Raw genomic sequence first — 41,228 nt, 5'->3', positions numbered from 1 at the left:
AGGTACGCCGGAGTAGGCCTGCCAGGTGTGGATTTGGTAACCCACTTCTGCGCAGACCGCATTATTCGCTACTGTCATTGTGTTCCGTTGTTTCTTGGAGGAGATATCGGACTTCGCTGCCCCGGCCTGCCGGAACAGGTTCGGGGCAGCATCTTTTCTTGCTCTATATCAATCGAACCACGCACCCCACCCCCCCGGTGGATGTAAATAGAATCGGACTATGCCAAGGGGTCTCGGAACGATCCAAGTTGCCCTTTTGGCCTATCTCTACCTCGACCTATCCAGGGATCGCTTGGAACTGTCTGACGACGTCCTTGGGGGCGGGTCCCCATTGGTGGCCGCTCTCCGATATAACTGAGAAGGAGCGGGGGCCTGGCACCGCGGCGACTGCCAAGCACAGGTCGGATCGGTCTATCTCCCGCCGTGCGGCTTACGCGCTGGATCGGCGTGGGCTCATCGCCACTTGGTTCACCAATAAGAGGATGTCGCATGTGGACGGAAATAGTTGCACCGTATCGCCTGCTCGGTGATGGATGCTCCGGCTCGACGTCTGGTTCCGGATACCTTGTGGGACATCGCCGAACCACTGATACCGAAGTTCGCTGCGCGTAGGCAGGGCGGTGGGACCGCGCCGGTTGATGACCGTGCGGTGTTCACCGCGATCGTGTTCGTGTTGACCAGCGGGTGCGCGTGGCGGCAGTTGCCGCCGGCGTTCGGGGTGAGCGTGCCGACGGCGCACCGTTGGTGGCGGGTACGGCGTGCGGTGCGCTACGAGCCCTACGGGCCCCCGATCGCCGAGGGCGCCGCGACCGACATCCGCTCGATCACCCTCTGGCACCGCGATCAGCAGGGATGGCCGATCGGGAAGGTCAGCTACCTGATCTGCCATCAGTGCCGCATCGGCTACATCGGCAACCTCGATGTGCAGAAAAATCTGTGGGGCAACGGCATCGCCACCGAAGTCCTGGCCCACCTCCGCCGCCGGCTACCCGGCTACACATGGCAGACCAGCCGCCGCTACCTCACCGCGAAATCGTTCTGGCTGCTGATCACCGAACGCATCGGCGAGGGCTACACCGACACCGACGCCGGATACGTGTGCAGCCACATGGCCCGCTTCTGGTCTAGCGGACCGACCTGGGCCACCAAAATCACGAGGCAGTGAAGCCGCCCAGGAGTCTCGAATCCTTCGTAATGAGAGACGAGCCGAGAAGCCTGACTGCCGGTATTCACTGGTAGACGGGGGTCGGGGAACATCGGTGAGAAATCCGGCGCTTAGCAGTTACCGCAGATAGCAGCTCACTATGTGCGGTAACTCGAATGGCGACCAGGCATTTGTCCGAGTCAGCAGAGGGTCGGCTCGGGAAACTATGCGCGGTAGCGGTCCGGGCCGAGGGCTGCGCGACAGGGAAAGCCAAGTCAATTCGCGCTAGCGCCGGATTCCACGCCGATGCTCCTCGACCCCCGACAAGTCCCCACCGCTTGGATGACGGGCTATCGCCTTATCGATTCCCACGCCATCCCTTGCCCACATCAGCACGCCTGCATCCGCTGCCCGATGCTCCACATCGACCCGCAGATCGGGTCCCGGCTCGAGGAGATCGAAACCGATCTCCTCGCTCGGCAATCCAGAGCCCAGGCCGAAGGATGGCTGGGCGAAATCGAAGGCATCGAACCCACCCTTACCTTCTTGCGCGACAAACGCGAGCAGGCCCACAAACTCGGCCTCGGCATGCCCGGCACCGGAAGACAGTGCTCATGAATCGCTCAGTCGGCTGCCCGCCACATCTCGGTGACACAGCCCTCCTCGTAATGCCAGCGCCCGTCCTCCGCCCCCTGGATCATCAACTGTTTCACCGCCCGCATATCCGCGCTGGCCGGCACATGCAGAGCGACCAAGTTGAACCGGGCGAGGCCTTCCCCTTCGACACCCAGCGGGGAAAACGCATCCAACACTGCCTGCCTCGCCTCGACTTCGCCGCCACCCCCAACCGGGATGATGCGGATCGTGCAGTTGTCCGAACACTCCGACGCCTCCTTGACCCACAGCACACCCTCGTCGTCGGCGACGACCCGAACAACATCCCCGGAAGCGAACCCGCGAACGAAGAACGGGATGTTGTTCAACTCAACGTGGTCACCATCGCGCCGGATCGCCCACATGCGCTCGGTCCCCACAGGAGGCCACCCGTCCACGTCTCGAGGCAACTCGAAAACTACCTTCACCCGATCAACGTCGCCGGTCACCGATGCCTCCTGGCCTGCCGTCATCCCGACAGCATGCCAGGCCGCCGACAAGCGCGACCGACCGACTGGGCATACCACAGGCCAGCGGGGCGATCGCCGAGCGATACGACCAATTCGTCGGCCTGTCCGGTCGGGCCACTGATGAACTGAAAGGAGCCGAAGCCCAATCCGCCAACGTGATCGGAAGGTCGGTCCCCTCGACAAGCGGCGACAGGCCGCCCTCTGGGGAAGGCGGCGATGGCACCGGAAACGGCGGGCAGTTCGGCGAGACCGGCCCCATGCCGGAGTGGCTTGCCGAAGCTCTCGCCCCGATCCAACTGGTCCCGGATCAACGCGAGTTCGAACTGCACGCCGCATACCCAGCGCTTCGCTCGGGTCCATGATCACTGCAGCTGATGAGCGCGGAGCCGAACGTAGAAAGGTAACTGAACATGGCGTAAGCCGATTCGGGGACTCATCTCCATGGAGCTCGGGCGATCTCTGATGGTCTCCTTTGTCTTGACTTTTGCTTAGGGTGCTTAGGGGGTGATGAGGTGGGATATAAAATCCCATTGTTAGATGCTTATATCTAAATAAGAAACTATTTCAATAGTATTGCGCTCCTACCACAGAGTCCTCGAGCCCAGGTGATCCAGCTGTTCCGAATGCGCGCTGTCGTCCGCTCCAGGGTCCGAGCTCCCTCTTTCGACCCTGGATGGCTCTGTTCACTCCCCTCCCCCAACATGTATGAGGGGTGGGAACCGAATACGCTGGAAAGGGGTCACAGTAGGATGCAACCGCTGGTCGGGGACGGTCTGTATCCAGGACTGTGAGCGCGGTCAGGGTATTCGGGTCCAGTTTGTGATCTCGGTGGGTGTTGGGTTGACGTAGATCGATCGCACAGCCTACCCGCGGTTCAAGCGCGTGGTGTCGATGCGGGAGTTAGTGGAGGCGTTCACGCCCACCTGGATGAGATCTCGTGGGTGCGTGGCAAGGTAGAGCGAATCGCATTTGGTCCGGTTGAAGTGCTATCAGCGGTTGAAGTATTTCGCGAAGCTCGCCGACGTTCCGATCGGGGTAGCCGATCATGTGCGCGATGTGCTGGATCTGCCGCAGACAGTGGCTGCGGAGACCGATGCGGATCGCACAGCCAAACAGTATCGGCAGTTCGTGCGTGAGCGTCTGAGGGCGAAGTACAAGGCAGCGCGGGTGCGGACAGGGGCCGAGCAGGCGATCCGAGCGGCAGGTTACCGTCAGAGTCGACGTGGACGCGTTCGCCACGGTGGTTTGGCGCAAGGTGCTGCGGTGCAAGTACCGCCCGGGATGCTCGCGCGCCGGCATCTGGAGGTGTGCTTGTTCTCCTACCTCGCCGTCGAGCTGCGCTCGGGAGACATCGTGGTGGTCGGATCGGACTCCTACGCCAACCTGGGCGCGCAACTGATGTCCTGGGATGAGTGCGCGCCATCGGCCGTGCAGTTCTGCGGGCAGGCCGGCATCCCGGCCGACGCGAGTGAGCTGGCTTCCTTCTACCGTCGGCAGCTCGCGGAGATCGCGGCGCGGGTGGGCGCAGGCTACCCGGCCAACACCGACCTCGTGCTCGAGGAAGGCAGACCGGTGCTCCACCGGCGTTGTTCAAGCTGAGAGACAGCCCGTAGAAAGCGTCCGTGTCCGCCCGGCCCACGGCGACCGGTGCCCAGGGCGGCCGTCATCTAACGGCTCGAGTGCTCGATGTCGGAGGCTTCCGGCTGGTCAACGGTTCCCCACTGACCCTTGGCGTGTGCGCACGGACCCCTGCAGTGCCGGCTCGGGGGTCGGGGCGGAAGAAGGGGTCCAGTGTCTGAAGGTCGTCGGGGAACATGAGGATGTTGGTGGTCTTGGTCGGCAGGGCGATGAGGAGCTGGGTGAGGATTCCGTCGTAGGTGAACCAGCGGGGGCCGCGGGCTTCGTTGACGGCGATGGTCCACTGATCGGGGCTGTCTTCGGGGTCGGTGACCCAGAAGAGGTATTCGCCGCTGTCGGTGACGCCCATGGCAAACAGGTGTTGGGGGTCGTGGGGGACGGGGTTCTTCTGCTGTGCGCGGTCCTCCTCCGGTTGGCCGCGGATCACGGTGGGCATGGGGCCGGTGATGTCGACCCATTCGGTGGGAGTGTGGGGTTGGTAGAGGCGCAGGAAGTCCCAGAAGCTGCCGGAGCCGTAGGCGTCGATGAGGCGCTTATAGTCGGCCGGGAGTGCCCGTGCCAAGGCTTCCTCGACGCTCGACCAGTCGGTCGGGGGAGGCGGGGGCGGGCACAGCCGGGTGCGGGTGGACAGGTCGGTCACCGGGGTGTCACTCCTGCTTGTGGGGGTCTCATGTCGAGACTATGGGAACTCGGTCGAGGACCCGATAGACGGTGGGCCGGGAGACGTTGGACAATTCGGCCGGCTCGACAATGGTATGTGCCGGACCGGTATAGTTCGACCGGATGGGCTTGCCGGCGGGCGGACAGTTTTGGCTGTTTGCCCCGCAGTTTGCCCTTGGATTTGGCAATGGCCATACCTTCGCGGGTGCGCATACGCAGCAGGTCGACCTCGAACTCGGCGACGGTGGCCAGGATGTTGAAAAACATCTTGCCCATGGGTTCGGTGGGGTCGTAGAGGTGCCCGCCCAACGCCGGCCTGACGCCGCGGGCTCGGGACGCTGACACTCCCTACATCGACCACCGACCACCAGCTACGCACTGCTGCGGCCCCTTTTCGGTGTATTCGGTTCCCATCCCTATGAGGATGTTTTGTCACAACTCCTTGGTCCCCAGGTCATTACGCTGTGCTCATAGTGGAACACCGAGCGGCACCCGCCGAGAAGCGAAGACAGGACAGGAGCCCGATGCAACCGCCCAACCGCCGCGAATTCTTGACCGCCTGCGCGGCCACCACCTCCGCCATCCTGTTCGGCAACGCACCGGCCATGGCCCGCCCCGAGCCACCGGTGCGGGTGGCACCACTCGGGTCCGATTTCCTATGGGGTGTGGCGGCTTCCGGTTTCCAGGCGGAGGGCAATGCCCCGGACAGCAACTGGACGCGCTACATCACCGCCGGGAAAACACCCGACACCTATCTGAATTCGGTGGATTTCTACTCACGGTACGGCTCGGATATTGCGCTGGCCGCACAGCTCGGAGTGCGGGTGTACCGCATCGGAATCGAATGGGCGCGGGTGCAGCCGCGGCCCGGTGAATGGGATGAGGCCGGTTTTCACTTCTACGACAATGTCGTCACCGCCATTCGTGCGGCGGGTATGCGTCCCATGATCACCCTCGATCACTGGGTCTATCCAGGGTGGGAAGTCGATCGCGGTGGCTGGCGCAATCCCGGCATGGTCGACGACTGGCTCGCCAATGCCCGTCGGGTCGTCGATCGGTTCGCCCGGCACGATCCGCTGTGGATCACCTTCAACGAACCGGCCGTCTATATGCTCAACGAGATGCGCTACGGTGGTATCACCGCCGCCGATCTACCCACGATGCAGGACCGACTGGCCCGGGCCCACATTGCCATCCACGACCACATCCACCGCGTGCGTCCCGACGCCATGGTCAGCAGCAACGTGGCATACATTCCCACGGTCGAGGACATGGTGAACAAGGGATTCATCGACCGGATCAGCGCCGCGCTCGATTACATCGGTATCGATTACTACTACGGCATCTCGCCCCAGGACCTGATCATCAATCCCCCTGATCCCGAAAAACTGTGGAACATGACGCTGCAGTCCGAGGGCATCTACTACGCGCTGGAACACTACTCCCGGGCCTATCCCGACAAACCGCTCTACATTGTGGAGAACGGGATGCCCACCGAGAACGGACAGCCGCGCAAGGACGGTTACACCCGCGCCGATCTGCTCCGCGACACCGTGTACTGGTTGCAACGCGCCAAGGCCGATGGGATGAACGTAATCGGCTACAACTACTGGAGCATCACCGACAACTACGAATGGGGATCGTACACCCCCCGTTTCGGGCTCTATACCGTCGATGTGCTCACCGATCCGACACTGACCCGCCGTCCCACCGAGGCCGTCGCCGCCTATGCCGCCATCACCCGCGACGGAGGCGTTCGGCCCGGTTATCGCCCGACCAGGGCTCCGGCGAGCTGTTCTATCGTCGATGGTTTGGCGAGCTGCGTCGAGCCGGTGGCGGTCCCCGGCTGATCGGGTGCGCGCTCTCCGACAGTGACTATTCGGCGTACCGCTGGGCCGGTAGGGCGCCGAACAGCGGAAACGGTCGTCTCGTCGGCAGCCGAGGGGTTCCCGCGAGTCGGTACTTCCCCACCCCGGTCGGTGCGGCGTGTAAGACTGGCCTCGTGAACGGGGAGAACGAATCGGCCATCGACGGCAAACCGGAATCCGCCGCCCGTCCCGAACGGGGGGAGGTCATCGGCGCCGGGATCCTGTGGTTGGCCAAATGGTCGGTATGCGTGGTCGCGATTGCCGCCGGAGCATGGGTGATCGGATATATCACCGCCAAACTATGGGTCATACTGCTGCCGGTCATGATCGCCGTCGTGGTCGCCACCGTGCTGTGGCCACCGACGCGCATGATGGTCCGACTCGGGTTGCGTCCGGGCCTGGCCGCGTCGTTGAGCGTACTGGGCTTCCTGGCCGTACTGGCCGGGGTGATCGCGTTGATCGTGCCGTCGGTGGTGGATCAGGTACCCGCTCTGGCCGACAAGTCCACCGAAGGTATCAACACGGTGCGCGACTGGTTGCAGGGGCCACCGCTGAAGATCCGCGACGAACAGCTCGATTCGGCGGTCGAGGCGATTGTCTCGCGGCTACAGTCCAGCGCCGAGCAGATCGCCTCCGGGGTGTTCACCGGCGTCAGTACCGCCACCTCGGCGCTGATCGCGATATTCTTGGTGCTCATCCTCGCGTTCTTCTTCGTCAAGGACGGGCCGAGATTCCTGCCGTGGCTGCACCAGATCGTCGGCAGCCGGGGTGGTCGGCATCTCGAGGAGGTATTGGGTCAGGTCTGGTCGGTTCTCGGGGGTTTCATTCGCACCCAGGCACTGGTCAGTCTGATCGACGCGGTCCTGATCGGGTTGGGCCTGGTGATCCTCGGGGTGCCGCTGGCGCTGGTGCTGGCGGTGCTCACCTTCCTGGGCGGCTTCATCCCGATGGTCGGTGCGTTCGTGGCGGGGGCGCTGGCGGTATTGGTCGCGCTGGTCGGCAATGGCTTCACCACAGCGCTGATCGTGCTCGGCATCATTGTGGCGGTGCAGCAGCTGGAGGGTAACGTGCTCCAGCCGATCCTGCAGAGCCGCAGCATGAAACTGCACGCGGTGGTCGTCCTGCTGTCTGTAACTGCCGGCGGCTCGCTGTACGGCATCACCGGGGCGTTCCTCGCAGTGCCCGTAGTGGCGGTGGTCGCGGTGGTGATCCGCTATATCGGCGAGCAGGTCGACCTCCTTACCGGACAGCCGGTCACCGCCGAACCACCGTCACCTGTCGCCGCGGACGCCGATAAGGACGGATAGCGCGTCCAGGTGCAGTTCGAAGACCTGATCACGATCGGCGAAGGTATCACCGCCGTACATATCGAAGACATCGAAGTTCACGGCGCCGAACAAGGCGCACCACACGGTGAGCCCGCGGGCGAGCAGCCATTCGGGTAGGTCGAGGGCGAATTCCTCGCGGATACGGAGGAAGTCGACGGCCAGTGGACCGGATACGGGGGCGATATCAGAGGGCGGGGTGAGCAGTTGGCGACGGTGGGCCTGTTCGAACAGGTGCAGCAGGGTGACGATCACCCGGGTGCCGGGAGTGACGGTGTGCTCCGCGGGCGCGTTGTAACCGGGGACGGGGGTACCGAACAGGAGCCCGTACCAAGCGGGTTCGGCCAGGGCCCAGGAACGTATGGCTCGGCCGGTGACGCGGAGGCGCTCGATCGGGTCGTCGGGGGCGGCGGTGACGGCGGTGTCGACGGCATCGCCGAGAGCGTCATAGCCGTCCACGACGAGCATGGTGAGCAGTTCGTCACGGCTATGGACGTAACGATAGACGGCCGAGGACACCACGCCGAGTTCGCGGGCGACGGCGCGTAGCGACAGGGCGGCGGCACCGTGGGTGGCCAGGTGCTCGCGGGCGATGCGCTTGATATCGATGAGGGTCTGGGCGCGGGCACGGGCACGGGGGGTGGTCATACCTGTCAGCCTGAACCAAAATAGAGAGCACTGTCAACAATAGAGATCGGCGCTCTGCCGACAGAGGCGGCCAGGGCTGGGCCGGTCTACCCGAACAGGGCTCGACGTTGCCAAAACCTCTGTTCGACGGATTCGAGGTAGGCAGACGGTTCGACTATCGATGACGTTTCTTCGAGCTCTCCGTCGTCTGCGACGTAGTAGGTTTCGGTGTTACGCTGCCGTCCGCTTACGGGTGTGTACACGACCCAGCCGACACTGAATCGTTCGGCCACCAGCCTTCCGGCCGAGGCTTTACTCGCGTCGGTGCCGCGGCCGAGTATATGTTTGCGTACCAGCGCGATCGCCAGCGTCTGCGAGAGAGGTTCAACGGCGCCTTCACGGTTGTTGTCGGCTTCGACGGCCGGAGATTGTGCGGAGTCGGGGCCCTGTATATGAACATGCCCGAAAGGCGGGGATGGCGAGTCGGTATCTACCGAGGATGCACCCTTCTCGGTCTGCCCGGCTTCGGCGGCATCTTCCCGCGCGAACGCCGAGATTCGGCCGTGCATGATCGTGGGGTTTTCCACCGAGACGTGATGGCCGGTGAGCGGTGTAGCCGGAGCGCCGCTGTCGCCGGATGACGACTCCGACTCTGCCGAGCGCCCGAACGGGTAGAAGACGATAGGAATCTTCGGGACGACAACTTGATGCTCGCCGGACGAGGTGGGCAGCCACTGTCGAGGTTCTTTGTTCACACCGGGTTCCTCATGTTCCTTTGTCGATACCGGAAGCAACGCCCTGCGAGGAGGGTCCTATTGTAAGACCTTGGGGCGCTTCGAAGTTGTCCCACTGCCGGCAATGCCACATCGGGCAGTCCGTATCCACGTTCTCGACGCAGGTGGCGTCGCGCGACCGTTCGCCCCAGAGTTCCTGTGTTTATGAGGGGGCCAAGCCTTCCGACCCGTCGTTGAAACCGAACGCTTACATCGTCCGCGCAATCGGCTGTCAGTACAGGGAACCGGTGGGTGGCCTGTTGAGGTATCACGGCATACCGTTACCAGGCCCGGACTACGAGCCCATACGGTCACCTTTGTCGTGCAGACAGAATCCCCGGTCCTGACCACGGCAACGAAGGCACCGCAGCCATGAGTGAGTGTGGTCGCGTTGAGAACGATCCGCCACGACCGTCGGCTATACCGGCACGCCGGGCATCCGAAGCCGCACGCACCATCCATGCCACCTTTCGGCGACCCATGCCGGAACCACACCACGTCATATCCGTCCGATTTCCGGCCGATGCTACGGCGACCCCGGCAGAGCGTCTGCCGGGTCATCGGAGATCGGTGCCATGGCGTCGGCTTCGAGGTCGCGCACCGCGCGCTCGATCTCGTCGGCGAGGGTCGCGCCGGCCACCTCCCAGGCGGCGGCACGGAAGCGGTCCCGGAACCGGCTCAGATCACTTCCGAGCGCTTCGCCTCCGTAGCTGGTGCCGATCGCGTCGCGGAAGGTACGTACGATCTCGTCGGCCAACTGGGCGATACGGGTGCGGATCAGCCCACGCAGGGTTTCGCTGAGAGTGACGTCGGTGCCGACGTCGTAGAGAATGAGCGCACCGTTGAGCATGGCCCGGTCGGGGATGCGCCACCGGTCGCCGTGGCGTTCAAGATAGCGAGCGGCGACGAGTTCGTCGAGAATTTCCGGGCGACGATCGCCGAGCAGTTCGGACAGCGCGGCGTCGTCGACGAGTGCCGGTGGCTCGGCGGGGCGGTCATGGCGGCGCGGGTCGAACAGGGCGCGCCAATCGGTGTCACCGGGGCGGGCCTCGGCGGCGAGGACTTCGGCGATGGCCTCCAGACGCAGCCCTCGGGCCTGCATGGCGACGATACCGCGGAGTCGTTCGAGGTGTTCGTCCCCGTAGACGACGGCCTTGCCGACGCGTTCGGGCTTGGGCAGCAGACCGAGCGAGTGGTAGTAGCGGATGGTACGCGCCGGGATCCCGCTGTGGTCGGCGAGTTGGGTGCGGCTGTATCGGGGCACGCGACCAGCATAGAGAGCCCGGTGAACCTTTCGTTGACAGTTCACACTGTCGTCATTAGCGTAGCCCGCGTCACCGTCGACCCGAGCCGAGGAGATGTATCCGTATGTCCGACTCCACGCAGGATTTCGATGTCCTCATCGTCGGTTCCGGGTTCGGCGGGAGCGTCACGGCGTTGCGGCTGGTGGAGAAGGGCTACCGCGTGGGAGTCCTCGAGGCCGGTCGCCGTTTCGCCGACGACGAGCTGCCGAAGACCAGCTGGGACCTGCGTAAGTTCCTGTGGGCGCCCAAACTGGGCTGCTACGGGATCCAGCGCATCCATCCGCTGCGGAATGTGCTGATCCTCGGCGGGGCCGGGGTGGGCGGCGGTTCGCTGAACTATGCCAACACCCTGTACGTTCCGCCGGAACCGTTCTTCCAGGACACGCAGTGGCGCGATATCACCGACTGGCGCGACGAGCTGAGCCCCTACTACGAGCAGGCGCAAAAGATGCTCGGCGTGGTGCAGAACCCGCATATGACGCCGGCCGACGAGGTCTTCAAACAGGTTGCCGAGGATATGGGTGTCGGCGGGTCCTTCGTACAGACACCGGTCGGGGTGTTCTTCGGCGAACCCGGCGAGACCGTGGACGACCCCTATTTCGGCGGGGTGGGTCCGTCCCGCACGGGATGTGTCGAATGCGGCGACTGTATGGTCGGCTGCAAGTACGGTGCCAAGAACACCCTGGTGAAGAACTACCTGTATCTCGCCGAACAGGCCAGAGCGCAGGTTATCCCGATGTCCACCGTCACCGAACTGCGGCCCGGGGACGACGGTGGCTGGCAAGTGACGGCGGTGCGCACCGGCGCATGGTTCCGTAAGAGCCCGACCACCTACCGCGCCGACCGGGTGGTGCTGGCGGCGGGCACCCTGGGCACCCAGCGGCTGCTACACGAGATGCACGACCGGGGTGTGCTACCGAGACTGTCCGATCGGCTGGGCGTACTCACCCGCACCAACTCCGAATCCATCGTCGGCGCGGCCACCAAGAAGGTGGTGCCCGGCACCGACTTCACCAAGGGCGTGGCGATCACCTCGTCGATCCACCCGACTCCGGACACCCATATCGAACCGGTGCGCTACGGCAAGGGCTCGAACGCCATGGGAATGCTGCAGACGCTGATGGTCGACGGTGGGGGCCGGATTCCCCGGTGGCTGCGGTTCCTCGGGATCGCGCTGCTTCACCCGCTGACGCTGCTGCGTTTCCTGAGTGTGCGGAACTGGAGCGAACGCACCATCATCTCGCTGGTCATGCAGCATCTGGACAATTCGATCACCACCTACACCAAACGCGGCCTGTTCGGCCGGAAACTGACCAGCAGGCAGGGACACGGGCAGCCGAATCCCACCTGGATCCCGGTCGGCAACGAGGTGACCCGCCGGGTGGCCGACCGGATTGGCGGTGTGGCGGGCGGAACATGGGGTGAGGTGTTCGATATACCGCTCACCGCGCACTTCCTGGGTGGCGCGGTAATCGGCGCCGATCGGGAATCCGGGGTGATCGACGCCTATCACCGGGTGTTCGGGTATCCGACCCTGAGCGTGGTCGACGGAGCCGCGGTATCGGCGAACCTCGGGGTGAACCCCTCGCTGACCATTACCGCGCAGGCCGAACGGGCGGCCGCGTACTGGCCGAACAAGGGTGAGCAGGACCACCGCCCGACGCAGGGAGAACCGTATCGACGTATCGCGCCGGTTGCTCCGGTCCGTCCGGTGGTGCCCGCCTCGGCGCCGACGGCCCTGCGATTGCCGATCACGCCGGTATCCGCGGCGGATCGGGACGGGACCGGCGCGGCGGGCTGAGCCCCTCCCCCCGGCTCGGGAGCGCCCCATTCTCGGGCGATGCGCGGGCCTGGTGTTCGGCACTATCGCCCAGGGATGCGGAGTCGCGATGCTCAGCCCTTGAAGTAGACGAGCTGATGGGTAGTGGCGAGCAGGGCGCCACCGCTGCCCCACAGGTGGGCGGACTGGTCGAAATGGCCCTGGGTGAAGCGGTGTGTGCGGGCGCTGCCCAGCACGAAGTCGGTTCCCTGCCCGGTCAGCTCATCGGCGTCGGTGTGGAAGTAGACGGTGAGCGTTATCGTGCCGGCGGGCATATACCGGCCGCGGCGCAGGAAAACCCGCGGATAGAAGACGTCCCCCAAGGCGGTCAGCCCGGGGAAGTCGAGCGGGCGGGCGGGGCGATCGCGCACCCACAGTGTCGAGGTGGAATCCGGGTGTTCGGCGGTGGCGTCGATCTTCGGTATGGCGCCGTCCACGAACCGCATATCGTAGTTGCGCGCCCAGTTGACGAACTCCGGGAAGGTGTGGGCGGGCAGATCGTCGGGGGCAGGCACCCGCGGCATCGGGTGTTCGGTATCGGACCAGGTATCGCGGCGGATCCCGAAGACCGCGGTGGCGGTGGTGGTGACGATACCGCCCTGGGTGAGTTCGAGCCGCCAGTGCTGATTGGTGCGGTTGGTGCGTACAACGGTGGCGTCGATCTCGAATTCGCCGTCGGTGATGGGGCCGGCGAAGTTGACGGTGAGGGCGAGCGGATCGCCGAACCGGTCGGGGTGTTCCTGGACGGCGCGCACCAGGGTCGCGGCGGTGGCGCCGCCGAAGGGGCCGACCATATTCGCGTACTCGGCCCGGGTCCGTCCGACTGTCCTGCCGTCCTCGGTGCGGGTGAGGGTGGTGGCGGTGTCGAATGGATGGGGCGGGGCGTCGATCTCGGTCACGGGTACTCCTTTGTGGCGCGGCGACGGTGCGCACGGTTTATAAGTATGACAACATACATAGAAATGCTCTGCAACCAGGGACAGGCGATGGCACGACCCAAGAACCCGGCCGGACCTCGGGCCGCCATGATCGACAGCGCGATATCACTCATCCGCCGCCGCGGTGTCACAGCGACATCGTTCTCCGACATCCTGGCCCACAGCGGCGCACCCCGCGGTTCGGTGTATCACCACTTTCCCGGCGGAAAAGCCCAGCTCGTCACCGAGGCCACCCAACATGCCGCCGACCAACTCGACCGTGCCCTGCGCCGAGCGCTGACGGAATCGGACACCGCGGGCGCCCTGCGGGCGATGGCGGATGTGTGGTGGCGCGGCCTGGAGAACGGTGAGTACTCCGTCGGCTGTCCGATCGCGGCCGCCGCCCTGGGCGACGAGGGGGATGCCCGCGAAGTTGCCGGTACGACGTTCGGGCTCTGGTCGGAAATGTTCGCCGACCGGCTGATCGCCGACGGCGTACCGGCGGAGCGCGCACACTCGCTGGCGGTGCTCGTCGTCAGCGGTGTCGAGGGAGCGCTGGTGGTGGCCCGGGCACAGCGCAGTTCGACACCGATCGACGCGGTCGTGGACGAGCTGGGCGAGCTGTGCCGCAGCGCGGTCGCAGCGGCGCGGACACGACCGGACCTGTGAGCGAGGCGAGGGTCACCGCTCGGTCGGGCGGGTCTTGATGGCGTCGTGGGATATGTAGACGTCGTATTCACCGGGGATGGCGATCACGGCATTGCCGTAGGCGGAACGCACGAACGGTTCGGTGTACCAACGCCCCTCGTTCATATCCGCGAAGAAGTCGCGGTCGCCGCCGTTCAGGAAGATGTGGTTCTGTTCGGTCGCGATACCGTCGAGACGCTGCCCATACAGCCGGGACACCTGGTAACCCGAATGGAAGCCGAGGGCGTTCACCCACGGCTGCAGCTCGACGATCTGGGCTTGCAGGACCCACAGGTCACCCTCGACCTCGTGCACGCTGCGCTGTGCTCCATCGTCGTCGTAGAGGGTGAGCTCCACCCGCATCAGATGCTCTCGATCGTCCACCGGGGTGACGATCACATGGGCGGCCTTGACCTCACCGCTCAATCCGAGATAGGTCTGCAGAAGGGTGGCGATCCACAACAGGACCGCCGCGACCGCGAGCAGTACCAGCCCGCCGGCACCGCGAGTGAGCAGCGCACGCATACCCACCCGGCGAATGCCGATTACTGCCCATACGATCAGGGCCACCGCGACGGCGATCACGAGGATCAGCCCAACCTGCAACGGCCCGAAGTCCACCGGGAAACTCATATCCGAGGTATACCCGCCGAACCCCGGTCGAGACGAGGAAACGGGCGGCTCCCTTCCCGATTCGTCCACCGAAACCCACCGCCGAGCGGGAGATCATCTCGTAAGTTGGCCGTAGGCAGATCGGAGGGTGCAGTGGGAACAGACATGGCCGGCACCGACTATGTGATCGTCGGATCGGGATCGGCGGGCGCGGTGGTGGCGAACCGGCTCAGCGCGGATCCGGGGCGTTCGGTGGTATTGCTGGAAGCGGGCCCCCCGGATAAGGACAAGTTCGTCCATATTCCGGCAGGTTTCGCGAAACTGTTCCGCACCCCACATGATTGGGACTATCTGACCGAACCGCAACCGGAACTGGACAATCGGTCGATCTACTGGCCGCGCGGCAAGATGTTCGGCGGTTCGTCGTCGATGAACGCGATGATGTGGGTGCGCGGTTTTCAGGCCGACTACGAGGAATGGGCGCAGGCGGCCGGTCCGGAATGGGGATTCGACGCCGCGGTCCGGCAGTTCCGCCGAATCGAGCGCGTCGAGAACGCGCAGTATCCCGACCAGGGAACCGAGGGTCTGCTGTACGTTTCTCACCAGCGCAGTCCACGATCGAGTACCGCAGCATACCTGCGCGCGGTGACCGAATGCGGCTATACGGTGGAACCGCCGAACCGTCCACGGCCCGAAGGCTTCAGCCAGACCATGGTGACCCAGCGAGGCGGCCGGCGGTGGAGCACTGCCGACGGCTACCTACGGCCGGCCGCATCACGGGCGAATCTCACCATCCGATCGGGAGCGACCGCGACCCGGGTGCTCTTCGACGACAACCGCGCGGTCGGCGTCGAATACCGGCAGGGCGACACCACCCGCACGGTCACGGCCCGTCGGGAAGTGGTGCTGTGCGGCGGAGCGATCAACAGTCCACAACTGCTCATGCTCTCCGGTATCGGTGACCGGGACGAACTGGTCCGCCACGGTATCGATGTGGTGCACCACTGTCCCGAGGTCGGAGCGAATCTGCAGGACCATCTCGTGGCGGGTCTGGGCTATTCGGTGGAATCCGATTCGCTGTTCGCTGCGGAGAAACCACGGGAACTGCTGAATTATCTGCTGCGTCATCGCGGAATGCTCACCTCGAACATCGGTGAGGCGTACGGATTCATCCGCAGCCGAGACGATCTGGAACTACCCGATCTGGAGTTGGTGTACGCCCCCGCACCGTTCTATTACGAAGGTCTGCAAGATCCCACCCAGCACGGCGTGATCCTGGCGACCGTTCTGCTGCGGCCGTACAGTCGTGGTCGGATCTCCCTCGCCTCGGCCGATCCGCTCGCCAAACCGATGATCGACCCCCGCTATCTGTCCGACAGTGGAGGAGCCGACCGGGCCGCGATGCTGGCCGGGCTGCGGGTCTGCGCGCAACTGGCCGCGGCACCCGCGATGAAGGAGGTCCTGGGCCCGCTGTGCTATCCGCCGAACGCACCGGAAGACCCGGAGGAGATCCTGGCCACGGCGCTCAACGGGTACTCGCACACCCTCTACCATCCGGCAGGCACGTGTCGGATGGGCTCGGACTCCGACAGTGTGGTCGACCCGGAACTACGGGTTCGCGGTGTGCAGGGATTGCGAGTCGCCGACGCCTCGATCACGCCGGTATTGATACGCGGGCATACCCACGCGCCGAGCGTGTTCATCGGTGAACAGGCCGCCGCCTTCCTCATGCGGTAGCGCTTCGTCGCGGTCCCACCGTCGCCGCCGCTGTCGTCGTGGCAAGGCCTGTGGCCACGCCGTGAGACCCGACGCTCGATCCCGGGCTCCGCCATCGAGGTCGGCGCGAGGCGCGAGAAAGGGGATTGACAGGGCGGCAGCCGAGAGGTCAACCGGTGACGGACTCGATGACGGCGTGGGCGAGTCCGGTGAGCGCGGCGGTGATCTGCGCGGAACTCAAGCCCCGCTCGCGTTGATGCCGGTAGACCTCCGCAGCCAAGGGGGCGAGCAGGGTGTCTACGAGCGAATCAGGGCTCGCCACACCGGCTTCCACCAACAGCGCCCGAACATGCGCCTCCCAGAACCCGTACGCGCCGGTTGCGAACCGCGCTCCACCGCTCTCCGCGCCCAACACCAGATCAGCATGAGCATCCAGCAGTTCGACCATGACCGCGTAGAAGGCGGCCAGCCGCTCGGCCGGGGGCGCACCCGGACCCAGAGGTGGTGCGCCGCCGAGTAATTGCTCCTGAATCACCCGTTCGTGTTTATCCAGCAAGGCGAGCGCGATGGCGCCGGTATCGGGATAGCGCCGATACAGCGTGCCACGCCCGACGCCGGCAGCCTTCGCGATGTCGTCCATCGTCACTGTGCGGGGATCTCGGGTGGTGAGCAGTTCGGCGGCCGCGGCGAGGATCTTGGCCCGGTTGCGCGCCGCGTCCGCTCGTTCGACGCCACCAGCCGCCGGCGCGATGAGCAGATCGGAGCGGATGTCCATACCAGCACTGTAACCGACTCAGGGATCAAATGGACATCATGTCCGTTTCAATCTACAGTTCTCTTAATCGGACACAATGTCCACTTATTTGGGAGAGGTTGGGTCATGACCACGCTGTTACACCTGGATGCAAGCGCACGCACCCGTTCGATCAGCCGGGAGGTAAGCGCCGCCTTCGCCGACTCCCGGCGGGCCGGGCATTCCGGCGGTCGCTATATATACCGGGATCTGACCGACGATCCGGTGCCGTTCATCGATGCGGGCTGGACCGAGATCTGCGATACGGTCCTCGCCGCGGGCTCCATCGACCTGGATCGGCTCGCCATGCAGGCGCATACACCCGCACAGGCCGCGGCATGGCGGATCGTCGAGCCGCTGCTGACAGAACTACTGGCCGCCGACATCGTGCTGATCGGCACCCCGATGTACAACTACTCCATCCCCGCCGCGCTGAAGGCATGGCTCGATCAGGTGACTTTCCCCCGGATGTCGTTGGCACCGCGGCGTTTCGTCGTCGCCACCGCCCGAGGCGGCGCCTACTCGCCCGGTATGCCCAAGGCCGCCTTCGACTATCAGGAGCGCTATCTCCGCGATTTCTTCGCAGGCCATTTCGCCGTGACCGACACGGTTTTCATCAATACCGAATTGGCCAACTCCCGCCAGGACCCGGCGCTGGCGCACCTCCGCGACGAGCACGACGCATCCTACGTGCTCGCCCTCGATACCGCTCGCGCACTCGGCAAGGAGTACTGAAATGAACTGGCTGACACTCGGTGTGGCGGGACTGGTGGAAATCGCCTGGTCCCAGAGCATCAAACCGACACAGAATTTCACCCGACCACTACCCACACTGCTCTGCTTCGTGCTCGCCACAGTCGCGGTATACCTGCTCTCGCATGCGATGCGGACTCTACCCGTCGGCACCGCGTACGCTGTCTTCACCGGGATCGGCGCGGTCGGCGCCATCGCCCTCGGAGTGATCGTCCACAGGGATCCGCTGAGCGCGGGCAGAGTGCTAGCGTTGTCGATGATCGTGGGCGGCATCGTCCTGGCCAGGATCACCAATCCCGAATGACGAATCGATGCACGGATGCTGCGAGTACGTCCAGTGCGACGGCACAGCGCGTAGGTTCGAACCGGAAGCGCTCGACTCATCGACAGCGGTCCACCTCATCGCCACTTGCGAGAGACAGGGGCGCTGCCGGCCCACCACCGGATCAACGCCTCCGCCGACGAGCGCGCGTACGTGCCGAGCGACCGCATCGAGGTGTGCCCGCTCATGCGCATCAGCATCGGTGTGGACGCCCCGTCCTCCGCCGCGTGTGTGAGCCGAGAACGACGGAACTGATTCAGCGTGTAGGGACCGCGGGGCAAGTCGGCGCGGGCTGCGTCTCGTACAGCATCTGCCACAGCACCCGCTCCCGCGGCGGCGTATCCGAGCCCAGGATTCGCTCCACCTCGCCGCGCGGCTGCGCCCGGGAACGATCCGGCGGCACCGACCAGGTCACCGGCCGCGCCCATGGTTCACCGACCGGTCGCTCCTGTTTGCACCAGTACTCGCACGCCCCGCGCAGTGAGGCCAGGCGTACCGGGCATTGGTTCCACGATCAGATCCTCTCTGTGCTCTGCTACCCCTATGGTCTGGGGTTATCCCGGACTCGGCTGCATATGGGTGCCGTTGTACATGTCGTACATACCGGGCACACCCGTGCCGGTGGAGACGAACAGTCCAGACCCCACAGCCGATCGGCGCGCACATACGGGTCGTTGGCGGCCCGCATCGGACCGCCGGGTGGCCGTGCATAATGTCGACGTCGCCGCCGCAGGCCTGCACCGCCGGTTCCACGAACTCGTACTTGATCCGGTCTCTGATCTGCGCGCATTCACTGTAGGCAGCGACCGCGCGGTACAGACCGGATTTCGCGATCGGCAGTTGCAAGACCGTGGTGCCCGAGATGGACAGCCCGGCGATCGCGTTCACGCCGGTGGTGTTCATCGCCGCATCGATCAGCGGTGGCAGTTCCTCGGTGAGGAACGTCTTCCAGCGGTTCGGTCCGAGCGCGGCGCGGCGCACACCCAGTCGGTGTACATACTAGCGGTGCCGCCGGTGGCGAGGACCATATCGATCGGCTTGTCTACGAAGAATTCGGCCGCATCACCCCTGATCAGCCGGCCGGAGGTCACTCCCCCATCCACGCCGTCCAACAGGTACAGCGTCAGGCGCGGCGCCGGGCCGGTGCCGATCAGGGTATCGGCCTCCACGGGAACCAGCACGGTTCCGCCCTCGACGGTCGGCAAGGACAGTGCCCGCGACCCGAGTGGAGTCCCCAGCGCGGGCTGCACCCGGCGCAGTTGCGGCGGGCCGCGCAGACCGCGCCGAGACCGGCGGCGGCCTCCTCCGGGTACGGCGGAATCGCCGGCACCGCCACCTGACACGCGGGTGCCACCCGGATCCCGCTGCGTTTCGCCAATGCGGTCACCCCGTACCCGCTCGACAGGGCCGCGATCAGAGTCTGTGCCATGGTCTGGTGTTCTCGGGCCGCCAACCGGTATTCGTCCAGGTAGGCGGCAGTGACAGTGGCCGATTCCGGTGCCCGCACCACCGGCCGGACACCGGCGGGCAGATCACCGGTGTCCGCATCCGCGGCGTGTTCGGTGAGATATTCCACCGCCGCTTGGGTGCTTTCGCGGAACGCACCGGGTACGGTTTCCAGCGCCACACCTTCCCGGGCCCAGCGGACAGCGGCCTCGGTAACGGAGTCGGAGGGCATGGCGGTACGCCGCGACCGCGGAGCGAGCGCTTCTGCAACCTCGGCCAGGCAGACCCGCACCGTGATGCCCAGCTCTCCGGACGAGGCAGTGCGGCCCTGTCGCCGCAGATGCGCTACAAGTTCGGCCTTCACGCCGCGGTTTCCCGAGCCGGCTTTTGCCCCTCATGGCTACCGGACAGTAATAACGCCGAAGCCCCGGATACGTCGATCCGCGGCACTTTTGGGGAAGTCATCGGCCCACCCGCACCCGGTTGGGGATCATCACAATCCAATAACGGTGGAAGCCGCCGGGCGCGTATTTCCCGGCACCGCATCCGCGGAGACACCACGACGGCGTCTCCTCAATTAGACCTGAAACGGACAAGTCATACGGCCGCCGATCTCGAGGGGGTCACCCGCCACCGCGCCCGGTAGGACAGACCGGGGCTCGTCCCTACCGACGCGCCGACGAGCGTGTCCTCAGGGACGGGGTTCGGTCCCGAACGGCCGATCCAGCACCCGCGGTTGTCTACGCCGCAGCGCTGTCAACAGACCCACCGTGTACTCGGGCGGGGCGGCATGCACCGACAGCTGGTTGGCCACCGCGCGGTAAGCGTCGAGATCGGCACGTTTGTCCAGGTACAGTGCGCCCGTGAGCTGTTGCAGATACACGATATCGGGCAGGTCGGGCTCGGCGAATCGCAGATAGGTGAATGCGCCGTCGGCCACAGCCGGGCCACCGACGTGATCTGCCAGCACCTGAACGGTGATATTAGGCCGACGTGCGGCCGCCAGCAGCGCATCGATCTGCTCGCCCCATACCCGGGAACCACCGATCCGCCGAGCCAACGCCGCCTCCTCCACGATCAGCCAGAGATGCGGCGGGTCCGATCGGGTCAGGATGTGCTGGCGACGCATCCGCAGGGCGACACGCCGCTCGATCGCTTCCTCCGACTCGTTCGGGTGCGCCAAGGCGAGCAGGGCACGCGCGTATTCGGCGGTCTGCAACAGCTCGGGTACGGCACGCGGTTCGTAGCAGCGGATCATCTGCGCCGCCTGCTCCAACCCCAGATACATATCGAACCATTTGGGTAGCCAGTCGCTGTCGCGATGCCACCACCCCGAGGTATTCGCCTGCTTCGCGAGTTCGACGAACGCCTCGAGCTCGTCTTCGTCGGTCACCCCGTACAGTCGAAGCAGGTCCAGCAGATCACGTTCTCGGATACTGGTGCGCCCCAGCTCCAACCGACTGATCTTGGAATCCGAGCCGCGGATATGCGCGCCCGCGTCCTCCCGGCTGATCCCACACGCCTCCCGCAACCGTCGCAGCCGGCCGCCGAGCACCATGCGCAGAACGGTGGGACCACCCTCGACCGCGGTGCGTGCGCCGGTTGACTTATCCGCCGACGTATCCACTTGCGACACCGCCCGCACTCCCGAAGCACCCATTATTCGAGTTTCGCATGAAGCGCATACCGAAAGCCAAACGAAACCCGTTTGCTCCTAACGGTATTCGCGCCGGCACAGGGAGAGCCGCCACTGCGGTCGATTCAACGGCCCGACGGTCATGGCGCAACCGGCCCCGATCCGCGCACGAACCAGACCCCCGGGCTCGACGGCTTTCGGGCTCGCCACCCGCAACAAGGCGATTCGACCCGATTACCGCGTCAGACCGACGAACCACACCTACTCCCGCAACCGTATAGCAATCCGCCATTCGAAGATCGATACCGAACGGACCGAAAGGCCCGGTCGTTCGATCGAACCGCCACCTCCGCCGTCCATATCGGTAAGCCGCTACGCCAGGAAAAAGCCGAGCATCCATCCGAAATAACCACTTTCGGTATACCACAGATGGGTCGGTCGGACGCGGCGCCCGGGCATGCCGCACTGGTGATCGACACCCAGGGGTGCCGCAGCCGCCCTGTGACTTACCCAGGGAGCGGACAGGAACATGTTCCCCCCAATGGTGGGGGCCTACCGTTACGGGTATCGGCGTCCACGCGGATGCCACGGGAAGGGAGACGGGGACATGGACGCCACTGCACCGATCACCGCCCACAGCCGCGGTGCCGGCGCCATCGGCACCGAAAACGATATCCCCACCCGCCGCGTGCGGATCTATTTCGAGGGCTCGACCCCCGAAGATGCCCTGGTCCTCGAATACGCGGCCACCGATACCGAGGCCTGGGAGTTCACCTCCGCCGCGCTGCATGCCGGACTTGCCGTGACCGTCGACGGAAAGGTACGCCCGGGGCTACGCCGCCTTCCGTGCCACACGCTATGGCGCTGACGCCGATCAGGACGGGGAGAACACTCTCTCCAGGAACGCCAGCACATCCTGCAGGGCGTCGTGCGCCGTGGCGATGTGATCCCCCGGATACAGCCGCACTGTGAAATCCGCCCCCGAGCGGTACAGGTCGGCGATCAGTGGAGCGCTCAGCGGGGCCGGCACCTCCCGATCCGCCAACCCCTGGCCGAGAAACAACGGCACCGAGTACCCCGAGGTCGGGATGTGCAGCATTTCCCGGGCCTTGGCCACCACCGCCGGATCGTCGAGCTGTCGGCGCAGCATGGAACCGATGGAGACATTCCGCACCCGCTCGTCGGCGGCGGCCACGCACTCCGTCTCCACGATCCGCAACACATCCAGCCCGGTGGGGGTCAGATAGCTGTCGATATCGAGTTCCGGAGCGGCGGCCCGCATCCCGGCGAGCAGCATGGCGAAGTAAGTGGTGGTTCGGCGCAGCGGCAGCGGCGGCACCAATGGCCCCGCCACCGGTAAAAACAGATCCAAGGTAGCGGGCGCCCCAGTCGACGCGGCACCCCGGAAATCGAGATCGGGCGCATCGGTCTCGGCAATATACGCTGTGACCAGCGCCGTCTGTCCTCCTTGGGACTGTCCCAACACCGCCCACCGCGTAGCGAGGCCCGGCACCGACGCCCGCGCCGCCCGTACCCCGTCGATCACACTGCGAGCCTGAGCCGGGCCGTCCAGGTATGGATGTACGCCGGGAGTACCGAGACCGACATAGTCGGAAACCACCACGGCGTAACCCGACGCCAGCAAACGGGAGAATACGGGTTCCACCCGGTAGTCGTACGGGGACAGCGTCAACGCACAGTGATCCGCGATACCGACGGTGCCGTGCGCATAGGCCAGGATGGGCCATCCCCCCGCCGGCGGCGTCCCCGGCGGGACATATACCGACGCCGTACTCTGCATGGGCCCCCGGGGACCGCGCGACCAGTAGGTCAGCCGCTGTTGTTCGGCTCCGGCCGCGGCCATGCGCGCCGAATTCGGAAGCGGCACCATCTCTGCCACCGCGCCCGGGCTCTGTGGAGCGGACCGAGCAGTCGCGGGCTCGCCCAGAGTCATGACCAGGACACCCACGGCCTGCACCACCACCGTTACCATCCGCCTCCGACGCATGGCCCGACTATGGTCATCGAGAGGTCTCCCGGCAAGACACCATTATCGGTGGCGTATCGGTCGGTGATTCCGCAGTCGGTGCCGTATGCGTACACCGACGCCCTAAGCTCTGATTTCGGCGACACAGGCCGTCCGCGCTCTCGAGAGGACCCCTATGCGACGTATCGCCGTCCTCGGCACACGGCCGGCGTCGATCGCCGCACTCTCGCTGCTGTTCACAGTGGTAACGGCGGGCTGCGGCGCGGAGGAGACGAACACCGCACCCACCACGCCGCCGCCGACCACGACAATGTCGACGCCCACGGTGACCCCCACGGCTCCCGGACCGATCGCCACGACCCCGACCGTGGACCCATTCGCGGATGTTCCCCTGATCGACCACGTGGAGTGGGTACAGGCCGTGGACGGCCCTCGGTTGCTCGTCCATCCGTCGCCCGCCGGCCGCCGAACAACGTTCCCCGGATCGGACGAGCGCGCCTGGCGCGAGGTCTTGACCGCCGCCCCGAACGCCAACACAGCGGGAATGCGGGACCAGTTCATCTGCCACTGGGTATGGGCTCGGCTCGTCACTCCGGACAAACCCACCTGGAATCTGGAACCATGGCGTCCGAACGTCGGATATGACGCCACCGTCGAAGCGGCGTGCAATCCCGGCGGACCCGAACGTTGATGCGAACCGAGGAGGCCCGAATGCGCATCGTCATCGCGGGTGGGCACGGCAGGATCGGCCTGCTGCTCGCCGAGATGCTCACCGGCCGCGGGCACAGCGTCGCCGCCCTGACCCGCAATCCCGAACATGCCCCCGAGATCTATGCCACCGGCGCGGAACCGGTGGTGTTGGACCTCGAACGCGCCGAGGTGGCGGATCTCGCGGCGACCGTGCGCGGTTCGGACGCGGTGGTATTCGCCGCGGGCGCGGGAGTAGGTAGTGGTGCGGCACGCAAGTACACCGTCGATCGTGACGGATCGGTCCTACTGGCCGAGGCCGCGGAACGAACCGGGACGCGCCGTTTTCTGCAGATCTCTGCCATGGGTACCGGCCTGCCGCCGGCTCCCGGCCGAGATGAGGTGTGGGCGGCCTATATCGATGCGAAAGCCCAGGCCGAGGAGGACCTGCGTGGCCGCGATCTGGACTGGACCATCCTGCGTCCGGGACGGCTCGTCGACACGCCCGGTACCGGGCGGGTCACGCTGGCCCCACCGCGCCTGCCCCGGGGCGATATTCCCCGCGCCGATGTTGCCGCGGTACTGATGGGACTCCTCGACGCCGAACATACCGCCGGCAGCACGGTGGAGCTCGTCACGGGTCCCACGCCGATCGCCGATGCGATTGCCGCACTTGCCCGCTGAGCTCCCAGAAACCCCTGGGCAGAACAATCGATCGTGCAGATGTACTTGCATTTGAAAGCACCATCGCCCTACACTCATTCGCACACCGCTATACAGGGGATAACATGGGGAGGCCGCGTGAGTGAGCCGATGGTCGAGTCCACCAGTAATCTACTGCCATATCAGCACGGAAGTCGTGGTGACCAGGCCCGGTTCGGTGGCCGTTCGACAGGAGTCGACCCCTTCCCGATCAGCCACTCGGCGAACGGTACTGATATGAACACACTCTCAGGCTGCAACGGCCACTCCGTCACTCCGTCATCCCGGGAGACCGCCGTCGAATTCGTCATCGACGCGATCGAATCCACCGGCGCGGCCACGCGTGACGATTTCGATATCGATCGGATCGTATCGACCGTCCACGCCCTTGCCGACGATTGGGACTTCAACGCCCTGCAGCCGGCTACGTTCTGGCGCGTCGCCTCGAGCTGTATCAAGGCCTGACCCGACGCCGGCACTCATTCCGACTCGGTGACGGAACCGCCGAGCCGGAAGCTTTATCTCCGATAAAGCCATTGGCGGCGGTTGCCGACCGCAATCGAACGATTCGGCACACAACGGAACGGCCATGATCGAGGAGCGATCGTGGCCGTTCCGTTGTGTGCGCTATCCGTGATCGGAAGCGCTGCCCGGGCTTTCGAATCAGAGGCCTTTTGTGTAGTCGGCGATGATTTCGCGGGACCGATCCGGCGGCGCCGCCTGCACGCTGAGGCGGTCCATCACCGACAGATACAGCGCCAGATCCTCACGGCGATCCAGATAGAGCGCACTGGTCAACTGTTCCAGGTAGACGATATCGGGGAGCTCGGCCTCGGCGAATCGAAGAATGGTGAACGAACTTCCCGCGGCCGCATGCGCTCCCGCGGAGAATGGCACCACCTGGATGGTTACATTCGGCAGGCGGGTGAGATCGAGGAGATGCTCCATCTGCTCACGATGCACCCGCGAACCGCCGACCGGGCGCTGCAGGGCGGCTTCGTCGATAACCGCCCAGATGACGGGAGGGTCGGCGCGGTGCAGGATTTCCTGCCTCCGCTGGCGAAAAGCGACCCGGCGATCGGTATCGCCGTCCTCGTACCCGAGAGTGACCACCGCCCTGGCGTAATCCGGGGTCTGCAGCAGTCCCGGCACCAGATGGGCCTCGTACGTACGGATTTTGGTGGCGGCCTGTTCCAAACCGAGATAGGTACCGAACCAGGATGGCAGCAGATCGCTGTACCGATGCCACCAACCCGGTTCATTCGCCCGGCGGGCCAGGTCGAGAAATGCCTCGCGTTCTTCCGGGTCCGTAACACCGTACAAGGTCAGCAGATCGCGGATATCCCGCTCTTTGAAGCCGGTGCGGCCGAGTTCGAGCCGGCTGATCTTCGCATGCGACCCACGAATCGCTTCCCCTGCGGCGTCCCGAGTGATGTTCTTGCTCTCACGCAGTCTGCGTAATTGGCCGCCCAGGGCGATGCGCAATACGGTAGGCCCGCGATCCGCATCGACCGGTTTTATGCGACCACTATCATCGGGCTCTGCGATCATGGAGTCGTCTCCGATACTTGGTTAACCCACAGTGCGCCGCCCACACGCCCACGGCCGCACCGCACCGACGGCCCATGTTACATCTCAACCGGCCAGATCGTCGAACTCTCCGGCCTTCGCTCCACGCAGGAACGCATCGATCTCGGGGCGCGTGTAGAAGAGCACCCCGCCTTCCGGGTCGCGCGAATTGCGCACGGCCACCAAATTGTTGCTGGCCTCGGCGAACTCGACGCAGTTGCCGCTCGGGTTGCTGAACGTGCTCTTACGCCAGGCGCCGACGATCCGGTTCGCGGTTACTTCCGACATAGGACCCACTCCTTGCTTGCACAGCATGCTACGTCACTTCCGATGGATAGTCAGTTCTTACAGATGCACGCTCAAACGTTCTTGCATCTGCATCGACATCTGGACGATAGCACGAAGTTCGCCGCAACGTGTCAACGGATTCCGCCTACCCTCCACAAGCGTGTACCCACACCGTCGTGAGAGCGACGGCGGTTCGCCCGGGCACCGATCGCCTCCCGCATCCACCTATGGAGGGAGTGCGAATCTTGTACTGTCCCAGGGCAAGGACGGTTCCATCACCTTTGCGGCGCCCGCCGACCCACGTCGGAACCCGCCCCAGACCATGCTTGCCTAGGAGTCACACCATGTCCGATGAGCATCACCCCGCGATACGTACCGATATCCCCCATTCGGCCCGAATCTGGAACTATTGGATGGGCGGCAAGGACTACTACGAAGTCGATCGCGTCGCGGGCGACGCGGGCATCGCCGTGGACCCCGACATCACCACGATGGCCATACAGTCACGGCAGTTCCTGATCCGCGCCGTGCGGTTCCTGGCCGCGGAATGTGGAATCCGCCAGTTCCTCGATATCGGTACCGGCTTGCCGACCATGAAGAACACTCACGAGGTGGCCCAGGACGTGGCGCCCGAATCCAAGATCGTCTACGTCGACAACGATCCACTGGTGCTCGCTCATGCCCGGGCACTGCTGACCAGCACCTCCGACGAGGGGGTCACCACCTATCTGGACTCCGATTACCATTATCCCGAGGTCATCGTCTCCGACGCGCGCAACGTGCTCAATTTCAACAAGCCCGTCGCGGTGATGTTCATGGGAGTCCTGGGTCATGCCAAGTCCTACGAGGATATGCGTCGCATCGTGCACACCGTGTTGGACGCGACGCCGTCGGGCAGCTACCTGGTGCTCTGGGACGGCACCGACGACAGCGAGGCGTATGTGACGCTGTGCCATAACTACACCGATACCGGGGGCGTCCCCTACAGCCCGCGGCCGCAGGCCGAGATCCGCGCTGTTTTCGACGGCCTGGAGCCGGTGGAGCCCGGGTTCGTGTCCATCACTCAATGGCGTCCGGACAACAGTGACCTCGGCGAGGTCCGGCCCATCTCGGCCTACGGCGGGGTGGCGCGCAAGCCGTAATCGGAGGCCGCATTCCGGTAGCAGAACCTCCCACGCGTACAGCGGCGGTCGCGGGCTCGAGACCCGCGTCCGCCGCTGTCGTTTTCGGCGATGTTTTTTCGGATGTTCCTTGCAGATGTTCTTGCATCTGTAAGGAACGTCTGCAAGACTCGACGAAATAACCCGGGGAGGTAGCCGGGGAGTTGTCCCGGCGCGGCACCACACCTCTCCTACACGTCGGACGCGAGGGGCAGTCGAATGATCCAGCCATTCCGAAGTCCCCACCGGACCGCCTTCGGAGGCGCTTCCGGTGTCGAGAATCTGGGCCACCATCGTGAGCCGCTGCGCCACTATCCGGCACCCGAATTTCCCACGGCCGATTGCAACAGTGAACCGCCCGTGCTCACCTACCGGCAGGCTCGCGAGATACTGCACGTGCACGATGTGCACGGTCCCCAGTGCCGCCAGTGGCTCGCCGCCGCAGCCTATCTATCGGCCGGGCTGGACGACGAATAATCGCCGCCACGCGGGCCGCATCGCTCCATCCGAGAACCCGATGCCGATTCGTGCTGGTCAACGGTCGAATATCGAGAGATTCTAGAATCCCGTCATCTTTTGGATGGTGCACAATGCGAATCGCCGAGATCCTGCGTACCAAAGGTAGCGATGTCACGACGGTCCCGCCCGAAACCAGTATCCGCTCGCTCCTGGCGGTATTGACCGAGCACAATATCGGTGCCGTTGTGGTCTCCCCGGACGGTAACCATATCGCGGGAATAGTGTCCGAACGCGATATCGTCCGCGCGCTACATCTATACGGCGCCGAACTCTTGGACTCTCCCATATCCCGGATCATGACCGCGCAAGTACGCACCTGCGCACCCGATGATCACGTCGACGGACTGCGACGCACCATGACCGAGCACCGCGTTCGACATCTTCCGGTGGTCGCGGACGGCCGCCTGGTCGGGATCGTCAGCATCGGCGACGTGGTCAAGAGCGCCCTCTCCGAACTGGCCACCGAACGTGAGCACCTCGTCGACTATCTGCAGGGTAGCTACTGACGAATCCGGCGGCCGAACGGCATGCGCTACCAGTCGCTGGAAGCGCCGAGGTCAGCGGACAGCCAACGTTCCGGCCGCACGGACACCACCACCTGGTCGCCGAACGATGCCGCGTAGGCCAGATACGGCTCGACCTTCTCCGGGGGCAGGTATCGGGCTGTCATCTCCCGATGCCGCGCCTCGGTCATCGGCTCGACCGAGATCACCGGGCCTTCCACGCTCACATAGCGGACGGTGGGCTCGAGCCGTTCGACCATGAGGCTCACCCTGCCCGCCGCGCGGATACGACGCATCTTCTCCGATTCGGTTCCGGTGAGAAACCAGACCTGGCCACCCGGGGCGTACTGATACCAGATGGGTAGGGTCAGTGGACCCCGATCCGATCCCGCGCTCACGGACAGCGCGGCGATATGCGGTTCGGCGAGAAACTGTTCGCGTTCTTCGACGGTGAGCGGCATGGGCCGCACCGTAGCGCAACCCACCGACATATGAGACGCTCCGGCGCAAATGCACCGAAAGCGGTCGGTTCGGCTCGGGCCGAAGCGGCACCGTATCCCAAAGACCTTGTGAGGCTGCCGCTTCGAGGAGCGACATGCGTATCGTTATGGGTGTCGAACAGGTCCGGCGAAGGGAGCGTCATGGCGGGGTCACCGACGCGAGCCCCGAACCCGACCCCGTCCGTCGACGTCGAAGCGGATACGCCGGGCCGGCCCATATCCGCGGGTGTGCGGGCTTTGTTCCCCGCGCTGGCCGAGTCCGACAAGGTGTATCTGGACAGTGCCGCCACGACTCAGAAGCCACTCCTGGTCATCGATACGATTCGCGACTATCACGCCTCGCGGACGGCGAATACCGCCCGAGGGACCTACCCGTGGGCGACCGTCCTCACCGAGCGGATCGCCGCGATCCGCACCCGCGCCGCCGGGTTCATCGGCGCCGAGCACCCCGACGAGGTGGTCTTCACCGGCGGTGCCACCGCCGCGCTCAATGCCGTCGCGCTCTCCTGGGGGCTCGCCGAACTCCGCGACGGTGACCAGATCCTCTACAGTCCACGCGACCACGCCGCCAATATCTACCCGTGGTATCAACTGCGCGATATCCTCGCCCGGTTCGGCTGCCGAATCGGGCTGGTGCCCTACCGGGTCACCGATCTGGGTGAGGCCGATATCGCCGATATCGCGGACAAACTCGGCCCACGCACCAGGTTGGTGACCGTGAGCCACCTTCATCATGTCTTCGGCGGGCTGACCACGCTCGAGGAGCTCCGGGACAGCCTGCCGCCGGACGTGCTGGTCTGCTTCGACTGCAGTCAGAGTGGCGGTCATCTACCGGTGAACGTCACCGCCCTGGGCGCGGATTTCGCGGTGTTCGCCGCGCATAAGATGTTCGGTGCGCCGGGCACCGGGATCCTGTACTGCCACCGCCGGGTGCACGGACGGCTGCGCCCGTTCCTCCCGGGCGGCAATTCCGCCGTGCGTCCGACCGGAACCGGGCTCGAGGCCGGGGCGATGCCCGGGCTGATGGAGGGCGGTACTCCCAATATTCCGGGGATCCTCGCCCTCGGTAGTGCCCTGGAGGTCCTGGAATCGTTCGATATGCGGGCCGTCGAGGCGCACAATCGTGAGCTGACCCTGCGCTCGGTCGCCGGCCTGCGGGAGATACCGGGTGTCGAACTGCTGCCCGGGCCCGGACACACGCCCTGCGCCACCGGTTATGGCATTGTCTCCTTCACCCTTGAGGGGATATCGGCAGCCGATCTCGGGTTCGTACTCGGCGAGCACGGTTTCCTGGTCCGCTCCGGCGCGCACTGTATCCCGGGCGGCGGCCCGGATCCGGAGTCGGTTCGGGTGAGCACCCAGGTCTACAACACCCGCGACGAGATCGATCGTTTCACCGAGTGCGTACGGACCATCGCCGAGGAGGTCATGTGAACACCGAGACCGCCGCCCCCACCGCCGAAACGGCCGCCCGGTACGACCGCCGCGCCGCTTCCCGAATCCTGGCCGAACTCGCCCGCCCCGGGCTGTTCACGGTGCACGAGCCCGGACCGGCACGTCGGATCGAGTACACGAGTACCCCGGTCCGGCCCGAAGCAGGCAGCCATCTGACCGTCTCCCAGCGGCTGTATCTACAGCGGTTCATGCGGCCGTGCCGGGCCGATGAGATCACCAGCGCCACCCACCGGCTGACCTGGACCGATAGCGACGGAGTACCGAATACCGGATATTACCGCTCCGACGGACTCGGGCCCCTCGTGCCGATCGTGATGCGCGAGACGGTGCTCGCGCTCTGGCACGCCCTGGCCGCCGACACGGGCCTGGCGGAGCGGATCACCGGCCTCGGCCCGGACGCCCACGCGGTGCTGGCGGCCACTACCACCGACCACGAGCCGATGGACATCTTCCGGGTGGGTGTGGAGGCGACGGGACGGGCGCTGGCCCAGCACGCGCTGGTCGCCCGGCAGACGCCCTATCGCACCCCCACCGAATTCGCCTGGGGAATCCACGACTCCGGGATATTCTCCGCGGTCGCCACCCGCTGGTATTGGGAGTTGCAGGCCTCGACCTACCGTCGCGGGATGATCCCGGTGACACTGCTATCCCAGCCCGACGGGACGGTACGGTATTCGGCGCAGACCGTGGCGACCCTGCGGGCGATGAAGGACGCCACCATCGCCGACGCGCACGCGGTGATGCGGCGCGCCACCACCGAGGAAGGGTTGAGTGTGGACGCAGCAATCGCGAAATACCACGACGACCTGGACTTGATCTCCCGCCAGTACGCCTTGCTGCCGCCCGGCACCCGGCCGTCCTGTCTGGCGGCGGTGCCGCATCGACTCGACGACGAGCACTACAGCATCCTGCCGGTGGTGGCGCGGCGGTTCGTCGAGGTGTTCACCGAACTGACCGAACGGTGCGAGGTGATGGAGGTGCCTCCGGCGGCGGATACGTTCGACGACGGGCCCGCGGCCGTGGAGGACCGGATCTTCTACGTTCCGGATATGACGTGCAAGCACTGCGTGCGCACAATCGGCGGGGTGTTGGAGTCGATGGACATCGCCGTGGTCGATATCGATCTCGACAGCAAACGCGTGGTGGCGGAGTTCCGCAGTCCGCGCAACCGGGCACGTGCCTTCGAGGCCCTCCGCGACGGCGGTTACAACCCGGTCGGTGATCGTCCGGACGCCGACCGCGACGTGCCGGGTACACCGCGGTGAGCGGTCCAGGTCCGGAACCGGCGGCACTCGCGTCCGCGGAATCGCCGCCCGGGCTACCCGCGCTGTGGCATCCGCTGGTTCGCGGATTCCTGGACGACCACGGGGCCCTCGCGGAGGTGGCGGCGCGTTACGGATCGCCGGTACATCTGCTGTTTCCCCAGGTAATGGCGGAGAACATCGAGCAACTGCGCGGTGTGCTCGACTCGGCGACGGCCGGTTGGCGGATGTACTACGCGCACAAGGTGAACCGGTCGCGGACCTTCGCGCGGACAGCGGCGGAGGCCGGGATCGGCATCGATGTCTCCTCGGCGGGAGAACTGGCGTCGGCGCGGGCGGCCGGATTCTCGGCGGACCGGATCGAGGCCACCGGCCCGAAGGGTGCCGGGTTCCTGCGCGCGTTGGTCGGGACCGGAGTGACGGTGAACGTTGACAACCTCTGGGAACTGGATACGCTCGCGCAGCTGACCGATCCGGCCGCCCCGGTACCGACGCTGGTGCGGGTCTCCGGATTCGAGGGATCGCAGCCGAGCCGGTTCGGGGTTCCGGTACACCGGGCCGATACGGCGCTGACAACGCTGATCCGGTATCGGGACCGGCTCGATTTCCTGGGTTACGCCTTCCACCTTGATACCGGAGAGACCACGGAACGGGTGCGCGCCGCCGATACCTGTTTCTCCCTGGTCGAACGCGCCTACGAATACGATCTCCTCCCGTCGGCGTTGAATATCGGAGGCGGTCTGCGGCAGGTGTTCACCGCCGATGCCGAACGCTTCGACCACTATGCGCGGGCCCTGCGAGACGCGCTCGCCGGACGTGGGGAAGCGATGAGCTGGGGGCACAACACCTTCGGCTACCACATGGAAGGCGGCGTGGTGCGCGGGACACCGGTCTTCCACAAGTACGCGAACACCGTGGCGGCGGACCGCATGCTGGCGGACCTACTGGCCGCGCCGCTGGAGCGACAGGGCGGACGCAGCGTGGCACGGGTGGCGGGCGACAATCTGCTCGACCTGTGGTTGGAGCCGGGTAAAGCCCTGGTCGATCACGCCGGGGTGACGGTGGCGCGGGTCGAGTTCGTCAAGGAGGCCGCCGACGACAGCGTGCTCGTCCACGTGGACCTCAGCCGGGACCAGGTGACACCGGCCGACCAGGAGGTGATGGTGGACCCGCTGGTGTTGCCGGGTACCGGGCAGGCGCCGGAACCCGGTGGACGGGCGGTCGGGGTGTATTTCGCCGGACGGTTGTGTCTGGAACGGGATCTGATCACCGCTCGCAAGGTGTGGCTGCCGTGGCTGCCCCGAACGGGGGATCTGGTGGTGTTCCCGAATACCGCCGCGTATCACATGGACCTGTCGGCCGCCGCGGCGGCGATGCATCCGTCGCCGGAGAAGGTGGCGGTGGTCCGTCGGGGCCGGACCTTCACCACCTGCCCGGACGCCGACTACATACCGGTCGAAACTGTCCCCTCCCACAGCGGTGTGCGTTCGGAGGGTGCCCCGCTTCCGCCCCAACGACACACCACTGCCGAGGTCCCGTGACGATCTATCACCACATCACCGAGCTGATAGGCAATACTCCCCTCCTACGCTTGGACCCCGGCGTCCACGGGCTCACCGGCGTAGAGCTGTACGCCAAGCTCGAATCGCAGAACCCGTTCGGGTCGGTCAAGGACCGTATTGCCTGGGGCATGCTCCGGGACGAGCTGGACTCCGTACTCGAACAGGACCAGACGCTGATCGAAGCCTCCAGTGGCAATACTGCGAAGGCACTGCGAATTCTCGGTGCCGTGCACGGCATCGAGCTGCGGGCGGTGACCAATCGGATCAGGGTCGCCGAGGTGCGGGATCTGTTGCGGTTGCTCGGCACTGACATCGTAGAGCTGCCGGGGTTGTCCGAATGCCCCGATCCCACCACACCCAACGACGTCTATTCGGCGATCGATGCGACCATGGCCGCCGAGCCGGGGCGGTTCCGTCATCTGTCGCAGTACACCAATGAGAAGAACGTGCAGACCCACTACGACGGAACCGGCCGGGAAATCCACGAGGATCTCACCGCCGTAGGTGTCGCTCGGGTGGATTATCTGTTCGCCGGTCTCGGCACCACCGGTTCGAGCCGCGGCGCGGGCACCTATCTGCGTAAACACCATCCCGAACTGCGGACGGTCGCGGTGGTGTCCGAACGCACCGATTTCATCCCGGGAATCCGCTCGGAACGAGAGATGTGGGATGTGGGCCTGTTCCAGCCGGAGTTCTACGACGAGATCGTCACCGTGGAGTCGGGTCGCGCGGTCGACGCGACCCTGGAACTCGTCACCGGGTACGGCGTACTCGCCGGCCCCACCAGCGGCGCCGCCTATGCCGCGGCTGTGGACACCCTCGCGGCCGCCCGCGACACCACCGGCATCGAGGAGCCGATCGTGGGGATCGTTATCGTCTGCGACCGGCTCGAGCCCTATCTGTCCTATATCAAGCAGCGCCGGCCGGGACTGTTCGGCCGGAGCACCCGCCGTTATACGCCGTCTCCGCAGGAGGTGGCCGCCGCCCCGTCCCTGTCCCCCGCCGAATTGGCCGAACTCGACCGCACCGAGCGGATGGTGATCGTGGACACCCGCGGCGCCATGGCCTACCGAATCGCGCATATCCCCGGCGCGCTGAACATCCCCGACGACCGGCTCGACGAACTGCTCGTCCACGGCACCCCCTTCTCTCGGGCGTATCCGGTGGTGTTCGTCTGCCCCACCGGCGAATTGTCCCGGCAGTTCGCCGCGGCGGCCCGGCATACCGGGCATACCGCCTACAGCCTCGATGGCGGGATCGCGGCGTGGCGGGCAGCGGGACTGGCCATGGAACGCGGGCGCTGAAATACACCCGGCGAAGTACTGTGCCCCGCCGTACGTGCCGTCCGAATGCCGCCTGCCGTTTCATCGCCGCCTCGGGAGCCATGGCAGGGCGCAGGTACGCGGCCGCGCCGAGCAGTACCCACAGGGCACCGACCACCCATCCGGCCGGCACATCGGTCGGCCAGTGCACACCCGGATAGGTCCGCGACAGACCCACCAACCCAACGAAGACGAGCGCGCCCGCCACCACCGTCACGGCGATCGGATATCGTCTCGCCCGCCACACCGCAAGAGTGGCGAGGACACCCACCACCGCCGTGGAGCCGAGGCGGCGAGGACGGATGCGCCGGGTCCGCGACGGCGACCGGTCGGCCCTCGACGGGCGGGCGCTCGCGTCCGATGAGACGCTCGAGCACGCGCACCGACATCGCCGCTCCCAGCCCGACGCCTGCGACCAGGCCGAATCCTGCCCCCTGCCCACGCCGGGCGAACCGTACACAGGCAAGCAGCGTGAGCGTCCACATGGCGACCACACCGCCGAGGTGGGTGACGACCGTGGCGCACTCGGTGAGACCGTCACCACGCCAGGGCATCACCAGCAGCGGCGCATCCATGTCGTTGTGCGCACCACCGACGACGGCGTAGCCGGTCGACAGCACCACCGCCGCGGTCAGGACGAACGTGAAAGTGAGCGTTCCGCCGGATTGGCCACTCTCCGGGGCCGGTCCGGACACCACCGGCCCACGGTCCGGTGCGCGGAAGACGGACAGCGCCTCCGGAATGCCGGTGACAGTGAGTTCCTCGATTCGGTGCACGACTTCCCCATTGGTGGCGACAGCAGCGCCGCCACGACCAACCCGGTTGATCGTGATTCGCGCTGATACTCAGCCGCCGCAGTATCCGATCGGCGCGGGTCGGCCGTACCCGGGCACTGCGGTCCACCAGTAGACGGTCCAGGGTTCTCATGCGGGCTCTCCGTTCCGAGCCCGCGGGCCGGCCGAATCGGTGTGACACTGCCGGATACCAGCGAGTCACGGCTACCGCAGAGGCCGGTCGCGGTGGATCCTCGCGATGGCCGAACGCGGTCGGGCACGGCGGCACTAATGTGAACGGGTGCATTCAGATCAGCGATCGGACGAAGCCGGGCCCCGGATCTGGGGTGGAACTACGCTCTCGGAGCGCAAACAGGCGCGTCGGGCAGCGCTGCTGGAGGCCGCGCTGGACCTGATCGGCGATGCCGGGGCGAGCGGGGTGACCATGCGTGCGGTGTGCCGGCGGGCCAATCTCACCGACCGTTATTTCTACGAGAGCTTCGGCAGCCGCGACGAACTGCTGGACGTGCTGTACCGGCAGGTGGCCGAAGAATTCCTGGAACCGATGACGGCCTTCGCGGTGGCCGACGATCCCTCACGGGACCGGGCGCTGTCGGAGATCCTGGTGGACAGGGTGCTCGAAGATCCCCGTAAGTCGCGACTTTTTCTGGTGGAACCGTATTCGAGTACCGGCCTCGGGCAGACCACGATCGCCGTGATGCCGGCGTTCACCCGGCTGATCCAGGACCACCTGTTCACCGAAATCGACGATCCGGTACGACGCCGGCTCGCCGCGGTCACCATGGCCAGTGGGAACGCGGGCATGTTCTCGGCCTGGCTCAACGGTTCGCTGCGCGCCACCCGTGAACAGATCGTTGACCATCTGGTCGCCATGCTCACCGCCTACCGGAGCCTGTATCGGAACTGATCCGGACCGAAAAACCATGCGGCACAGCGTGATCCGGTCATCGGCCGATACGGCTGCCGCGGTGACCGGAATCACGGCCGGCGGTTTCCCACCCGATACAAGTCGCTTCCCTCGATGATGGGCGCGGTCGGAGCTAGAGTGGCCATAGCGTCGGCGCGAGGAGCGGGTGTGGTGTCCATCGGGAAATTGGTGTCGTTCGACGGATCGCGGGGGTTCGGATTCATCCGCCCCGAGGACGGCGGCCCCGACGTCTTCGTTCATGTCAACGATATAGGCCTCGACGAAGACGAACTGCGACAGGGCCGGATGTTCGAATTCGAGGTCACCGAAGGCGATCGCGGGCCGAAGGCGGTCAATCTCAGCGCAGTGGGCGGTTCGCATACCGGAACCGGTGGGCGGTCGCGGAATCGAGACCGCGGTGACGGACGGCTCACCGCGGCCGAACACACTCGGCTGATCACCGAACTGTTGTTGGACGCCTCGCCCGCGCTCACAGCGGGGGAGATCGTCACCATCCGAGAGCGTCTCACCGAATTCGCCGACGAGCAGGGCTGGCTCGACCGCTGAGCCGGTGCCTCCGGTTGTTCGGGGCGGACACGCCGGGGTGTCGGCGGTCCCGCATACGATCCTGGCACCGATGAATCGGCGGCGACAACGGCGTCGATATCGGTGAGGACCCGACCGAGGAGGATCGTGTGGACCTACCGGTGATGCCGCCCGTGCGCCCGATGCTGGCGAAATCCGTGTCGTCGATTCCGCGGGGCGCCGGCCTGAGCTATGAACCCAAATGGGACGGGTTCCGCTGCGTGGTGTTCCGCGACGGTGACGAGGTCGAACTCGGTTCCCGCAACGACCGTCCGCTGACCAGGTATTTCCCCGAGGTCGCCGACCTATTGCGGCAAGCGTTGCCGCAACGGTGTGTGGTCGATGGCGAGATCGTCGTCGTCACCGAGACCGGACTGGATTTCGACACCCTCCAACTGCGCTTGCATCCGGCGGCCTCGCGGGTGACGAAACTGGCCGCCGAGACACCGGCGAGTTTCGTAGCGTTCGATCTGCTCGCCTTGGGTGATCGGGACCTCACCGAGACGCCGTTCCTCGAACGCCGCCGGCTGTTGGAACCCATCCTGGACACCGCGTTCGCCCGGTTGCATCTCACCCCGCTCACCCAAGATCCCGATATCGCCCAGGACTGGTTCACCCGGTTCGAGGGCGCCGGATTCGACGGGGTGATGGTGAAGGCCAACGATTTGCCGTACGAACAGGACCGGCGGGTGATGCTCAAGGTGAAACACGAGCGCACCGCCGACTGTGTGGTCGCCGGTTTCCGTTGGCACAAGGACGGCAAAGGGGTGGGGTCGCTGCTGCTGGGCCTTTACGATGACACGGGCAATCTGCATCACGTGGGGGTGGCCAGCAGTTTCACCGCCGCCCGGCGCGTGGAGCTGATCGGTGAGCTGGCGCCGTATCGGGAGAACGCCCTGGACGGCCACCCCTGGCGAGACTGGGCGGATGCGGCCGCGCAGGTGCGGGCCGAGGGGAAGATGCCGGGCGGGATCAGCCGCTGGACCGGGGGCAAGGATCTGTCCTGGGAGGCACTGCGACCGGAGCTGGTGGCCGAGGTGCGCTACGAGCATCTGCAGTCGGGGCGGTTGCGCCACGGCGGCCGCCTGGTCCGGTTCCGGACCGACCGCACCCCCGCCTCCTGCACCTACGCCCAGCTCGAGGAGGCCGCGCCGGCCGAACTGGCCGAGATCTTCGGCGTCGAGGTGGCACGGTGAGTGAATCGATCGAGATCGAGGTGTCCGGGCGTTCGCTGACCATCGGCAATCCGTCGAAGGTGTATTTCTCCCGCCGCGGCGAAACTAAATTGGACCTGGTGCGCTACTACCAGGCCGTGGCGGAACCGCTGCTGCGCGCCATCCGCGACCGTCCGCTGATGTTGGAGCGCTACCCCGACGGCGCGTCGGGGAAGTCGTGGTTCCAGAAACGGGTGCCGAAATCGGCGCCGGACTGGCTGCACACCGTCCAGGTCTCCACCCCCAACGGCACCACGGGCGACGCGTTGGTGGCCCACGACCTCGCCCATATCCTGTGGGCGGTAAGCCAGGGCTGTCTCGGTTTCCACGTCTGGCCCAACCGGGTCTCGGATATGCGTATCGCCGACGAATTGCGCATCGATCTGGACCCCTCACCGGGAATCGGCTTCGACGAACTGCGCACGGCCGCGGTGCGTACCCGACAGCTGTGTGCCGAACTCGGGATCGCCACCTGGGTGAAAACCTCCGGCTCGCGCGGTCTGCACATCTTCGCCGCGCTGGAACCGCGCTGGGACGGCTATCAGGTCCGCGCCGCGGCGGTGGCGCTGGCCCGCGAGCTGGAGCGTCGATATCCGGACGAGATCACCGCCCACTGGTGGAAAGAGGAGCGGGGGCGACGGGTTTTCGTCGACTACAACCAGAACGCCCCACACAAGACCGTGTTCGGGGCGTGGTGCGTACGCCCCAAGGTGGGCGCGCAGGTGTCGACGCCGATGGCCTGGTCGGATCTGGACACCGTGGTGCCCGATGAACTCACCATCGCCACCGTGCCCGCATGGCTGGCCGTACACGGTGATCCGTGGGCGGATCGGCCACCGCAGTCCATCGAACCGTTGCTGGAGATGTCCGAGCGCGATATGGCGTCCGGGCTGATGGACGCTCCGTGGCCGCCGCAGTATCCGAAGATGCCGAACGAGCCGCCACGAGTCCAGCCCAGCCGCGCCCGCGGCGGCGAGGAGATGGGGTAGCCGGGCAGTGTCGGATTATCTGCTGGTCCAGAGGGCCCAGATACCGCCGCTGTTCGTTTTCTCACAAACCAGGGCGCGGCCGTCGACGGTGCGTGCGGTAGTCGCGTCACCACGACAGGGGCTGCCGGTCTCCTCGATATCATCGGCGACCCGATAGGGGCCGGTCCACCGATAACCGGTGCGCGACGACGAGTCACTCAGGCAGAGCAGGGTGGTCCCGGCCGCGGTGGTGCCGATGAGGCCCGCCCGCGGACACGAGACCCCGGATTCCGCGACGGTGGCCTGCTCCGTCGCGGTCGTGCTATCGGCGGGTGGTTCGGAGGTAGCGGTACCGGTGGGTATCGGCACTTCGGCGTTCTGCTCCGGTGTCGACGTCGCCGGCGGTTCGTACACGGCGGTGCCGGTTCCCTGCGCGAGGTGGTTCTCGACCCGTGACATCAACTCCGAGATCGGGGCGCCGGGCAGCACTATCAGCGCGACCACCGCCGCGACCTCGGCCGCGCCGAGCAGCACAGCGGTGGTGGCCATGAGTTTTCCGCGAGGATGACCGAAGGCGAGCAGGCCGAAGACGACGGCCACCGGGAACATCAGCAGCAGGGCCGCGGCCAGGGCGACGATCGCGTAGGGATTGACCACAGGATGCCGATCACGATTTCCGCCGTCGTCCGTGTCGTCGAACCACTCGGCGGAATCCTCGTAGTAGGTCACCTCATCGGTTACCGGTTCTCCGGCGACCCGTCGGGCGGCTCCGGGCCGGTGCGGCCGTTCGCCCGGTTCGAGTTCCGGCCAGCGCTCGCGTGCCCAGCGCTGTCTTGCTGCCATTCGAGGTCCCTTCAACCATCCGTCGCGGGGCCTCGATGGCGCCGGGGGACCCGCCCGACATCGAGAAGGATAGATCCGATCGATCCGGCGGTGCCGGCGAACGCTGTCGCTGTTGCTGAGACGTACGTAACACGACACGTCCTGGTAGTCCGTAGTGGGGTATCGGAAACCGGCGGCGGGTCACCCGGTTCCGGTTCGGTGTGTGCCGGTCTTCGGCAGCGATTCGGCGACGAGGGTCATCAGCATGTCCACCAGTAGGACGTGCACCTGCTCCCGGGTCAGCGTGCCCCGGGTGATCCATTCACGTCCAGCGGCTTTCACCAGTCCGCCGTAGGCGCGGGCCAGGGCCCGCATCGATGCCCACTGCTGCGGGTCCACCGTATCGGCGGACAGGCCGATCATCAGCAGCAACCGATCGGCGGCGGCATCGTCGGCCTGGTCGAGGATCTGCTGTACCTCCGGGTCGTTACCGACGCCTTCGTGGCTGGTCACCTTCACCCAGGTGCTGCCGTGTTGGGAGATGGTGTCCAGCAGCCACCGCACGCCGGCTTCCACCCGTTCCCGGGGGGAACCGGTGGGAATCGGCACCTCCTCGGGGCGGGGCAGGGTCACCATCCGGCGTACTACCGCGAGGTACAGGTCGCGTTTATTGCCGAAGTAGTGGTTGATCAACCCGCGGGCCACTCCGGCCCGCCGGCCCAGTTCGGCCGTGGACACGGCCGCGTACGGCCGTTCCCCGAACATCTCGATCGCCTGGGCGAGAATTTCGGCGCGGCGTTCGTCGGGCTCGAGCCGACGCCGGCGCGCCGCAGCACCCGAACGCCCACCGGGCACAGTACCGGTGGGCGTGGGCCCGGAGTCGGTGTCAAAGCGAGCGGGCAATGAGATCCTTCATCACCTCGTTGCTGCCCGCGAGGATGCGCAGCACGCGGGCGCCGGTGTAGAGCTGGGAAATCGGGTACTCCGTCATATAGCCGTATCCGCCGAACAGTTGCAAACAGCGGTCGACAACAATACCCAGTTGATCGGTCAGCCAGTATTTCGCCATTGCAGCAGTGGGAATATCCAGTTCTCCGCGTAGATGTCCGGTGATGCAATCGTCCAGGAAGGTGCGGCTCACCTTGGCGATGGTGGCACATTCGGCGAGCTCGAACTTGGTGTTCTGCATGGCGAACAGCGGTTTACCGAAAGCTTCGCGCCCCTTGGTGTATTCGACGGTCAGGTCCACCGCGCGTTC

45 protein-coding genes and 2 pseudogenes (1 of these 47 cut by a window edge) are annotated in these 41,228 nt (G+C 65.7%); 26 read left to right on the top strand and 21 right to left on the bottom strand.

Going from position 1 to position 41,228, the window contains the following annotated elements; translation table 11 throughout:
* Positions 1–529: 529 nt before the first annotated feature.
* Positions 530–754, top strand: a pseudogene (locus tag ON20_RS12230) (transposase); the annotation flags it as partial.
* An 804-nt stretch (positions 755–1,558) separates the two neighbouring features.
* A complete protein-coding gene (locus tag ON20_RS37370; protein WP_051162271.1) occupies positions 1,559–1,762 on the top strand; it encodes a hypothetical protein in 204 nt (67 codons plus the stop codon).
* 5 nt (positions 1,763–1,767) lie between these two features.
* Here the strand turns inward: ON20_RS37370 and ON20_RS12220 are convergent, their stop codons facing one another.
* Positions 1,768–2,247 (bottom strand): DUF4265 domain-containing protein, encoded by a 480-nt coding sequence (locus ON20_RS12220; RefSeq protein WP_040835388.1) that lies wholly within the window; start codon positions 2,245–2,247, stop codon positions 1,768–1,770.
* Between the two features lie 1,017 nt (positions 2,248–3,264).
* Here ON20_RS12220 and ON20_RS36325 point away from each other — a divergent pair.
* Entirely contained in the window at positions 3,265–3,867 is a 603-nt protein-coding gene (locus tag ON20_RS36325) for a hypothetical protein (RefSeq protein ID WP_157228812.1), read from the top strand.
* Positions 3,868–3,931: 64 nt separating this feature from the next.
* Here the strand turns inward: ON20_RS36325 and ON20_RS12210 are convergent, their stop codons facing one another.
* Together ON20_RS12210 and ON20_RS40550 are read right to left on the bottom strand one after the other, a co-directional pair.
* Positions 3,932–4,546 carry an SMI1/KNR4 family protein gene (locus tag ON20_RS12210; protein WP_051162267.1) on the bottom strand — a complete coding sequence of 205 codons (615 nt, stop codon included), beginning with the start codon at positions 4,544–4,546 and terminating at the stop codon, positions 3,932–3,934.
* Positions 4,543–4,833 carry a recombinase family protein gene (locus ON20_RS40550; protein WP_368853930.1) on the bottom strand — a complete coding sequence of 97 codons (291 nt, stop codon included), beginning with the start codon at positions 4,831–4,833 and terminating at the stop codon, positions 4,543–4,545. The genes ON20_RS12210 and ON20_RS40550 overlap by 4 nt, the downstream gene beginning before the upstream one ends.
* 257 nt (positions 4,834–5,090) lie before the next feature.
* On the opposite strand from ON20_RS40550, the gene ON20_RS12200 reads away from it, so the two are divergent.
* Both ON20_RS12200 and ON20_RS12195 read left to right on the top strand, forming a co-directional pair.
* The gene (locus tag ON20_RS12200; protein WP_040835315.1) at positions 5,091–6,416 is read left to right on the top strand and encodes a family 1 glycosylhydrolase; all 1,326 of its coding nucleotides are present in this window, start codon (positions 5,091–5,093) and stop codon (positions 6,414–6,416) included.
* A 152-nt stretch (positions 6,417–6,568) separates the two neighbouring features.
* The gene (locus tag ON20_RS12195; RefSeq protein WP_083864872.1) at positions 6,569–7,741 is read left to right on the top strand and encodes an AI-2E family transporter; all 1,173 of its coding nucleotides are present in this window, start codon (positions 6,569–6,571) and stop codon (positions 7,739–7,741) included.
* Here the strand turns inward: ON20_RS12195 and ON20_RS12190 are convergent.
* The 3 genes from ON20_RS12190 to ON20_RS12180 form a co-directional block, all read right to left on the bottom strand.
* Entirely contained in the window at positions 7,706–8,407 is a 702-nt protein-coding gene (locus ON20_RS12190; RefSeq protein ID WP_040835313.1) for a TetR/AcrR family transcriptional regulator, read from the bottom strand. The genes ON20_RS12195 and ON20_RS12190 overlap by 36 nt on opposite strands.
* An 86-nt stretch (positions 8,408–8,493) precedes the next feature.
* Positions 8,494–9,141 (bottom strand): hypothetical protein, encoded by a 648-nt coding sequence (locus tag ON20_RS12185; RefSeq protein ID WP_040835311.1) that lies wholly within the window; start codon positions 9,139–9,141, stop codon positions 8,494–8,496.
* A gap of 544 nt (positions 9,142–9,685) precedes the next feature.
* Positions 9,686–10,423 (bottom strand): MerR family transcriptional regulator, encoded by a 738-nt coding sequence (locus ON20_RS12180; RefSeq protein WP_051162265.1) that lies wholly within the window; start codon positions 10,421–10,423, stop codon positions 9,686–9,688.
* 104 nt (positions 10,424–10,527) lie between these two features.
* On the opposite strand from ON20_RS12180, the gene ON20_RS12175 reads away from it, so the two are divergent.
* Positions 10,528–12,264 (top strand): GMC oxidoreductase, encoded by a 1,737-nt coding sequence (locus ON20_RS12175; RefSeq protein WP_040835309.1) that lies wholly within the window; start codon positions 10,528–10,530, stop codon positions 12,262–12,264.
* A gap of 92 nt (positions 12,265–12,356) precedes the next feature.
* On the opposite strand, the gene ON20_RS12170 is transcribed toward ON20_RS12175, so the two are convergent.
* Positions 12,357–13,181: an acyl-CoA thioesterase gene (locus ON20_RS12170; RefSeq protein ID WP_040835308.1), complete on the bottom strand. Its 825-nt coding sequence runs from the start codon at positions 13,179–13,181 to the stop codon at positions 12,357–12,359.
* Between the two features lie 45 nt (positions 13,182–13,226).
* On the opposite strand from ON20_RS12170, the gene ON20_RS12165 reads away from it, so the two are divergent.
* On the top strand, positions 13,227–13,868 hold the full coding sequence (locus ON20_RS12165) for a TetR/AcrR family transcriptional regulator (RefSeq protein ID WP_245547188.1): 642 nt from the start codon (positions 13,227–13,229) through the stop codon (positions 13,866–13,868).
* 12 nt (positions 13,869–13,880) lie between these two features.
* On the opposite strand, the gene ON20_RS12160 is transcribed toward ON20_RS12165, so the two are convergent.
* A complete protein-coding gene (locus tag ON20_RS12160) occupies positions 13,881–14,519 on the bottom strand; it encodes a hypothetical protein (protein ID WP_040835306.1) in 639 nt (212 codons plus the stop codon).
* A 144-nt stretch (positions 14,520–14,663) separates the two neighbouring features.
* Between ON20_RS12160 and ON20_RS12155 the strand changes: the two genes are divergently transcribed.
* The gene (locus ON20_RS12155; RefSeq protein ID WP_040835304.1) at positions 14,664–16,235 is read left to right on the top strand and encodes a GMC family oxidoreductase; all 1,572 of its coding nucleotides are present in this window, start codon (positions 14,664–14,666) and stop codon (positions 16,233–16,235) included.
* A 148-nt stretch (positions 16,236–16,383) separates the two neighbouring features.
* On the opposite strand, the gene ON20_RS12150 is transcribed toward ON20_RS12155, so the two are convergent.
* Positions 16,384–16,989, bottom strand: a complete 606-nt coding sequence (locus ON20_RS12150; RefSeq protein WP_051162264.1) for a TetR/AcrR family transcriptional regulator — start codon at positions 16,987–16,989, stop codon at positions 16,384–16,386.
* Positions 16,990–17,094: 105 nt separating this feature from the next.
* Between ON20_RS12150 and ON20_RS12145 the strand changes: the two genes are divergently transcribed.
* Both ON20_RS12145 and ON20_RS12140 read left to right on the top strand, forming a co-directional pair.
* Positions 17,095–17,742, top strand: coding sequence for an FMN-dependent NADH-azoreductase (locus ON20_RS12145; RefSeq protein ID WP_040835302.1), 648 nt, complete (start codon positions 17,095–17,097; stop codon positions 17,740–17,742).
* Between the two features lies 1 nt (position 17,743).
* On the top strand, positions 17,744–18,064 hold the full coding sequence (locus tag ON20_RS12140; RefSeq protein WP_040835301.1) for a DMT family transporter: 321 nt from the start codon (positions 17,744–17,746) through the stop codon (positions 18,062–18,064).
* A gap of 429 nt (positions 18,065–18,493) precedes the next feature.
* Here ON20_RS12140 and ON20_RS40545 read toward each other — a convergent pair whose 3' ends face one another.
* From ON20_RS40545 to ON20_RS12125, 4 genes are all read right to left on the bottom strand, one after another.
* Positions 18,494–18,985, bottom strand: coding sequence for a hypothetical protein (locus ON20_RS40545; RefSeq protein WP_368853929.1), 492 nt, complete (start codon positions 18,983–18,985; stop codon positions 18,494–18,496).
* An 11-nt stretch (positions 18,986–18,996) separates the two neighbouring features.
* Complete coding sequence (locus ON20_RS37365; protein ID WP_169332332.1) at positions 18,997–19,263, bottom strand: alpha/beta hydrolase; 267 nt, start codon at positions 19,261–19,263, stop codon at positions 18,997–18,999.
* Positions 19,233–19,892: an RsbRD N-terminal domain-containing protein gene (locus tag ON20_RS12130; protein ID WP_051162260.1), complete on the bottom strand. Its 660-nt coding sequence runs from the start codon at positions 19,890–19,892 to the stop codon at positions 19,233–19,235. Before ON20_RS12130 ends, ON20_RS37365 begins: the two co-directional genes overlap by 31 nt.
* Before the next feature lie 327 nt (positions 19,893–20,219).
* Positions 20,220–21,155 carry a Sco1979 family transcriptional regulator gene (locus ON20_RS12125; protein WP_498043793.1) on the bottom strand — a complete coding sequence of 312 codons (936 nt, stop codon included), beginning with the start codon at positions 21,153–21,155 and terminating at the stop codon, positions 20,220–20,222.
* Between the two features lie 616 nt (positions 21,156–21,771).
* Between ON20_RS12125 and ON20_RS12120 the strand changes: the two genes are divergently transcribed.
* Positions 21,772–22,032 carry a hypothetical protein gene (locus ON20_RS12120; RefSeq protein WP_245547187.1) on the top strand — a complete coding sequence of 87 codons (261 nt, stop codon included), beginning with the start codon at positions 21,772–21,774 and terminating at the stop codon, positions 22,030–22,032.
* Between the two features lie 6 nt (positions 22,033–22,038).
* Here the strand turns inward: ON20_RS12120 and ON20_RS12115 are convergent, their stop codons facing one another.
* The gene (locus ON20_RS12115; RefSeq protein ID WP_040835300.1) at positions 22,039–23,172 is read right to left on the bottom strand and encodes a lipase family protein; all 1,134 of its coding nucleotides are present in this window, start codon (positions 23,170–23,172) and stop codon (positions 22,039–22,041) included.
* Between the two features lie 154 nt (positions 23,173–23,326).
* Here ON20_RS12115 and ON20_RS12110 point away from each other — a divergent pair, with 154 nt between their 5' ends.
* From ON20_RS12110 to ON20_RS12100, 3 genes are all read left to right on the top strand, one after another.
* Positions 23,327–23,842 (top strand): DUF2599 domain-containing protein, encoded by a 516-nt coding sequence (locus ON20_RS12110; protein ID WP_040835297.1) that lies wholly within the window; start codon positions 23,327–23,329, stop codon positions 23,840–23,842.
* 20 nt (positions 23,843–23,862) lie between these two features.
* Positions 23,863–24,522 carry an SDR family oxidoreductase gene (locus ON20_RS12105; protein WP_040835373.1) on the top strand — a complete coding sequence of 220 codons (660 nt, stop codon included), beginning with the start codon at positions 23,863–23,865 and terminating at the stop codon, positions 24,520–24,522.
* Between the two features lie 255 nt (positions 24,523–24,777).
* Positions 24,778–25,005 carry a hypothetical protein gene (locus ON20_RS12100; protein ID WP_040835296.1) on the top strand — a complete coding sequence of 76 codons (228 nt, stop codon included), beginning with the start codon at positions 24,778–24,780 and terminating at the stop codon, positions 25,003–25,005.
* Between the two features lie 198 nt (positions 25,006–25,203).
* Here ON20_RS12100 and ON20_RS12095 read toward each other — a convergent pair whose 3' ends face one another.
* The gene (locus ON20_RS12095) at positions 25,204–26,091 is read right to left on the bottom strand and encodes a Sco1979 family transcriptional regulator (protein ID WP_051162258.1); all 888 of its coding nucleotides are present in this window, start codon (positions 26,089–26,091) and stop codon (positions 25,204–25,206) included.
* A gap of 84 nt (positions 26,092–26,175) precedes the next feature.
* Positions 26,176–26,397 (bottom strand): DUF397 domain-containing protein, encoded by a 222-nt coding sequence (locus ON20_RS12090; protein WP_040835369.1) that lies wholly within the window; start codon positions 26,395–26,397, stop codon positions 26,176–26,178.
* Positions 26,398–26,741: 344 nt separating this feature from the next.
* Between ON20_RS12090 and ON20_RS12085 the strand changes: the two genes are divergently transcribed.
* From ON20_RS12085 to ON20_RS12075, 3 genes are all read left to right on the top strand, one after another.
* Positions 26,742–27,539, top strand: a complete 798-nt coding sequence (locus tag ON20_RS12085; RefSeq protein ID WP_040835294.1) for an SAM-dependent methyltransferase — start codon at positions 26,742–26,744, stop codon at positions 27,537–27,539.
* 237 nt (positions 27,540–27,776) lie between these two features.
* The gene (locus tag ON20_RS12080; RefSeq protein WP_040835293.1) at positions 27,777–28,034 is read left to right on the top strand and encodes a hypothetical protein; all 258 of its coding nucleotides are present in this window, start codon (positions 27,777–27,779) and stop codon (positions 28,032–28,034) included.
* 113 nt (positions 28,035–28,147) lie between these two features.
* On the top strand, positions 28,148–28,582 hold the full coding sequence (locus ON20_RS12075) for a CBS domain-containing protein (RefSeq protein ID WP_040835291.1): 435 nt from the start codon (positions 28,148–28,150) through the stop codon (positions 28,580–28,582).
* A 26-nt stretch (positions 28,583–28,608) separates the two neighbouring features.
* On the opposite strand, the gene ON20_RS12070 is transcribed toward ON20_RS12075, so the two are convergent.
* A complete protein-coding gene (locus ON20_RS12070) occupies positions 28,609–29,040 on the bottom strand; it encodes a pyridoxamine 5'-phosphate oxidase family protein (RefSeq protein WP_040835290.1) in 432 nt (143 codons plus the stop codon).
* A 180-nt stretch (positions 29,041–29,220) separates the two neighbouring features.
* Between ON20_RS12070 and ON20_RS12065 the strand changes: the two genes are divergently transcribed.
* From ON20_RS12065 to ON20_RS12050, 4 genes are read left to right on the top strand one after another with little or no spacing between them, the layout of a single operon-like run.
* Complete coding sequence (locus ON20_RS12065; protein ID WP_083864870.1) at positions 29,221–30,513, top strand: aminotransferase class V-fold PLP-dependent enzyme; 1,293 nt, start codon at positions 29,221–29,223, stop codon at positions 30,511–30,513.
* Entirely contained in the window at positions 30,510–31,799 is a 1,290-nt protein-coding gene (locus ON20_RS12060; RefSeq protein ID WP_040835288.1) for a heavy-metal-associated domain-containing protein, read from the top strand. Before ON20_RS12065 ends, ON20_RS12060 begins: the two co-directional genes overlap by 4 nt.
* Positions 31,796–33,337 (top strand): type III PLP-dependent enzyme domain-containing protein, encoded by a 1,542-nt coding sequence (locus ON20_RS12055; RefSeq protein WP_083864869.1) that lies wholly within the window; start codon positions 31,796–31,798, stop codon positions 33,335–33,337. Before ON20_RS12060 ends, ON20_RS12055 begins: the two co-directional genes overlap by 4 nt.
* Entirely contained in the window at positions 33,334–34,662 is a 1,329-nt protein-coding gene (locus ON20_RS12050; protein ID WP_083864868.1) for a pyridoxal-phosphate dependent enzyme, read from the top strand. The genes ON20_RS12055 and ON20_RS12050 overlap by 4 nt, the downstream gene beginning before the upstream one ends.
* A 166-nt stretch (positions 34,663–34,828) precedes the next feature.
* On the opposite strand, the pseudogene ON20_RS38805 reads toward ON20_RS12050, so the two are convergent.
* A pseudogene (locus ON20_RS38805) lies at positions 34,829–34,927 on the bottom strand (hypothetical protein); the annotation flags it as partial.
* Positions 34,928–34,934: 7 nt separating this feature from the next.
* On the opposite strand from ON20_RS38805, the gene ON20_RS38800 reads away from it, so the two are divergent.
* The 5 genes from ON20_RS38800 (at position 34,935) to ligD (ending at position 39,169) form a co-directional block, all read left to right on the top strand.
* Positions 34,935–35,522: a hypothetical protein gene (locus ON20_RS38800; RefSeq protein ID WP_245547186.1), complete on the top strand. Its 588-nt coding sequence runs from the start codon at positions 34,935–34,937 to the stop codon at positions 35,520–35,522.
* A gap of 232 nt (positions 35,523–35,754) precedes the next feature.
* Positions 35,755–36,381: a TetR/AcrR family transcriptional regulator gene (locus tag ON20_RS12040; RefSeq protein WP_051162256.1), complete on the top strand. Its 627-nt coding sequence runs from the start codon at positions 35,755–35,757 to the stop codon at positions 36,379–36,381.
* 168 nt (positions 36,382–36,549) lie between these two features.
* Positions 36,550–36,948 (top strand): cold shock domain-containing protein, encoded by a 399-nt coding sequence (locus ON20_RS12035; protein ID WP_051162254.1) that lies wholly within the window; start codon positions 36,550–36,552, stop codon positions 36,946–36,948.
* 128 nt (positions 36,949–37,076) lie between these two features.
* The gene (locus tag ON20_RS12030; RefSeq protein ID WP_218002503.1) at positions 37,077–38,162 is read left to right on the top strand and encodes an ATP-dependent DNA ligase; all 1,086 of its coding nucleotides are present in this window, start codon (positions 37,077–37,079) and stop codon (positions 38,160–38,162) included.
* The gene (gene ligD / locus ON20_RS12025; protein WP_040835285.1) at positions 38,159–39,169 is read left to right on the top strand and encodes a non-homologous end-joining DNA ligase; all 1,011 of its coding nucleotides are present in this window, start codon (positions 38,159–38,161) and stop codon (positions 39,167–39,169) included. Before ON20_RS12030 ends, ligD begins: the two co-directional genes overlap by 4 nt.
* 15 nt (positions 39,170–39,184) lie before the next feature.
* Here ligD and ON20_RS12020 read toward each other — a convergent pair whose 3' ends face one another.
* From ON20_RS12020 to ON20_RS12010, 3 genes are all read right to left on the bottom strand, one after another.
* Entirely contained in the window at positions 39,185–39,991 is an 807-nt protein-coding gene (locus ON20_RS12020) for a hypothetical protein (RefSeq protein ID WP_040835284.1), read from the bottom strand.
* A 180-nt stretch (positions 39,992–40,171) separates the two neighbouring features.
* Positions 40,172–40,825: a TetR/AcrR family transcriptional regulator gene (locus ON20_RS12015; protein WP_040835282.1), complete on the bottom strand. Its 654-nt coding sequence runs from the start codon at positions 40,823–40,825 to the stop codon at positions 40,172–40,174.
* Between the two features lie 31 nt (positions 40,826–40,856).
* Positions 40,857–41,228, bottom strand: partial view of an acyl-CoA dehydrogenase family protein gene (locus tag ON20_RS12010; protein ID WP_040835280.1) — the end only. Its footprint extends 774 nt past the window's final position; 372 of the gene's 1,146 nt are visible here — the last part of the coding sequence; the start codon falls outside the window, past its right edge — the gene reads right to left on this strand; its stop codon occupies positions 40,857–40,859.

Source organism: Nocardia brevicatena NBRC 12119, assembly GCF_000308495.1.
GTDB classification, from domain to species: Bacteria; Actinomycetota; Actinomycetes; order Mycobacteriales; family Mycobacteriaceae; genus Nocardia; species Nocardia brevicatena.
Note: the sequence above shows the minus strand (reverse complement) of the source record. Positions and strands in the feature narration are given on the sequence as shown.

Bases quoted from the DNA above. Each gene is read 5' to 3' on its own strand.
- ON20_RS12150 (WP_051162264.1), bottom strand. From the start codon at position 16,989: ATGGACATCCGCTCCGATCTGCTCATCGCGCCGGCGGCTGGTGGCGTC.
- ON20_RS12090 (WP_040835369.1), bottom strand. From the start codon at position 26,397: ATGTCGGAAGTAACCGCGAACCGGATCGTCGGCGCCTGGCGTAAGAGC.
- ON20_RS12140 (WP_040835301.1), top strand. From the start codon at position 17,744: ATGAACTGGCTGACACTCGGTGTGGCGGGACTGGTGGAAATCGCCTGG.
- ON20_RS12145 (WP_040835302.1), top strand. From the start codon at position 17,095: ATGACCACGCTGTTACACCTGGATGCAAGCGCACGCACCCGTTCGATC.
- ON20_RS12070 (WP_040835290.1), bottom strand. From the start codon at position 29,040: ATGCCGCTCACCGTCGAAGAACGCGAACAGTTTCTCGCCGAACCGCAT.
- ON20_RS12175 (WP_040835309.1), top strand. From the start codon at position 10,528: ATGTCCGACTCCACGCAGGATTTCGATGTCCTCATCGTCGGTTCCGGG.
- ON20_RS12085 (WP_040835294.1), top strand. From the start codon at position 26,742: ATGTCCGATGAGCATCACCCCGCGATACGTACCGATATCCCCCATTCG.
- ON20_RS37370 (WP_051162271.1), top strand. From the start codon at position 1,559: ATGCTCCACATCGACCCGCAGATCGGGTCCCGGCTCGAGGAGATCGAA.
- ON20_RS12075 (WP_040835291.1), top strand. From the start codon at position 28,148: ATGCGAATCGCCGAGATCCTGCGTACCAAAGGTAGCGATGTCACGACG.
- ON20_RS12155 (WP_040835304.1), top strand. From the start codon at position 14,664: ATGGCCGGCACCGACTATGTGATCGTCGGATCGGGATCGGCGGGCGCG.
- ON20_RS12200 (WP_040835315.1), top strand. From the start codon at position 5,091: ATGCAACCGCCCAACCGCCGCGAATTCTTGACCGCCTGCGCGGCCACC.
- ON20_RS12105 (WP_040835373.1), top strand. From the start codon at position 23,863: ATGCGCATCGTCATCGCGGGTGGGCACGGCAGGATCGGCCTGCTGCTC.
- ON20_RS12190 (WP_040835313.1), bottom strand. From the start codon at position 8,407: ATGACCACCCCCCGTGCCCGTGCCCGCGCCCAGACCCTCATCGATATC.
- ON20_RS40550 (WP_368853930.1), bottom strand. From the start codon at position 4,833: ATGTTTTTCAACATCCTGGCCACCGTCGCCGAGTTCGAGGTCGACCTG.
- ON20_RS12080 (WP_040835293.1), top strand. From the start codon at position 27,777: ATGATCCAGCCATTCCGAAGTCCCCACCGGACCGCCTTCGGAGGCGCT.
- ON20_RS12100 (WP_040835296.1), top strand. From the start codon at position 24,778: ATGAACACACTCTCAGGCTGCAACGGCCACTCCGTCACTCCGTCATCC.
- ON20_RS12095 (WP_051162258.1), bottom strand. From the start codon at position 26,091: ATGATCGCAGAGCCCGATGATAGTGGTCGCATAAAACCGGTCGATGCG.
- ON20_RS40545 (WP_368853929.1), bottom strand. From the start codon at position 18,985: ATGAACACCACCGGCGTGAACGCGATCGCCGGGCTGTCCATCTCGGGC.
- ON20_RS12165 (WP_245547188.1), top strand. From the start codon at position 13,227: ATGACAACATACATAGAAATGCTCTGCAACCAGGGACAGGCGATGGCA.
- ON20_RS12120 (WP_245547187.1), top strand. From the start codon at position 21,772: ATGGACGCCACTGCACCGATCACCGCCCACAGCCGCGGTGCCGGCGCC.
- ON20_RS12160 (WP_040835306.1), bottom strand. From the start codon at position 14,519: ATGAGTTTCCCGGTGGACTTCGGGCCGTTGCAGGTTGGGCTGATCCTC.
- ON20_RS12115 (WP_040835300.1), bottom strand. From the start codon at position 23,172: ATGCGTCGGAGGCGGATGGTAACGGTGGTGGTGCAGGCCGTGGGTGTC.
- ON20_RS12065 (WP_083864870.1), top strand. From the start codon at position 29,221: ATGGCGGGGTCACCGACGCGAGCCCCGAACCCGACCCCGTCCGTCGAC.
- ON20_RS12020 (WP_040835284.1), bottom strand. From the start codon at position 39,991: ATGGCAGCAAGACAGCGCTGGGCACGCGAGCGCTGGCCGGAACTCGAA.
- ON20_RS12110 (WP_040835297.1), top strand. From the start codon at position 23,327: ATGCGACGTATCGCCGTCCTCGGCACACGGCCGGCGTCGATCGCCGCA.